Source organism: Escherichia sp. HH41S (assembly GCF_009820115.1).
In the GTDB taxonomy this organism is placed as follows: Bacteria; Pseudomonadota; Gammaproteobacteria; order Enterobacterales; family Enterobacteriaceae; genus Escherichia; species Escherichia coli_F.
The window spans coordinates 287,500-345,170 of record NZ_VNXE01000119.1 but is presented as its reverse complement, the minus strand read 5'-3'; the positions used below and the strand labels follow the sequence as shown (position 1 = coordinate 345,170).

51 protein-coding genes and 3 pseudogenes (1 of these 54 running past the window's edge) are annotated in these 57,671 nt (G+C 48.6%); 29 read left to right on the top strand and 25 right to left on the bottom strand.

Features of this window, described 5'->3' with window-relative positions; all coding sequences use genetic code 11:
* A protein-coding gene (locus FQZ95_RS23625; protein ID WP_160530768.1) for a hypothetical protein crosses the window boundary here: on the top strand, nt 1-661 show its 3' end. 917 nt of this gene lie to the left of the window's left edge; only the last 661 of its 1,578 coding nucleotides appear in the window; its start codon lies beyond the left edge, outside the window; its stop codon occupies nt 659-661.
* 933 nt (nt 662-1,594) lie between these two features.
* Here the strand turns inward: FQZ95_RS23625 and FQZ95_RS23620 are convergent.
* From FQZ95_RS23620 to lsrR, 6 genes and pseudogenes are all read right to left on the bottom strand, one after another.
* Nucleotides 1,595-1,777: pseudogene (locus tag FQZ95_RS23620) on the bottom strand (hypothetical protein); the annotation flags it as partial.
* 190 nt (nt 1,778-1,967) lie between these two features.
* Nucleotides 1,968-3,290, bottom strand: coding sequence for a type II toxin-antitoxin system serine/threonine protein kinase toxin HipA (gene hipA, locus FQZ95_RS23615; protein ID WP_001125414.1), 1,323 nt, complete (start codon nt 3,288-3,290; stop codon nt 1,968-1,970).
* Nucleotides 3,290-3,556 (bottom strand): type II toxin-antitoxin system antitoxin HipB, encoded by a 267-nt coding sequence (gene hipB / locus FQZ95_RS23610; protein ID WP_001296726.1) that lies wholly within the window; start codon nt 3,554-3,556, stop codon nt 3,290-3,292. Before hipB ends, hipA begins: the two co-directional genes overlap by 1 nt.
* 214 nt (nt 3,557-3,770) lie before the next feature.
* The gene (locus FQZ95_RS23605) at nt 3,771-9,191 is read right to left on the bottom strand and encodes an ECSE_1600 family autotransporter (protein WP_160530767.1); all 5,421 of its coding nucleotides are present in this window, start codon (nt 9,189-9,191) and stop codon (nt 3,771-3,773) included.
* Between the two features lie 529 nt (nt 9,192-9,720).
* Nucleotides 9,721-11,313: an autoinducer-2 kinase gene (lsrK, locus tag FQZ95_RS23600; RefSeq protein WP_088541890.1), complete on the bottom strand. Its 1,593-nt coding sequence runs from the start codon at nt 11,311-11,313 to the stop codon at nt 9,721-9,723.
* Nucleotides 11,314-11,391: 78 nt separating this feature from the next.
* Nucleotides 11,392-12,345, bottom strand: a complete 954-nt coding sequence (gene lsrR / locus FQZ95_RS23595) for a transcriptional regulator LsrR (protein WP_088541889.1) — start codon at nt 12,343-12,345, stop codon at nt 11,392-11,394.
* Between the two features lie 249 nt (nt 12,346-12,594).
* Here lsrR and lsrA point away from each other — a divergent pair, with 249 nt between their 5' ends.
* From lsrA to tam, 7 genes and pseudogenes are all read left to right on the top strand, one after another.
* Nucleotides 12,595-14,130 carry an autoinducer 2 ABC transporter ATP-binding protein LsrA gene (gene lsrA, locus FQZ95_RS23590; RefSeq protein WP_000958013.1) on the top strand — a complete coding sequence of 512 codons (1,536 nt, stop codon included), beginning with the start codon at nt 12,595-12,597 and terminating at the stop codon, nt 14,128-14,130.
* Nucleotides 14,124-15,152, top strand: a complete 1,029-nt coding sequence (gene lsrC / locus FQZ95_RS23585) for an autoinducer 2 ABC transporter permease LsrC (RefSeq protein ID WP_160530765.1) — start codon at nt 14,124-14,126, stop codon at nt 15,150-15,152. The genes lsrA and lsrC overlap by 7 nt, the downstream gene beginning before the upstream one ends.
* On the top strand, nt 15,152-16,144 hold the full coding sequence (gene lsrD / locus FQZ95_RS23580; RefSeq protein ID WP_001222710.1) for an autoinducer 2 ABC transporter permease LsrD: 993 nt from the start codon (nt 15,152-15,154) through the stop codon (nt 16,142-16,144). Before lsrC ends, lsrD begins: the two co-directional genes overlap by 1 nt.
* An 11-nt stretch (nt 16,145-16,155) precedes the next feature.
* Nucleotides 16,156-16,998 (top strand): annotated as a pseudogene (lsrB, locus tag FQZ95_RS23575) (autoinducer 2 ABC transporter substrate-binding protein LsrB); the annotation flags it as partial.
* Between the two features lie 40 nt (nt 16,999-17,038).
* Nucleotides 17,039-17,914 carry a 3-hydroxy-5-phosphonooxypentane-2,4-dione thiolase gene (gene lsrF, locus FQZ95_RS23570; protein WP_000774178.1) on the top strand — a complete coding sequence of 292 codons (876 nt, stop codon included), beginning with the start codon at nt 17,039-17,041 and terminating at the stop codon, nt 17,912-17,914.
* Between the two features lie 23 nt (nt 17,915-17,937).
* Entirely contained in the window at nt 17,938-18,228 is a 291-nt protein-coding gene (gene lsrG / locus FQZ95_RS23565) for a (4S)-4-hydroxy-5-phosphonooxypentane-2,3-dione isomerase (protein WP_032303049.1), read from the top strand.
* 56 nt (nt 18,229-18,284) lie between these two features.
* Entirely contained in the window at nt 18,285-19,043 is a 759-nt protein-coding gene (tam, locus tag FQZ95_RS23560; RefSeq protein ID WP_088541885.1) for a trans-aconitate 2-methyltransferase, read from the top strand.
* 3 nt (nt 19,044-19,046) lie between these two features.
* Here the strand turns inward: tam and FQZ95_RS23555 are convergent, their stop codons facing one another.
* The 6 genes from FQZ95_RS23555 to sad form a co-directional block, all read right to left on the bottom strand.
* Nucleotides 19,047-19,961 carry a bestrophin family protein gene (locus FQZ95_RS23555; RefSeq protein WP_039021838.1) on the bottom strand — a complete coding sequence of 305 codons (915 nt, stop codon included), beginning with the start codon at nt 19,959-19,961 and terminating at the stop codon, nt 19,047-19,049.
* 196 nt (nt 19,962-20,157) lie between these two features.
* Entirely contained in the window at nt 20,158-21,609 is a 1,452-nt protein-coding gene (gene uxaB, locus FQZ95_RS23550; protein WP_032184260.1) for a tagaturonate reductase, read from the bottom strand.
* Between the two features lie 227 nt (nt 21,610-21,836).
* Nucleotides 21,837-23,255, bottom strand: coding sequence for a sensor domain-containing diguanylate cyclase (locus FQZ95_RS23545; RefSeq protein WP_123057639.1), 1,419 nt, complete (start codon nt 23,253-23,255; stop codon nt 21,837-21,839).
* A 138-nt stretch (nt 23,256-23,393) separates the two neighbouring features.
* A complete protein-coding gene (locus FQZ95_RS23540; RefSeq protein WP_001191039.1) occupies nt 23,394-23,753 on the bottom strand; it encodes a DUF4186 domain-containing protein in 360 nt (119 codons plus the stop codon).
* A complete protein-coding gene (gene glsB, locus FQZ95_RS23535; RefSeq protein WP_000257402.1) occupies nt 23,753-24,679 on the bottom strand; it encodes a glutaminase B in 927 nt (308 codons plus the stop codon). The genes FQZ95_RS23540 and glsB overlap by 1 nt, the downstream gene beginning before the upstream one ends.
* Nucleotides 24,680-24,742: 63 nt before the next feature.
* On the bottom strand, nt 24,743-26,131 hold the full coding sequence (sad, locus tag FQZ95_RS23530; protein ID WP_160530762.1) for a succinate-semialdehyde dehydrogenase: 1,389 nt from the start codon (nt 26,129-26,131) through the stop codon (nt 24,743-24,745).
* A gap of 100 nt (nt 26,132-26,231) precedes the next feature.
* Here sad and ptrR point away from each other — a divergent pair, with 100 nt between their 5' ends.
* The 3 genes from ptrR to ydeA all read left to right on the top strand — a co-directional run bounded on the left by ptrR (nt 26,232) and on the right by ydeA (nt 29,644).
* The gene (ptrR, locus tag FQZ95_RS23525) at nt 26,232-27,113 is read left to right on the top strand and encodes a putrescine utilization regulator PtrR (RefSeq protein WP_105278480.1); all 882 of its coding nucleotides are present in this window, start codon (nt 26,232-26,234) and stop codon (nt 27,111-27,113) included.
* 77 nt (nt 27,114-27,190) lie between these two features.
* On the top strand, nt 27,191-28,306 hold the full coding sequence (gene yneK / locus FQZ95_RS23520) for a putative protein YneK (protein ID WP_000258549.1): 1,116 nt from the start codon (nt 27,191-27,193) through the stop codon (nt 28,304-28,306).
* A gap of 147 nt (nt 28,307-28,453) precedes the next feature.
* Nucleotides 28,454-29,644, top strand: coding sequence for an L-arabinose MFS transporter (gene ydeA, locus FQZ95_RS23515; protein WP_160530760.1), 1,191 nt, complete (start codon nt 28,454-28,456; stop codon nt 29,642-29,644).
* A 24-nt stretch (nt 29,645-29,668) separates the two neighbouring features.
* On the opposite strand, the gene marC is transcribed toward ydeA, so the two are convergent.
* Complete coding sequence (marC, locus tag FQZ95_RS23510; protein WP_160530758.1) at nt 29,669-30,334, bottom strand: NAAT family transporter MarC; 666 nt, start codon at nt 30,332-30,334, stop codon at nt 29,669-29,671.
* Between the two features lie 211 nt (nt 30,335-30,545).
* On the opposite strand from marC, the gene marR reads away from it, so the two are divergent.
* The 3 genes from marR to marB are packed head-to-tail and all read left to right on the top strand — an operon-like array spanning nt 30,546 to nt 31,634.
* On the top strand, nt 30,546-30,980 hold the full coding sequence (gene marR / locus FQZ95_RS23505) for a multiple antibiotic resistance transcriptional regulator MarR (protein WP_000843424.1): 435 nt from the start codon (nt 30,546-30,548) through the stop codon (nt 30,978-30,980).
* 20 nt (nt 30,981-31,000) lie between these two features.
* Nucleotides 31,001-31,384, top strand: a complete 384-nt coding sequence (gene marA / locus FQZ95_RS23500) for an MDR efflux pump AcrAB transcriptional activator MarA (protein ID WP_000091199.1) — start codon at nt 31,001-31,003, stop codon at nt 31,382-31,384.
* Between the two features lie 31 nt (nt 31,385-31,415).
* Entirely contained in the window at nt 31,416-31,634 is a 219-nt protein-coding gene (marB, locus tag FQZ95_RS23495; RefSeq protein ID WP_000803539.1) for a multiple antibiotic resistance protein MarB, read from the top strand.
* A 28-nt stretch (nt 31,635-31,662) separates the two neighbouring features.
* Here the strand turns inward: marB and eamA are convergent, their stop codons facing one another.
* Nucleotides 31,663-32,562 carry an O-acetylserine/cysteine exporter gene (eamA, locus tag FQZ95_RS23490; RefSeq protein ID WP_088541880.1) on the bottom strand — a complete coding sequence of 300 codons (900 nt, stop codon included), beginning with the start codon at nt 32,560-32,562 and terminating at the stop codon, nt 31,663-31,665.
* 194 nt (nt 32,563-32,756) lie between these two features.
* Between eamA and ydeE the strand changes: the two genes are divergently transcribed.
* The 3 genes and pseudogenes from ydeE to FQZ95_RS26615 all read left to right on the top strand — a co-directional run bounded on the left by ydeE (nt 32,757) and on the right by FQZ95_RS26615 (nt 34,271).
* Nucleotides 32,757-33,944, top strand: coding sequence for an efflux MFS transporter YdeE (gene ydeE / locus FQZ95_RS23485; protein WP_032184271.1), 1,188 nt, complete (start codon nt 32,757-32,759; stop codon nt 33,942-33,944).
* A 126-nt stretch (nt 33,945-34,070) separates the two neighbouring features.
* A complete protein-coding gene (gene mgtS / locus FQZ95_RS23480; RefSeq protein WP_000901367.1) occupies nt 34,071-34,166 on the top strand; it encodes a protein MgtS in 96 nt (31 codons plus the stop codon).
* A pseudogene (locus FQZ95_RS26615) lies at nt 34,166-34,271 on the top strand (hypothetical protein). Before mgtS ends, FQZ95_RS26615 begins: the two are co-directional and overlap by 1 nt.
* A gap of 114 nt (nt 34,272-34,385) precedes the next feature.
* Here FQZ95_RS26615 and dgcZ read toward each other — a convergent pair.
* Nucleotides 34,386-35,276, bottom strand: coding sequence for a diguanylate cyclase DgcZ (gene dgcZ / locus FQZ95_RS23475; RefSeq protein ID WP_160530756.1), 891 nt, complete (start codon nt 35,274-35,276; stop codon nt 34,386-34,388).
* A gap of 254 nt (nt 35,277-35,530) precedes the next feature.
* Nucleotides 35,531-35,923, bottom strand: a complete 393-nt coding sequence (gene ydeI / locus FQZ95_RS23470; RefSeq protein WP_160530754.1) for a YdeI family stress tolerance OB fold protein — start codon at nt 35,921-35,923, stop codon at nt 35,531-35,533.
* Nucleotides 35,924-36,198: 275 nt separating this feature from the next.
* On the opposite strand from ydeI, the gene FQZ95_RS23465 reads away from it, so the two are divergent.
* Nucleotides 36,199-36,717 carry a 2-oxo-tetronate isomerase gene (locus FQZ95_RS23465; protein WP_001024558.1) on the top strand — a complete coding sequence of 173 codons (519 nt, stop codon included), beginning with the start codon at nt 36,199-36,201 and terminating at the stop codon, nt 36,715-36,717.
* Nucleotides 36,718-36,761: 44 nt separating this feature from the next.
* On the opposite strand, the gene dcp is transcribed toward FQZ95_RS23465, so the two are convergent.
* Complete coding sequence (gene dcp, locus FQZ95_RS23460; RefSeq protein WP_160530752.1) at nt 36,762-38,807, bottom strand: peptidyl-dipeptidase Dcp; 2,046 nt, start codon at nt 38,805-38,807, stop codon at nt 36,762-36,764.
* A gap of 136 nt (nt 38,808-38,943) precedes the next feature.
* Here dcp and ydfG point away from each other — a divergent pair, with 136 nt between their 5' ends.
* The 3 genes from ydfG (at nt 38,944) to ydfZ (ending at nt 40,845) form a co-directional block, all read left to right on the top strand.
* Entirely contained in the window at nt 38,944-39,690 is a 747-nt protein-coding gene (gene ydfG, locus FQZ95_RS23455) for a bifunctional NADP-dependent 3-hydroxy acid dehydrogenase/3-hydroxypropionate dehydrogenase YdfG (RefSeq protein WP_000636571.1), read from the top strand.
* 88 nt (nt 39,691-39,778) lie between these two features.
* On the top strand, nt 39,779-40,465 hold the full coding sequence (gene rspR, locus FQZ95_RS23450) for a DNA-binding transcriptional regulator rspR (protein WP_000215540.1): 687 nt from the start codon (nt 39,779-39,781) through the stop codon (nt 40,463-40,465).
* Nucleotides 40,466-40,641: 176 nt separating this feature from the next.
* Complete coding sequence (gene ydfZ / locus FQZ95_RS23445; protein WP_000214712.1) at nt 40,642-40,845, top strand: putative selenium delivery protein YdfZ; 204 nt, start codon at nt 40,642-40,644, stop codon at nt 40,843-40,845.
* A 35-nt stretch (nt 40,846-40,880) separates the two neighbouring features.
* On the opposite strand, the gene FQZ95_RS23440 is transcribed toward ydfZ, so the two are convergent.
* The 7 genes from FQZ95_RS23440 to FQZ95_RS23410 all read right to left on the bottom strand — a co-directional run bounded on the left by FQZ95_RS23440 (nt 40,881) and on the right by FQZ95_RS23410 (nt 48,106).
* A complete protein-coding gene (locus FQZ95_RS23440) occupies nt 40,881-42,341 on the bottom strand; it encodes a mannitol dehydrogenase family protein (RefSeq protein WP_032184276.1) in 1,461 nt (486 codons plus the stop codon).
* 135 nt (nt 42,342-42,476) lie between these two features.
* Entirely contained in the window at nt 42,477-43,760 is a 1,284-nt protein-coding gene (locus tag FQZ95_RS23435; RefSeq protein ID WP_032184277.1) for a TRAP transporter large permease, read from the bottom strand.
* 14 nt (nt 43,761-43,774) lie between these two features.
* On the bottom strand, nt 43,775-44,260 hold the full coding sequence (locus tag FQZ95_RS23430) for a TRAP transporter small permease (RefSeq protein WP_032184278.1): 486 nt from the start codon (nt 44,258-44,260) through the stop codon (nt 43,775-43,777).
* Nucleotides 44,261-44,310: 50 nt separating this feature from the next.
* On the bottom strand, nt 44,311-45,285 hold the full coding sequence (locus FQZ95_RS23425; RefSeq protein WP_032184280.1) for a TRAP transporter substrate-binding protein: 975 nt from the start codon (nt 45,283-45,285) through the stop codon (nt 44,311-44,313).
* A gap of 44 nt (nt 45,286-45,329) precedes the next feature.
* Complete coding sequence (locus FQZ95_RS23420) at nt 45,330-46,349, bottom strand: Zn-dependent oxidoreductase (RefSeq protein ID WP_032184281.1); 1,020 nt, start codon at nt 46,347-46,349, stop codon at nt 45,330-45,332.
* 11 nt (nt 46,350-46,360) lie between these two features.
* On the bottom strand, nt 46,361-47,575 hold the full coding sequence (gene rspA / locus FQZ95_RS23415) for a starvation-sensing protein RspA (RefSeq protein ID WP_032184282.1): 1,215 nt from the start codon (nt 47,573-47,575) through the stop codon (nt 46,361-46,363).
* Nucleotides 47,576-47,779: 204 nt separating this feature from the next.
* On the bottom strand, nt 47,780-48,106 hold the full coding sequence (locus FQZ95_RS23410) for a YnfA family protein (RefSeq protein WP_001314753.1): 327 nt from the start codon (nt 48,104-48,106) through the stop codon (nt 47,780-47,782).
* A 134-nt stretch (nt 48,107-48,240) separates the two neighbouring features.
* Between FQZ95_RS23410 and FQZ95_RS23405 the strand changes: the two genes are divergently transcribed.
* Together FQZ95_RS23405 and speG are read left to right on the top strand one after the other, a co-directional pair.
* Nucleotides 48,241-48,582: a DUF1283 family protein gene (locus FQZ95_RS23405; protein WP_000705207.1), complete on the top strand. Its 342-nt coding sequence runs from the start codon at nt 48,241-48,243 to the stop codon at nt 48,580-48,582.
* Nucleotides 48,583-48,616: 34 nt separating this feature from the next.
* A complete protein-coding gene (gene speG, locus FQZ95_RS23400; protein WP_001138584.1) occupies nt 48,617-49,177 on the top strand; it encodes a spermidine N1-acetyltransferase in 561 nt (186 codons plus the stop codon).
* 2 nt (nt 49,178-49,179) lie between these two features.
* Here the strand turns inward: speG and FQZ95_RS23395 are convergent, their stop codons facing one another.
* Nucleotides 49,180-49,890: a YnfC family lipoprotein gene (locus FQZ95_RS23395; RefSeq protein WP_077760064.1), complete on the bottom strand. Its 711-nt coding sequence runs from the start codon at nt 49,888-49,890 to the stop codon at nt 49,180-49,182.
* Nucleotides 49,891-49,997: 107 nt separating this feature from the next.
* On the opposite strand from FQZ95_RS23395, the gene FQZ95_RS23390 reads away from it, so the two are divergent.
* The 6 genes from FQZ95_RS23390 (at nt 49,998) to dmsD (ending at nt 57,553) form a co-directional block, all read left to right on the top strand.
* Nucleotides 49,998-50,303 (top strand): DUF1161 domain-containing protein, encoded by a 306-nt coding sequence (locus FQZ95_RS23390; RefSeq protein WP_032184285.1) that lies wholly within the window; start codon nt 49,998-50,000, stop codon nt 50,301-50,303.
* Nucleotides 50,304-50,501: 198 nt separating this feature from the next.
* Nucleotides 50,502-52,928 (top strand): selenate/tellurate reductase subunit YnfE, encoded by a 2,427-nt coding sequence (gene ynfE, locus FQZ95_RS23385; RefSeq protein ID WP_032184286.1) that lies wholly within the window; start codon nt 50,502-50,504, stop codon nt 52,926-52,928.
* A gap of 60 nt (nt 52,929-52,988) precedes the next feature.
* Nucleotides 52,989-55,412 carry a selenate/tellurate reductase subunit YnfF gene (ynfF, locus tag FQZ95_RS23380; protein WP_077760065.1) on the top strand — a complete coding sequence of 808 codons (2,424 nt, stop codon included), beginning with the start codon at nt 52,989-52,991 and terminating at the stop codon, nt 55,410-55,412.
* A gap of 10 nt (nt 55,413-55,422) precedes the next feature.
* Complete coding sequence (gene ynfG / locus FQZ95_RS23375) at nt 55,423-56,040, top strand: DMSO reductase like molybdoenzyme iron-sulfur subunit YnfG (protein ID WP_032184287.1); 618 nt, start codon at nt 55,423-55,425, stop codon at nt 56,038-56,040.
* A 1-nt stretch (nt 56,041) separates the two neighbouring features.
* Nucleotides 56,042-56,896, top strand: coding sequence for a selenate reductase membrane anchor subunit YnfH (gene ynfH, locus FQZ95_RS23370; protein ID WP_032184288.1), 855 nt, complete (start codon nt 56,042-56,044; stop codon nt 56,894-56,896).
* Between the two features lie 42 nt (nt 56,897-56,938).
* The gene (gene dmsD, locus FQZ95_RS23365; RefSeq protein ID WP_032184289.1) at nt 56,939-57,553 is read left to right on the top strand and encodes a Tat proofreading chaperone DmsD; all 615 of its coding nucleotides are present in this window, start codon (nt 56,939-56,941) and stop codon (nt 57,551-57,553) included.
* Nucleotides 57,554-57,671: the final 118 nt, after the last annotated feature.

The window sequence follows — 57,671 nt, the reverse complement described above, 5'->3', positions numbered from 1 at the left end:
GCCCGCCGGGCTGAAGCACCTTAATGTGGGTGGAAACAATCTCTTCAGGTCCACCGGGCTGGAGCTGCCCACCGGGCTGGAGGAGCTTGATGTGAGAAGAAACTGGCTGGACAGCCTGCCGGTCCTGCCCGCCGGGCTGAAGCATCTTTATGTGTGTAAAAACCAGCTGTGCAGCCTGCCGGTGCTGCCCGCCAGTCTGGAGAAGCTTGATGTGAGTAGAAACCGGCTGTGCAGCCTGCCGGTCCTGCCCGCCGGGTTGGTGATGCTTGATGTGAGTAATAATCAGCTGTCCGGCCTGCCGGCGCTGCCCGCCGGGCTGGTGACGCTTGATGTGCGTTTTAACCTCATGAGCAGCCTGCCGGAGCTGCCCGGCTATATGAGGACGCTTAATGTGAGTAATAACCAGCTGATCCATCTGCCGGTGCTGCCCGTCAGGCTGAAGGTGCTTGATGTGAGTAATAACCAGCTGACCAGCCTGCCGGACCGCCTGCCCAGCGGACTGGAGATGCTTAATGTGTGTTGGAACAAACTGACCAGCAAGCCCAGCCGGCCGCCCAGCCGGCCGAACGCTTGGTACTTTGGCTGTACGATTAATTATGAACCCCAGAGGCCTCGCTCCGGGGAAAACCCGTCTGCTGAGGTATCGGGCTATACGCCCTGAAGCAGTACAGAGAACAACCAGAACCGTTTGATTTTCCGGGGGGCACCGACTACATCGGCGAATTGCGCAATGGTAAAGCGGCAGTCATGAGGAAAACCATGCGAAGTCGACGCATTGCGCAACTGAAGGCTATAAAACAGGCGCACCGTAAAAACAGTTTGACCAGTACACCCGGATTAACCGGTGCGCAACAATTTCACCTCATGGAGACAGATGTAGTGCGTATGGTGTTATATCAATAATTGAAGGAAATCCACCCGCTGTCAGATATGTCAGTAAAACAGGGTATATATCATTGATTGAGCAATTCAGGAGCGTTACTTTTATCCGTATCAGTGCACTGTCTACACGTTTGTGGCTATTCGTTGTTTAATTTGTTGCGTTGAAGTGTTAAAGGTTGCATCTGGGACTGACTGAGATTATATTTTTCAGGTCTAGCATATAGTGGTACGCGCTGCTAACTCTCCTATTAGTGAGGCTTATCAGTGCATGAAGGGAGAGGGCGGGGTCGGCTTTGCCCTTTCTTTTTCATGACTGTATTAAACTTCAAGTCCTTTTTAAAATTCATTGCCTTATTGTAATATTTTTATTACCAATCCTAATCAGTGTTTTTATTTTTTCATTTATCTTAATATGTCTTTTATCTTGCTCAAGAGAAAGTTTCCGGAATTCATTTTCTCTGCTCGGCACGGCAATTATCAATTCTTCATGTTGGCTTTGATCCCGCATCGGCTAGCAGTCGTATGAATCATTATGAGAAAGGGCGCCATGTCCCCGATATTGATACGATTCGACGGATGGCGGCAGAGTTAAACGTGCCGTTGAACTACTTTTTTTGTAATGATCAGACAACAGCAGAACTTGCATTGCTCATATCCCGGATGACAGAGGAAGAGCGAAGTAGTCTTATCGAAGCACTCAAAACGTCTTCAGCTGTTTTTCTTTTGGGCGTAGATTCAACGGGCCAAGTTGCTGATCAACATAGGCAGCAATTAGGCGTTTTCGCTCAAGGCTGCTCAGCGTACTTAAACCACCGTTAACGATACCTTTTGCCTTGAGCCGAATATGCAGGGCCTTGGCGGAAATAGGGGACTTGTCAAAGCCTTCAGCCAGCATCAGTTGTAATTCGTGCTCGATCAGTGTGTCCAGTTCCTTTCGTGAGAGGCAATGGAGAGATATGAAGTTGTTTACCATCGTAGGCTATTTAACATAATATACATTATGCGCACCAACATAAACCAAGGCAGAATCCAGTCGTTGGCGGTCATGATTGTCCTGCTCATTAACAACGTCCAAACCCCATATCTTACTTAATACCGTATTCTCGGCTTAACCGACGGTGCAACCTCAACACATTGGTTTCAACTGCCGTCACCACGTTCTCCGGAAAATCTGTCGGTAATGAAGTCTTCACGTTATCCAGTGCTGCCGGAATCATTCTGGCAAAGTCACTCAGGATTTCATGCATCTGCACTTCCGGAAATTTCAGCACCTTTGCTGTCGCCAGAAAATGTCGCGGATAAATTTTATCGATTGCCGTTTTTTTGCCTTTGGATGCGTTAAGCCCCATTGCCAGTTTGAGATCGCTGATGTGTATTCCTGCGCCACCCAATACCGGAAATGCTGAAATGATGTCGTAAAATGGCGTGAGTCGATAACTGCCGCCAGCCTGAATAAATACGGAGAAGTTTTTTGCATGGCCATCCGTTGCGCCAATCAACCACTGGAACACCTGAAACTTCATAAAATCATAGCGATCTTTCAGCGCCTCGCTGGACCCCATCAAAAAAGCCATGATCCGCGCGATGCCTGGGCCTCCATCTGATTCATATTTCACCGATGAAGGTAAACCGAATGTCTGACACATATCCTCCTGTGGCAAGCGAAGTAAAACCGTTCGCTCAGCATTCCAACGCCTGTCAAAACGTTCGACCGCTAACGCGCGCACATTTCCCGCTTTAATGATTTCTGCGTCCGGCACATTCAACCCAAGTTCTTTCGCCAGCAGCAGACAGTAATACTCATTATCAACGCTTTGGCTGAGATCGAGCGTCGCATTGGGCTGCCTGATTTCGCCAATCGGTAATTTAATGATGTGCGTCGTCGGCGTTATTCCTTTCGGAATGCACCAGTCATTGCCTATTCTGAGCAGCGCTGTCTTCTCCTGCGCGCCAGCAACCGAGATGCGAAAGTCATTTTCTTCTCTAATCATGCCTAGAGGGATATCTGCTTTATAAGCCGTTAATACTTCTTCAAGCCTGGCTTCAGTGAGCTGTTCCCATGCCATTATCGGGCGCGTTATGGTTTCATTTTCGGGTAATAACGTTACGGCACCAACGCTATCTCGCCCTATTTCTGACAATAAATCAAACGGTTGCTTGGATTTAGCATGATAACGTTTAACGATCCGGTCACGTACAATCGGGCTATCGGGTAACAGGTTATCGAAGAAGTTAAATACGGCATCAGAGGTGATATTACCCCTCTGCAATGGCAGCGAAAGTGACAACGGTCTGGCATAACGGTTAGCTAACCACTCCGGTGCATACTTAAAGGTGTGCGCGCCATTGGCTAACTTCGTTAACTCGCCTACCCGCTGGTTGTTCATCCAAGTGACAAGTTTAGGCATTACCACTCCAGATCTTGCTGTTCTGTTGATTCTGGCGAGGCATTTTTCGTGTCGCATAGCGTCATTGAGAGTTCAAGCGACTGTAAAATCTTAAAAAATGTCGTGAGCGTGGTATTGTCAGGATTGTTTTCGAAATTGGAAATTGTCGCCTGCTTAATACCGATTTTTTTCGCCAGCTCGCTCTGCGTCCAGCCATTTTGCTGACGAACCAGTTTCATTGCATTCGCTAATTGCGTTGGGCTATAGATCTTCTGAAAGCTCATCATGTCATACGTCCACAGCATATTTATCCGCTCAAGGGGATATTATCAGTTTTATCCTTTAGTGGGGATAAAGTCAATCAGGAAACACATCTTATCCGCTCTACGGGATAAACACTGTGATATCCGCGATCGCGGATAAAAAGGAGGATTTAAAAGTCGTTTGAAGTCGGCAATATTAAGCAGCCGCATGCCATCTTCGACATGCGGCTTATACGGTTTACCAGCTATATTTCACACCCAGCATGCCCTGAGTATCGCTATAGCCTTTATCACCTAGTTGCACACCGACATTCCCCCACAGGCTAAGGTTGTTATTTACTTTCGCCTCAACCCCGGTACGTACTTCACCGAGATTACGCGCACCATCACGGCTTACGGTTTGACCATTCATCTTCACGGCGTAGACTTTGCTGTTGTTGATCCAGTTCGCTTCAATGTAAGGCTGGAACTCACGCTGTTTACCATTGTCACGCTGGTGATGACTGTTCAAGTAGGTTTTCACCCCAAGTCGCGTTTGCACGTTTCCGTCACCTTCCGTTTCAATGCGTGTTCCGTCTTTCCGGGTATGGTCAGAATCTTTCACACCCATCCAGGTGATTTGCACCTGTGGCTGGACGTACCAGGTATTCAGCGTCCCTTCGCTGCCGCTAAATGTTCCCGCTTCAAAGGTATATCCACCCTCAACAGAGGCCGTCACACCGCGAGAATCATAGTCGTCAGCAGAACGGTTATCGGAACTGACGCTGTTATCAAACCAGTTATACAGCGCCCAGCTGTCAACATAAGCGCCGGTCTTATTCGCATCGTTCTGATACCAGGTCGCGTACATCCCAGCGCTGTAACCGCTGATGCGCCCATCCGATTTATAACCCACACGATTACTCTGAGTATTACTGTGCTGATTGGCATAGCCTGCCATGACGCCGAGATGCCAGCGATCCTGCGCGTTGCTACTCCACTGCGCCAAATCGCCGCCTAGCTGCAATACATAGCGGTTAGCCTGAGTATTTAGCTGACCGTCACCGGCCCTTGAACGTTCGTGCCCTCCGACATGACGCATCCACATACTGCTTGCCGAATCCTGAGAATGCAGTGAATCTGTATACTGCGGCTCACCCAGACGGTCGTGTAAACGATGGCTAAACAGCGAGTTGGCTGCGGCAATGTTGCTGATATAGCTTCCGGCCTCCGGGCGATAAACTGATGGGCCTTCCGGATCCACAGCAGGAGGATTATTGATGGGATCGGGTGTATCCGGTGGCGTTACGCCTTCCCATTTACTGGTTAGATACCAGTTTTTCTCGTCATTCCCCTTCCCTTTAGCCAGTGTGTAGACGTAAGCCCCAGCTTCGACAGTTCCGGTGGTCAGCGCGAAGTTACCTGCAGAATTACCGCCAACCTCAATGAGTTCAATACCGTTGACCGTTTGTGCACCGACGCCGCCAATGTTATCAACCCGAACGCGAGTGTTCCCTTGGGTATCGCCTTTCACGTTCATTTTATCCGTGGGTGAATTATCGCCGCCCAGCGTCGCGTTGAACGTCATCAGGCCATTGTTTCCGGTATAGTTGCCGTTAACGGTCAGTACATTCCCCGGTTTCCCCCCTTCGCTATTCATTTGAACCGTGCCACCATTCTCCAGATTGCCGCCGATAGTGGTTTTGGCGACACGCAGTGTCCCCCCAGGCATAATGTTCACATCACCTGCAGTGGTGACATTTCCCGACATCACACCGCTGTTATGGATATTAATGTGCTGACTTGCCATATTAATGGCAGAGTCGGAACCGAAAGCAATTTCACCACCCACGATATCCGTCGTACCCTGATACGCCGCGGAATCGTTGTTAAGAGTCAGGATCCCGGTCCCCAGTTTTGTCACATCGCCGCTACCGGTGATACTGTGCGTCATCGCCCAGCTACGCTCAGTGGCGATGGTGAGCAGGCCATTATTGATAACGGAAGCATCACCCAGGTTTTTCTGCTCGTTGACGCTGAGCGCGCTGCCTGCATCGATGTTGAATTGCCCCACAAAGCGGCTATTATCGCCATCCAGCTCTATGTCTGTGCTGGCGGTTGCGCTCACGATACCTTTACCGCTTATGCTATTGCGCAGTTCGCCGGTCACGTTTTTTAGCGTTAACAGACCGTCATTGGCAATATTCCCTCTGCCTAACCCCTGCGTATTGTCGAGGCTGACTTCCGCATTTGGGCTAATGCTGGTTAACGCATTGTAGCGTGCATTAAGCCCCTCGATAGCCAGTGTTCCCCCTGTAACATTCAGGTTTCCGCCACCTGTCAGTTCGCCCTGACTGATCCCACCTTTATTCACCGTCAGCGAACCTTCTTTGAACAAAATAGTCGAACCCATCAGCCCGGTGAATGTCTCTACCGTCTGCTCCGATCCATTAAGATCGACGATGGCCGCGTTGCTGATGTTCAGTTCCCGAGTATTGCCCAGCGCGCCATCCGCATCGGTACGTAATGTCCCCATCTGAACATAGGTTGCCCCCTGATAGTCGTTCTGACCGTTGGAAAGCGAAACCTGTCGCACCGTATTGATTGCCAGATCCCCTTCACCACCGATTTTTGCCGACATATCGGCCGTTGCGCCATAGGCTCCGCCATGTTCGGCTAACGTCAGCGTCTGCCCACCATGGATGTTCAGCGCTTTCAGCCCATAGTTAACATACAAACCATCACCAGGTGCGGTCGTGAGTCGGAATCCATAATCACCCTCGGCGACCACTGTTCCGTTTTGTGCAATGTGTAACGTTTTGTCCGCTTCCACCTCGTCACCCTGTAAATCACGTAACGTTAATGAGCCACCCGACCCAATAACCGTTTGCGCCTTCACCAGTTGAACGCCGACATGGCTATCATCGTGTTCCAGCAAATTGAGCGTAGTCAGAGGGTTATTCGCCATGGGATCATTCCACGGTTTAGGCACGTCGATAAGCACGTCGCCCGTCCCGTTTACCTGATAGTTACGGCCTTTCCAGGTGTAGTCACCCGCGCCGACAACCAGTGTATCGACGCTGATATATCCCTCCGCAAGCGTCGCAGCAGGTATATCCGTATCGAAAGTGAGCGTACCGCCATTCATGGCTAGTCCACCAATGGATTGCTCTCCCACTTTTACCGATGTGGTATTTTCACTGTCAGACTGAAGCATCGCGTGAGTAAGCACAGCGGTGTTGTCGCGTTCCAGTGTGAAGGTACTGTCTTTCAGTTGGGCAACACCGGCGAATTCAGTTCCTGTTGCATGGGTAAAGCCAAACATTTTGTCGGAGGATGACAGCTGCACTCGCATCAAGCCATCGCCTTTGAGCGCATTGGTCAGCGTGTAATCTCCTGCGCTGTTCGTTGATGCGAGAATGTCGAGCGTACCGGGGCTTGCAATGGTTACTTCACTCGAACCCATGCCTGTTACCCCATCTGCCGTATGTGACGCAATAGTCAGGAGGCCGTCATTGACCAGCGTTTTGCCGCTATAAGTATTCCCTGCAGTGAACACCGTATGGCCTGCATCATGCATCACTTTTCCGTCTTTATCGTCACCCGTAATCAGCATATCGACCTGGTAGCCGGCATCACTGTTATTGGTATGATTAAAGACAAAAACGCCTTCGCCAAGACCGAACTCCACCTTCGTCGCATTGGTGATAAACCCGGCATCTGCCGCAGCCTCACCGTGGGCAGCACCAATGTTTAGCGTTCCTACAGCAGGCTCAAAAACACCTAAGTAAACTTCTCCACCTTCGACATTCAGCGTGCCGTTATTCGTCAGGGTTAACGTACCTGTGCCAGTCGTCCCTACGTTCATATTGAATGTTTCAAGAAGAGAGTTCTGCCCATCCACCCGCACGTCGCCCTTACTTTTGTCATTGAGAGCTATCTGTGTATCACGCGCTTTAACTATACCTCCGGTGGTAATATTCAGTTCACCCGTGCCTAATACACCGACCTGTAGCAATTGGGCGTTAGTAGATGACGTTTTTAAATTCCAGAGACTATCCGTTGAAATATTAACTATCCCCTTACCGGAGGCATTTCCTCCGATAAATCCATAGCCCGTTGAATTAAGGGTGGCACCATTACTGACATTTACGATGCCGCTACCAAAATTACCGATATTGATACCTACAGTATCGAACGATGATGTCGCATCCATCAGGTTCAGTGTGCCGATACCGCTTGCTTTATCGCCCAAAAAAGTAATATTTTGCGATACGAACTTACCGCCATCGCTGATATTGAGGTTTCCGACGCCCGCAACACCAATAGTGGTATAGACATTCTTATTGACCTCCCACATCCCCCCCGTGGTGATGCTAACCTTCCCGACGCCGGTTTCTCCATAACCGAGTGAGCTTCCTCCGTTGCTGACAACAAGCCCCTCATTACTGATATTCATTTCGCCGTGGCCGTCATAACCAAGATTAGTTCCGAGATTAGTGATAACGGAGTTCTTATCCTTAACAGTAATGTTGCCTGTGCCTGTTTCTTTCATCCCCGCAGTGATAATTCCCGAATCTACTTTGCCTTCACTCGAGACATTAAGTTCACCGTCGCCAGCATCACCGATATAGATATAGCGGAAAGCTTCGCCCGTTCCGAGGAAATTCCAATGCCCTTTATCGGTCACGTTGACGACACCGTGGGACCCGTCCTGAACGCCCACCAATGAATATTCTTTATTATTAATCAGTCCATTATTGGAAATGTTGACTGTGCCATTACCGAAATATCCATTATAGAGTCTGCGTACCGTGATGACAGAGTCTTGATCCTGCACATTCAGGGTTCCGATACCGGTGAGGTTGCCACCGATAATCGTATTTTCAGCCGTAATCAGCCCCCCATCGCGAATAGTTGCTTCGCCCGTCCCTTGATTACCAATTTGAAATTCAATTGAGGAATCATTATTTTTTATTAGCCACTCGCCACCCTTTTCAACGACAACCTTACCATTACTGTTCGCCTGATATCCTACAATGGCGACTATTGAACTCGTGACGTAACCCTTATCCGTAATATTTAATGAGCCTGTACCGTAACTCCCTATTTCGAATAATTCGGTCGTCAGAACCGAGTCCTCTCCTTCAACATTGACCGTCCCGACGCCTCCTGTCGAAGAACCTATCCTTAAATATCCTCCGTCAACGTGACCCTTCTGTTTAATATTCAGCGTCCCCGTTCCGGATTGACCCACATTTAAAGGCCTTGCATTATTTCCGCTATCATACAATCGCCAGGTGCCACCCAAAACGTTAACGGTGCCCTCTGAGTCCTCATTACCACCAATGACGCTGGTAGTAATAGTGGTTAAGGAGGCATTACCGCCAGCCAAAATATTAAGCACTCCAGTGCCATACCACCCAACCAGGTAGGCATCGTAAGCAACATCAGTATTAATATTGGTAATCTGACCATTATCAACTTCCAGACTCGCACCAGACGCTGAACCGCTTAGTGCCAGCAAAACACCCAGCGTCAATCTACTGAATTTCGTTGTCAATCCAGAGGATTTACGCAAATTAACCGTTGATGTTTTACCTACCCTGCGAGTTAATTCCGAGCAGGCCTGAAATACCTGTAGGGTGCAATTCCATATCACGCGATAGATTCTATTCATATAAACGCTCCATATACAAACAATACAGCCACGAAAGAGATGAGTCATCAGACGTTAAAAATGAAACTTATTAAGTTGTCAGAGGTCTGTATTGAGTGTTGGTTGGAGGTGGGAAGGTGTCAATTTGGCTAATTTGCTAATACTTTCGAATCGATAGATTAAAAATTGCATAGTTCTTATTTTATTTAAAAATGAACCATGAGTTATTGTTGCTTAATAAGAAAACTGTTTCTTTCAATAAGAAGATTATCATCATCATATTTAACAAAGAATAGCACTAATTGCTAAAAATAGAAGTTTATTAAAACCCTTTTTCATCCATTAATGCCTTTAGGAATATTCGATATAAAATAAGGGTTATGCTTAATGCTTTAAGAAAAATAGCAATTTTCCCTTGAATTTAGTACTGGTGATGGAACGATGAATCTGCAAGCTGGCATTTAACAAGCCAGCTCTAAAGAAGGGAAATAAGAATACCAATACTCAAAAACTAACAGCCACAGTCATCATGATGTGGCTGTCAATGAAACTATAACCCAGGCGCTTTCCATAACGACGTCGTCAGTCCATGATCAACCAGCCCCAGCTGATCCTGATAAACAGCCTGCCACTTATCGCGTGAATCCTGATAAAGTTCATGCTTTTCCGGGTCTGGTGTGTGCGTCCGTTCCCAGCGCACCAGGCGTTCTCCGGTTTCTGCCAATGATGAAAAAATTCCGGCACCGACGCCAGCTGCAATGGCACATCCTAATGCGGTGGCTTCTTTGACCACCGGAATATTGACGGGTAATCCCGAGACATCAGCGAGAATTTGACTCCATAATTTCCCTTTTGAACCTCCGCCTGCAAAGACTAACGATGAAGGATGAATATTCGAGAAATCAGCGATTTGCTGCAAGTTACACGCTGATACAATCGCCGCATTTTCTTCCAGCGCACGGAACAATGTCGCTTTGTTACATTTATCCGGATCAATAGACAAATTAATAAAGGAAGGCGCAGCGTGATACCAGGTTTTAAAGCGCATTCTGTCGGAGAATATCGGCATTACGCCCCACGACCCAGGCGGCACACGACTTGCCATCTCTTCAAGCAACGTATAGGTGTCGATGCCTAAACGTTCGGCAATCAGTTTTTCTTCGGCACAGAAAGCATCGCGGAACCAACGCATGGTGAGTCCGGTAAAAAAGCTTATAGATTCAGCTTGTACCATGCCAGGAATAACATGAGGATTAACGCGCACGTTCATTTCTGGGTCTGTCACCGGCGCGGCTAAGTTTACAACTTGCTGCCAGAATGTACCGCCAAGAACAGCGGTTTGTGCCGGACGGACAACGCCTAACCCCAGGCAACCAAGTTGCACGTCGCCTCCTCCAACGACCACCGGAGTGCCCGCCTTCAGACCGCAGAGTTCCGCCGCTTGTGAACTTACCACGCCCAGCAATGTGCCGGTTTCTTTGACAGGAGAAAGAATATCGGCCCGCAGTCCGGCCATATCCAGCAATGCAGGTTTCCAGTCACGGGTGGTTAGATCAAGAAGTCCCGTGGTGCCAGCGTTAGAGGGATCAACCGCCAGTTCACCGCTGAGCATATAGGCCAGCCAGTCGCTGATCATGGTGATGGTCGACGCCTGTCGGTAGATATCAGAACGATGGTGCGCCAGCCAAAGTAATCTGGGAATAGCGCTTAAAGCCAGCGTTTGTCCGGTGGCGCGATAAACTTCGTTTTCAAAGGTATTGTTGTGCAGTTCTTTAAGTTCGCTAACTTCGCGCGCCGCTCTGGCATCCACATTGGCGCAGGCCCAGATCGGTGTTCCTTCATTGTTATATAAAACAATGCCTTCGCGCATCGAACATGCCGAAACGGCAGCAATGTATTCCGGCGCGATACCAGAATTATGCAGCGCCTGGCGCATACACTCACACGCCAGTTGCCAGTTTTTGTTGAGATCAAATTCCATAGAACCAGGAACGTCCGGTACTGCCAGATGCCGCCACTCCGCTTGTCCTACCGCGATTTGATTGCCTTCCAGGTCGAAAATCACAGCCCGGATACTTCCGGTGCCTGCATCCAGCGCCATCAGGTAATGCCTTGATTCTGAAGGGGTAAAGAGTCGAGCCATTAGATTGTCCTCGGCTTATGCGTTCTGTCTGTTCCTCTATACGTTCTCCATCATTCCCGGTAATAAGGTCATGCAAATTTAACCACGTAAAATCGCCGCTGCTGTGTCCTGATCGGTAACCAGTGCGTTGATATAGCCGCCTTTCATTGCAGCGGCAATTGCTTCGGCTTTATTTTCTCCCCCTGCCACGCCGACCCGGACGGGAATGGTCTTCAGCGCGCTTAAAGGTAAGCCAATCAGTTCGTTATGTATTTTAATATCCGTGACAACGTCACCTTTTGCATCAAAAAAGTAGCCTAAAATGTCGCCAACCGCCCCTTTTCGGCCAATCATTAACTGTTCGCCCTGACTGATATAACCGGAGCGAATGATCGTAGCATCATCTTGTTGACTCACGGCACCAATGCCGACAATCGCCACATCCGCAGCTTGTGCGGCTAACAGAACATCTTTGACGCAATTTTCATTTTTTAGCGTATGGGCAATGTCAGCGGAGGATGCCCGCAGCGGAGCCGGAATAATATTCACACTGCACGCCGCATTAAGCTGCCCGATACCCGTCATATAAGAACCGACGCCACCGGAGAGCGTGACCAGGCGAATTTGCTGCGACGAAATAAAACCACTTAAGCGTTGCAGCGTATTCATGGTTGCCTCGCCAAAACCAATCGCCAGCATCTGTTGTGGTTGAAGTAAACTCATCAACATATGCGCCGCGCCTATTCCTAGTCGCCCGCCGACATCAGCATCCGCAAGCCCAGGGATCACCCGGACATGTTGCAGCGAATACTGACAACGTAATTGAGTTTCATATTCCAGACAGCCTTCAAAGCGAGAATTAATCTGCACGCGAATAATGCCGGACTGATGCCCTTTTTCCAGTAATCGCGACACTTTCAAGCGAGTCAGCCCGAGACGCTCGCTGATCTCGCTCTGGGTCAGCCCGTCGTGATAGTAAAACCACGCGATTCGCGCGACCTGTTCTTCTTCACACATTCCCTGTTCTGAAATTGCCGAATCGTTGATTGTCATAATTCATTCTTCACTTTGAACATATTTAAATCTTTAATGCAATTGTTCAGTTCTTGCGCATTTATATCTGTGATAGCAACCACAGTTTGACTCTACGAACATGAACAAACGCAACCGTGAAAATCAAAATAGCATAAATTGTGATCTATTCGTCGGAAATATGTGCAATGTCCACCTAAGGTTTATGAACAAATTGAAAGCAGAAATACATTTGTTCAAAACTCACCTGCAAAACTGAACGGGGGAAACATGCTAACGAGTGATACCCGCGCGTTACCGCTACTTTGCGCCCGCTCGGTTTATAAACAGTATTCAGGGGTTAATGTCCTGAAAGGCATCGATTTTACGTTGCATCAGGGTGAGGTTCATGCCCTGCTCGGCGGTAACGGCGCGGGTAAATCGACGTTAATGAAGATCATTGCCGGTATTACCCCTGCTGATAGCGGTACGCTGGAGATTGGGGGCAACAACTACACCAGATTAACGCCAGTTCATGCTCATCAGTTGGGTATTTATCTCGTTCCCCAGGAACCGCTGCTTTTCCCAAGCCTGTCGATAAAAGAAAACATTCTGTTTGGGCTGGCAAAAAAACAGCTCTCCATGCAGAAACTGAAGAACTTGCTGGCGGCGCTGGGCTGCCAGTTTGATCTGCATAGTCTGGCAGGATCGCTGGATGTCGCCGATCGCCAAATGGTGGAAATCCTCCGCGGGCTGATGCGCGACTCGCGGATTCTGATCCTCGATGAACCTACCGCCTCGCTTACCCCCGCCGAAACCGAACGTTTGTTTAGTCGCTTGCAAGAGTTGCTTGCTACTGGCGTGGGTATTGTTTTTATCTCGCATAAGCTGCCGGAAATTCGCCAGATTGCCGATCGAATTAGCGTGATGCGCGACGGAACCATCGCCTTAAGCGGCAAAACCAGCGAACTGTCTACCGACGACATTATTCAGGCCATCACGCCAGCGCTACGGGAAAAATCGCTCTCTGCCAGCCAAAAATTATGGCTGGAGTTACCTGGCAACCGCCCACAACATGCCGCCGGAACGCCGGTGCTGACACTGGAAAACCTGACCGGCGAAGGTTTTATGAATGTCAGCTTGACGCTTAATGCCGGAGAAATTCTGGGTCTGGCTGGGCTGGTGGGGGCCGGACGCACAGAACTGGCCGAGACGCTCTATGGTCTGCGTACTTTGCGTGGCGGACGCATTATGCTGAATGGTAAAGAGATCAATAGATTATCCACTGGAGAACGTTTACTGCGCGGTCTGGTTTATCTGCCGGAAGATCGCCAGTCATCCGGACTGAATCTCGATGCTTCGCTGGCCTGGAATGTCTGCGCCCTTACTCATAACCTTCGTGGATTCTGGGCGAAAACCGCGAAAGATAACGCCACACTGGAACGTTATCGTCGGGCTCTGAATATTAAATTTAACCAACCGGAACAAGCTGCGCGGACCTTATCCGGCGGCAACCAGCAAAAAATCCTGATTGCCAAATGTCTGGAAGCTTCGCCGCAAGTTTTGATTGTCGATGAGCCGACGCGCGGCGTGGATGTCTCGGCCCGTAATGATATCTACCAGCTGTTGCGCAGCATCGCCGCACAAAATGTGGCTGTGCTGCTTATCTCCTCTGATCTGGAAGAGATCGAACTGATGGCAGATCGCGTATATGTGATGCATCAGGGCGAAATTGCCCACTCTGCACTGACCGGACGCGATATTAATGTCGAGACCATTATGCGCGTTGCCTTCGGCGATAGTCAGCGTCAGGAGGCATCATGCTGAAGTTTATCCAGAACAACCGTGAAATCACGGCACTGCTGGCGGTGGTGTTGCTGTTTGTATTACCCGGTTTTCTCGACCGCCAGTATTTAAGTCTGCAAACGCTGACCATGGTTTATAGCAGCGCACAAATCCTGATCCTGCTGGCAATGGGCGCGACGCTGGTGATGCTGACACGCAATATTGATGTTTCAGTGGGTTCGATTACCGGAATGTGCGCGGTGCTGTTGGGGATGTTATTAAACGCAGGATATTCACTGCCTGTTGCCTGTGTCGCGACTTTACTGCTCGGCTTGCTGGCGGGATTTTTCAACGGCGTCCTGGTCGCGTGGCTAAAGATCCCAGCCATTGTTGCCACCCTTGGCACGTTAGGGTTGTACAGAGGCATCATGTTGCTGTGGACTGGCGGTAAATGGATTGAGGGATTACCCGCTGAACTGAAACAGCTCTCCGCCCCGCTGCTGCTTGGCGTTTCAGCAATTGGTTGGTTGACGATAATTCTGGTGGCATTTATGGCCTGGCTGCTGGCGAAGACGGCGTTTGGACGCAGTTTTTATGCCACCGGCGATAATTTGCAGGGCGCTCGTCAATTGGGCGTTCGTACGGAAGCCATTCGAATTGTGGCATTTTCTTTGAATGGCTGCATGGCGGCACTGGCGGGGATTGTGTTTGCTTCACAGATTGGTTTTATCCCCAACCAGACCGGCACAGGGCTTGAGATGAAAGCGATTGCAGCCTGCGTGTTGGGCGGCATTAGTTTGCTCGGCGGTTCTGGTGCAATTATCGGCGCGGTACTCGGCGCATGGTTCCTGACGCAGATCGATAGTGTACTGGTGCTGTTGCGCATTCCGGCATGGTGGAATGATTTTATCGCGGGCCTGGTTCTGCTGGCGGTGCTGGTGTTTGATGGACGCCTGCGTTGTGCGCTGGAACGTAATCTACGGCGGCAAAAATATGCCCGCTTTATGACGCCACCGCCATCCGTTAAACCCGCTTCGTCAGGTAAAAAACGGGAGGCCGCGTAATGCGTATTCGCTACGGTTGGGAACTAGCTCTTGCCGCACTGCTCGTTATTGAGATTGTCGCATTTGGTGCAATTAACCCGCGGATGTTAGATCTCAATATGTTGCTGTTCAGCACCAGTGACTTTATCTGCATTGGCATTGTCGCCCTACCGCTGACGATGGTGATTGTCAGTGGCGGGATCGATATTTCGTTTGGCTCGACCATCGGCTTGTGCGCCATTGCATTAGGCGTACTGTTTCAAAGCGGCGTGCCGATGCCGCTGGCGATTCTTCTAACCTTTCTGCTCGGCGCATTGTGCGGGCTGATTAACGCCGGATTAATTATCTATACCAAAGTTAACCCGCTGGTGATTACGCTTGGCACGCTGTATCTGTTTGCCGGAAGCGCTCTGCTGCTTTCCGGGATGGCCGGAGCGACGGGGTACGAAGGTATTGGTGGATTCCCGATGGCGTTTACAGATTTCGCTAACCTGGATGTGCTGGGACTCCCCGTTCCGCTGATTATCTTTCTGATATGTCTCCTCGTTTTCTGGCTCTGGCTGCATAAAACCCATGCCGGACGTAATGTGTTTTTGATTGGGCAAAGCCCGCGCGTGGCGCTTTATAGCGCGATTAAAGTTAACCGCACCTTATGTGCGCTCTATGCCATGACGGGGCTGGCGTCTGCGGTCGCCGCTGTGCTGCTGGTATCGTATTTTGGTTCAGCACGTTCCGATCTCGGTGCGTCGTTTCTGATGCCCGCCATCACCGCCGTGGTGCTTGGCGGTGCCAATATTTATGGTGGTTCCGGTTCCATTATCGGCACCGCCATTGCGGTTTTACTAGTGGGATATTTGCAACAAGGTTTGCAAATGGCAGGAGTGCCAAATCAGGTGTCCAGCGCCCTTTCCGGTGCGCTGCTTATCGTCGTTGTCGTAGGTCGTTCCGTTAGCCTGCATCGCCAGCAAATTAAAGAGTGGCTGGCGCGTCGGGCCAATAACCCATTGCCATAAAGGATATCTTCATGACACTTCATCGCTTTAAGAAAATCGCCTTACTTAGCGCTCTTGGCATTGCCGCAATCTCTATGAATGTGCAGGCCGCAGAGCGTATTGCTTTTATTCCCAAACTGGTTGGCGTGGGATTTTTTACCAGCGGTGGCAACGGTGCACAACAAGCGGGTAAAGAGCTGGGCGTTGATGTGACCTACGACGGGCCGACAGAACCCAGTGTTTCTGGTCAGGTACAGTTGATTAATAACTTTGTCAATCAGGGGTATAACGCCATTATCGTCTCTGCGGTTTCGCCCGATGGCTTGTGTCCTGCGCTGAAACGTGCGATGCAGCGTGGAGTGAAAGTACTGACCTGGGATTCTGATACCAAACCGGAATGCCGCTCTTACTACATTAATCAGGGAACGCCCGCCCAGTTGGGAGGTATGTTGGTGGATATGGCGGCGCGTCAGGTGAATAAAGACAAAGCCAAAGTCGCGTTTTTCTACTCAAGCCCCACCGTTACGGACCAAAACCAGTGGGTGAAAGAGGCGAAAGCGAAAATCGCCAAAGACCATCCAGGCTGGGAAATTGTCACTACGCAGTTTGGCTATAACGATGCCACTAAATCGTTACAAACCGCAGAAGGAATATTAAAAGCCTATAGCGATCTCGACGCCATTATCGCCCCGGACGCCAACGCCCTGCCCGCTGCCGCACAAGCCGCAGAAAACCTGAAAAATGACAAAGTTACGATTGTCGGATTCAGTACGCCAAACGTGATGCGTCCGTATGTAGAGCGCGGCACGGTGAAAGAATTTGGCCTGTGGGATGTGGTTCAGCAAGGCAAAATTTCAGTTTATGTCGCGGATGCATTTACGATTTCTGATGTACATTACTTAACCGGAGTACGTTATGGCAGATTTAGACGATATTAAAGATGGTAAAGATTTTCGCACCGATCAACCGCAACAAAATATCCCTTTTACCCTGAAAGGTTGCGGTGCGCTGGATTGGGGAATGCAGTCACGCTTATCACGGATATTTAATCCGAAAACGGGTAAAACCGTGATGCTGGCCTTTGACCATGGTTATTTTCAGGGGCCGACTACCGGACTTGAACGCATTGATATAAATATCGCCCCGCTGTTTGAACATGCCGATGTATTAATGTGTACGCGCGGCATTTTGCGCAGCGTAGTCCCCCCGGCGACCAATAAGCCGGTAGTACTGCGGGCGTCAGGTGCGAACTCTATTCTGGCGGAATTAAGTAATGAAGCCGTGGCGTTATCGATGGATGACGCCGTGCGCCTGAACAGTTGCGCGGTGGCAGCGCAGGTTTATATCGGCAGTGAATATGAACATCAGTCGATTAAAAATATTATTCAGCTGGTTGATGCCGGAATGAAAGTAGGAATGCCGACCATGGCAGTCACTGGCGTGGGCAAAGATATGGTGCGCGACCAACGTTATTTCTCGCTGGCTACCCGAATCGCCGCTGAAATGGGGGCGCAGATTATCAAAACTTATTATGTCGATAAAGGTTTTGAACGGATTGTTGCCGGATGTCCGGTACCCATTGTTATTGCTGGCGGTAAAAAATTACCGGAGCGCGAGGCGCTGGAAATGTGCTGGCAGGCTATCGATCAGGGCGCTTCTGGTGTGGATATGGGGCGTAATATTTTCCAGTCTGACCATCCGGTGGCGATGATGAAAGCCGTACAGGCGGTGGTACACCATAACGAAACGGCTGATCGGGCATATGAACTCTATCTGAGTGAAAAACAGTAACTGCGGATTTAAGGAGAAGAATTATGCACGTCACACTGGTTGAAATTAACGTTCATGAAGACAAGGTTGACGAGTTTATCGAAGTTTTTCGCCAGAACCACCTGGGCTCGGTACAGGAAGAAGGCAATTTGCGCTTCGATGTCTTACAGGACCCGGAAGTGAATTCGCGCTTTTATATCTACGAAGCCTATAAAGATGAAGACGCAGTGGCATTCCATAAAACCACGCCCCACTACAAAACCTGTGTCAAGAAACTGGAATCTTTAATGACCGGGCCGCGTAAAAAACGTGTGTTCAATGGGGTGATGCCGTGAGGCGAATTTATCAGTTTTATCTACAATTGGGGTAACGCACTGACGGGAGTAAATAAATGTCTGACTGGAACCCCTCTTTATATCTGCACTTTGCCGCTGAACGATCGCGTCCGGCGGTGGAGCTGCTTGCCAGAGTGCCGCTGGAGAATATCGAATACGTTGCCGATCTTGGCTGTGGCCCAGGTAACAGCACCGCCCTGCTGCATCAACGTTGGCCTGCGGCCAGGATAACAGGCATCGACTCGTCTCCGGCGATGATTGCTGAAGCGCGCAGTGCTTTGCCAGACTGCCAGTTCGTGGAAGCAGACATCCGCAACTGGCAACTGGAACAGGCACTCGATCTGATTTTTGCTAATGCCTCACTGCAATGGCTGCCTGACCACTACGAATTGTTCCCTCATCTGGTTTCTTTACTTAATTCGCAGGGTGTGTTGGCAGTACAGATGCCAGATAACTGGCTAGAGCCAACCCATGTGCTCATGCGCGAAGTCGCCTGGGAACAAAATTATCCGGATCGCGGGCGTGAGCCGCTGGCTGGCGTTCATGCTTACTACGATATTTTGAGCGAAGCCGGATGTGAGGTCGATATCTGGCGAACCACCTACTATCACCAGATGCCGTCGCACCAGGCGATTATCGATTGGGTGACCGCCACTGGATTACGTCCGTGGTTACAGGATCTGACCGAGAGCGAACAGCAGCATTTTCTTACGCGCTACCATCAGATGCTGGAAGAGCAGTATCCACTGCAAGAGAACGGAGAGATACTGCTGGCATTTCCGCGTCTGTTTATTGTTGCCCGGCGTACGGAGTAAATATTACGTCAGCTGGTAATGACGATCGGGAAGAATTTTTGCTGGAATTTCTGCTTCATCGTTCATCTGTAACAGGTCAATTTCAATAGCGTTGCAGATGGCATCCAGCGGTAAATCATTGTTTTCAGTACCGAACGGATCTTCCAGCTCTTCCGCCAGACAATCCAGCGAAATAAAAGTGTAGGAAATCAGCACAGAGATAAAAGGCGTCATGTAATGCAGATCCACAACCAGCGCGAACGGCAGCATGATACAAAACAGATAAACGGTACGATGCAAAATCAGGGTGTAGGCAAAGGGAATTGGCGTGTAGGCAATGCGCTCGCAGCCTGCCAGAACCGCTGAAATATCGTTAAGCCGATCGTTGAGGCTAATAAACAGGATATCTGAAAGCTGTCCATTGCGTCGCTGAACCGCCAACCACTCCCCCATTATCAACAAAATACGGTTAGCTGGAGTGTTTGAAGCCAGTACACGCTGAAGATCTTCAGTCTTGAGATAATGTGCCAGCACTTCCGCCTGTGGTTGTTTGCGTAATGTCATGCGTAAACAGTGGGCGAAGGCGATTTGCAGCCGTGCAAACTCCCTTACACTTGCCGAATCCGGCAATGTCGTTTTTACCTCACGCAGTAACGACCGAGAGGCAATCATCAACTGCCCCCAAAGTTTTCGCGCTTCAACGTAACGGGCGTACCCGGCATTATTACGAAAACCAAGAAAAATGGCGATGGCGACACCGAGAATGCTGAACGGTGCGAGGGTGAATTTGATTCCCAAATGCGTGTACCAGGGCAGCATGAAAATAACAGCGATAGAAAAGAGAAAATTGAGTAGTAAGCGCGAGGATATCTTGGATAATACTGAACCGTGCCAGACAAAAATACGGCGCAGCCAGTGTTGTTGTGGACGAACGATCATGGTTATCTTCAGGCGTGGAAAAGTCGCCCTATTAAACGTGATTACGATCACATTCTCAAGACACTACTTACAAATTACCTACAAGCTTACAACATTAACAGGTGCTGCATGTGGCACCTGTTAATGATAAAGGCACATAGGATGTTGTAACTAATATAGTGAAATAAGAAACCCGGTCGAAACCGGGTTCAGAGTATTAGCACAACGGACGTACAGCTTCGCGCATTCCTTTTTCGAGAATCGCATCCAGGTCATTAGCAACCTGCTCGACCAGACCAGGCACTTGCGTCAGGTCCTGCTCCCAATGGTCTTTTTCTGCCAACACTATAGCAACCAGTTCCTGGGTACCGATAACACCGTCACGATGCTGGCTCCAGAGTTGCTGATAACGTTCCAGCCAGTGCGCATCGTCCTGTACCGGATATGTTTCTCCATTACGCTCACCGCGATAGAACGCAATCAATGCCGCTAATGCGAAAGTAAGGCGCGCCGGAAGTGTGCCGTTTGCCTTCTGCCCTGCCAGCAGCTGCGGCAGGATACGGGTGCGGAACTTGGTCATACCGTTAAGCGCGATAGACAGCAGCTGATGCTTGATGTACGGATTACGGAAACGTCCGGTGACTGCACTGGCGAAAGATTCCAGTTCATCACGAGGCAAATCCAGTACCGGAATAATCTCTTCGTAGATGGCTTTTTCAACGAATGCACAAATTTCAGCATCGTTCATCGCTTCACCTACAGTATCCAGCCCTGCCTGGAACGCCACCGGCACCAGCGCCGTGTGTGCACCGTTGAGGATTGCCACTTTGCGCTCTTTATACGGTTTAATATCGTCAACAATCAGCACGTTGAGCGGATATTTGTCCAGACGCAGCTCAGTCGCTAAGGATTTCGGCCCCTGAATCACAAACAGGTAAAAGTGTTCAGCGGTGTCGAGGAAACCATCGTGATAACCCAGTTCTTCTTCCAGTTTAGCCACTTCATCACGCGGATAACCGGTAACGATACGGTCCACCAGCGTAGAACAGAAGCTGTTAGCCTGATCCAGCCATTGAATAAATGCTTCTGGTAGTGCCCACTCTTGCGCGTAGCGCAGCACCAGTTCACGCAGTGCATCGCCGTTATAATCGATCAGTTCACATGGGATGATGATCCAACCTTTATCCTGCGCTCCGTTGAAATGGCTAAAACGTTCGAACAGCAGACGGGTCAGTTTTGCCGGATAACTTACCGCTGGCGCGTCATCGAATTTATCGCCCGCATGGTAGCTGATACCCGCTTCGGTGGTGTTAGAGAAAACAAAGCGCATTTCCGGGTTGTGCGCCAGTTTCAGGAATTCATCGTATTCACTGTAGACGCTGATTTCACGATTAACCGAGCGAATCAGACGCGCGTCGCTGACCGCTTCACCCTTCTCGTTCAGGCCACGGATAATAGTGGTGTAAAGACCATCCTGCGTGCTCAATGACGGCGGGAATGAAGTTTCAATCGGACGAACAACGACCACGCCAGAATTCAGATCGGTGTGCTCATTCAGGAGATCGATTTGCCAGTCAACAAAGGCGCGCAGGAAGTTACCTTCACCAAACTGAATGATACGTTCTGGATACTGTGCACCGGGAAAATCGCGACGATTTAGTGTTTTCACAATGGGTTCCCTTCTGATTAGTCATACAACCCGTTTGAATTGGTACGACAGGTTAGCAAACTTTAATACGCCGAACCCCTGTTTTGATCAACTCCTGATGATTAATGAGCAGTTTTATGAGAAAAGTGTGGCGCGGATCATGGTTTAATCGAGGAACTACGCCTTTTATTCGCTCAATAAAGTGGTAGAACACATTCCGTTAAAATCGCTCTGCATGAATAAAGATGTCAGACAACTTCCTCACCGTAACGCATAGTGCTGGTACGGTTGCGCCCATCTTTCTTCGAGCGATACAGACATGTATCGGCTTCGACCATCAATTTATTAAAGTCATCGGTCAGCGTTCGGTACGATGCGCAACCACTACCGACGCCGATACTTACCGTGAGATAAAGCGTTTTTTGTTGCCAGGTGAACGGTTGCAGTTCAACGCCTTTACGGATTTTTTCCGCCATTAGCAGACCATCGACAGGATTCACCGATGGCACTGCAACAGCAAATTCTTCGCCGCCCATTCGCGCCACCAGCCCCTTATCACCGACAATCTTTTGAATATGCTGGGCAAACACGCTTAACACTTTATCGCCACATTCATGTCCATAGTTATCGTTAATGCTTTTGAAATAGTCGATATCAAGCAGCATGACAGTCAGATGTTGTGTCTGTTTAAGCGATGGACTTTTCAGCGCCTCGTAAAGACCGGACCGTGAGTAAACCTGAGTCAGAAAATCAAAGTCGGCTCGCAGCGCAACTTGCTTCATTAGCGAATTGATCGCTGCCACGCTAAAAGAAACCATAATTGGGCATATCGCCATCGTGGCAATACCGAGACGTGCGGAGAACATTTGCGGAATGGAGAACGGCGAACCGACCGAGATATCAATCACCGAATTTGCCACCAGTACGATTTCCACCGCACCGGTGACAAAGGTCAACAGACATGTTACCTGCGGCGTATAGCGCACTGCACACCAGATTAATGCAGGCAGCGGGAACGCCAGACTCCCCGCTCCGCCAATGACTACCGAGGCAACAACCGACACAATAAGCGCGATAGCGGGCATCATCTGTTCTGCTTTAAAGCGCGGCAGCACTCCAGGAATTGCCAACGTCAGCATACAAGGCACGATCAACACGCCCGTTGAGAATTGCTCACTGAACCAGTCGGCAAGCAAAGGCCAGAAATCCAGACTATCAATACTGACCGAACCAATCGCCCCGACAATAGCGCATAATAATGCGGCAATCAGACAGTAATTAAATAGCCGTAAGGCACTTACTGGCTCGTACTTATTTTTCCCCAGACGCTTATCCCGCGCGACCAGTAAGGCGACGGTAACAATAAACATCATATTGGAGAAATTGATAGCCAGTGAAACCAGCCCCCATTCGGTGGTTATGGCATCATAAACCAGCATTGCCACATAACTGATCGCATAGTAATGCAGTCGATTAAGCCAGACATAGCGGGCAAACACCCCCGCCATTACGCCATTCAGCGGCCAGAAAAGAGAAAGTTCGTGAACCAGCCGTAATTCTGCACCAATAAAATAGAACAGCGTGGTTAGCACAAAAATAGCGATGCTATTACGTAGCAGATGACCTTCCTGGAACAAACGGAAAGTTGAAATGGGCTGTACATGCATTAATTATCTGTCCATACAATTGCGGGTGGCAATTATCTCAACGTAATAAGTAAATTCTCATAAAGGATAGCATGTTCGCTGACAGCGGCGGCAAATAAAGATATCCTGGGAATGCTATTTTATCGTTTTCCGCAATTATCATGGCTGATTCATCTGTATAACCAACCAGTGATAGATTACCGACACGATATAACGTTGTTGTTCCCCGCTTAACGAAACACCCTGCGGAATGTTATGCCACTTAGCCAGACAACCGCGACAACAGGTTGCAGTGGCGTGCTGAGCGATAAACACCGGATGCCCGCGCATGGGGGTTTGCTTACCGTCGTTAGCCGGTAATGCCGGAGCAAGACGTTTAGAGACAAAATCCGCCGCATGTTGTTCGATGACTGGCGCGCCTTTCTCCAGACAATACTGACGCTCTTTCACACCCAAACGAAAGCGAGAGCGAAATTTTGAACGGGATAAACGCGCGAAGAGTGGATCGAGAGACTGCATTAATAAACCGAACGCCCTAATTGTTTCGTCAATTGTTCAAGGACAGCAATGCCCGCAAGCGAGTTACCGGCATCATCCAGTTCCGGACTCCAGACAGCGATGGCCATTTCATGCGGAACAATCGCCACAATACCGCCGCCGACGCCAGATTTCGCTGGTAGTCCCACCCGCCAGGCAAACTCCCCCGCGTTCTGGTACATACCACTGGTCGCCATCAGTGCGTTAATTTGCCGCGCCTGCATTGGCGTCACCACAGGTTCATCAATATGAATAGCTTTCCCCTGATTAGCCAGAAAGACAAACGTCCGGGCCAGCTCTATACAGCTCATTTTCAGAGCGCAGTAATGAAAGTAGTTTTGCAGAACGGTTGTCACGTCATGATGGAAATTGCCAAACGACTTCATCAGCCAGGCGATAGCCGCATTTCGCGCGGAGTGTTCAAATTCGGAACGCGCTACCACCGTATCGTAGGAAATATCAGACACACCGCTTAAGCCGCGCACGACTTCCAGCATACGTTGCCGAGGAGCGCTTAATCGCCCTTGCAACATATCGCAGACCACCAGCGCACCGGCATTAATAAACGGATTACGCGGAATACCCTGCTCCATTTCCAGTTGCACTAAAGAATTGAACGGTGATCCAGACGGATCTTTGCCGACGCGTTGCCAGATTTCCTCTTCGGAGTAATGACGCATGGCGACAACGAGACTCAGCACTTTGGAAATAGACTGAATGGAAAAACGTTCTTGTGCGTCTCCGGCCTGAAAAAGCTGTCCGTCAACGGTACAGATAGCAATGCCCAGCCGGGAACCATCAACCGTCGCCAGCGCCGGAATATAATCCGCGACTTTACCCTGACCAATGAGCGGCCGCACTTGCCGCAAGATGTTTTCTAAAATTGCATTATCCATGGCGACTGCCACTTTCTACTCCTGGACCGCAGGTCTGAAAAGACCTGCGAGTATATCAGAGCTGAATATGTAGCGTCAGATCCGGTCTTTCCACACCGTCTGGATATTACAGAATTCGTGTAAGCCGAAATGGGAAAGCTCACGACCAAAGCCACTCTTCTTCACGCCACCAAAGGCGACTCGCGCGTCGCTGGCACAGTAACCATTGATAAACACCCCACCGCATTCCAGACGTGCCGCCATCTGTCTGGCCTGTGTTTCGTCGGTGGTGAAAATGGTCGCTGAAAGGCCGAACTCGCTATCATTAGCCAGTTCCAACGCATGTTCTGCATCCTTTGCAATAGTGATTGCCGCAACGGGGCCAAACATCTCTTCCCGAAACGCAGTCATTTCTGGTGTGACATTCGACAGAACCGTTGGCGGATAGTAGTTACCTGCCCCAGCCAGCTTTTCCCCGCCCAGTAACAAACGTGCACCTTGAGCCAGAGTTTTTTCTACCTGATGATGTAGCTCATCACGCAAATCAAAGCGAGCCATGGGTCCGAGATCGTTCTCTTCATCACGTGGATCGCCCATTTTCAAGGCTGCCGCAGCTGCCACAAAACGTTCGGTAAATGCCGAAGCAATTCCCTCTTCGATGATAAAGCGTTTTGCCGCCGCACAAACCTGTCCGGTATTCTGATAACGTCCGGCTACCGCCGCTTTCACCGCAAGTTCCAGATCGGCATCGTTAAGCACAATAAACGGATCCGAACCGCCCAGTTCCAGTACACATTTTTTCAGTGCCGCTCCAGCCTGTGCGCCAATAGCTGCTCCCGCACGAACACTTCCGGTCACTGTGACAGCAGCAATGCGCGAGTCTTTAATCATCTGACTGACACCGTCATTGTCGGCATTCAGCCATCCATATACGCCTTGTGGGATACCGGCATCTTTAAACACCTGGGCAATGAGCTGTGCACAGCCCATCACATTCGGCGCATGCTTAAGTAAGTAACCGTTACCTGCAAGAATGATAGGCACCGCGCCACGCATCACCTGCCATAACGGAAAATTCCACGGCATAATCGCCAGAATCGTCCCCAACGGTCGATACTCAATAACCGCCTGCTGATTTTCCACCAGCGTAGATTCTGCTTTCAGCATTGCTGGACCATGTTCTGCATACCAGTCACACAAATTCGCCGATTTCGCCACTTCAGCACGCGCCTGGTTGATCGGTTTGCCCATTTCACGGGTGATCATTTGCGCCATTTCTTCGCTACGGGCGCGCAGAGCCTTACCGATATCACGCAGTTTTTCAGCACGATAATCTATATTTGTCTCGCGCCAGTCGCGAAAGCCTGCTGCCGCCAGCTGAAGTGCGTTTTCTATATCGTCAGCGCCAGCCCACGGCAGCACAGAAAGTTGTTCACCAGTGGCAGGATTTATCGAAATTGCATGGGTTGCCGGAGTAATGGTCATCGGGGTATCTCCTTTATGGGTTATGGTAAAAAGATACGCAGATTTACTCTTGCTTGAAAATGAATAATATTAAGCCACTTATTCACGAATTGAGAATGCCATGGATCTGACCCAACTGGAGATGTTCAACGCGGTTGCCGAAGCTGGCAGCATTACCCAGGCTGCAGCAAAAGTGCATCGCGTGCCGTCGAATCTCACTACCCGTCTACGCCAGCTGGAAACAGAACTGGGGGTTGATCTGTTTATTCGCGAGAATCAGCGTTTACGTCTCTCGCCTGCCGGGCATAACTTTTTACGCTATAGCCAACACATTCTCGCGTTAGTGGATGAAGCGCGGAATGTTGTCGCTGGCGATGAGCCGCAAGGTTTATTTTCTCTTGGTTCGCTGGAAAGCACCGCAGCAGTGCGCATTCCGCCCACGCTGGCGGAGTTTAACCGTCGTTATCCCAAAATTCAGTTTTCGCTTTCCACCGGTCCTTCCGGCACCATGCTGGAAGGGGTGCTGGAGGGAAAACTGAATGCGGCATTTATTGATGGGCCCATTAACCATACTGCCATTGACGGAATACCGGTCTACCGCGAGGAGTTGATGATTGTCACGCCGCAAGGACATGCACCAGTAACCCGCGCCAGTCAGGTTAATGGCTGTAACATTTATGCATTCCGTGCCAATTGTTCATATCGTCGCCACTTTGAAAGCTGGTTTCATGCCGACGGTGCAGCGCCGGGGACCATCCATGAAATGGAGTCGTATCACGGTATGTTAGCCTGTGTGGTTGCGGGTGCGGGCATTGCACTTATCCCACGCTCAATGCTGGAAAGTATGCCGGGGCATCACCAGGTTGAAGCGTGGCCGTTGGCTGAGCAATGGCGTTGGTTAACAACCTGGCTGGTCTGGCGTCGCGGTGCGAAAACGCGTCCTCTTGAAGCGTTTATTCAACTGCTCGATGTGCCTGACTCAGCAAAACAGTCTTCCCAATGAGCTATTTTTGATAGTTCTTGCAGCTCATATGCTCTATATAGTGATGTTCCGATGACTTATGACTATATGGGGCAAATATGGTTACGCCAGTAAGCATCAGCAATTTCATCTCACTTCCTGATGATTTTCCCGTTCGCAATATTGCACCTCAGGTAAAAGAAGTTTTGAAGGATTTTATTGATGCGCTCAGCATTATAATATGTGATGAGGAGTGGCGTACGTCTTTAAACATCAATTCAAACACCAAAAAGATATTCAATAATCTTGATAACCTATCTTATATACAGAGGACAACTTTCCGAGATAACGACACGCTATACAATGAAAAGGTTCAATTTAAACTCACTTACCCTGTTAAGAATGGAAGACATAAAGAAAACATTGAATTTCAGGTAGTAATAAATTTAAGCCCTATTTATTTAGATAATTTTCGCCACGATGGGGAAATTAATATTTATTGTGCTCCCGACCCAAAGCCTGTCACTATGGGTCGGGCCTTTCAGACCGGCGTCGAGCGTGTGCTCTTTCTGTTTCTTAATGACTTTATTGAACAATTTCCAATGATCAGCCCCGGCGTCCCCATCAAAAGGTCTCATACTCCACATATTGAACCTCTTCCTCCTGAGCATCATACCGCTGCAGATTACTTACGTCAGTTTGATTTATTCGTACTGAACTTTATCTCTCGTGGTAATTTTGTCATACTCCCCCGACTATGGAATAAGCCGCAGGTCCACAGGTGGTTCGCGAATAAAAACCCAAACTTAATCACCGCCATCTACGACATAAAGGATAGCCCATTAAAAGAGGAGTTATTACAAAACCTCATGGATTCATTAGGTTCTAACAAACAAGTACTACCTGAAGTTTGTATCTGCTTTTTATCGCTTTTATCAAACAAAGAAATACCTCACTTTCAGAGTCTATTCTTATTTTTTACAAATATGTTATTGCACTTTCAAATTTTTATGAAACCTAATGAAAATGACCTGAATGATGTGTTGATACCGGCATTATTAAGTGAAGATAAAAGTATCCATCGTATGGCACGCAAGATTTTAAAACTTTTTGTAAAAAATGAAATTCCGCCCAAAATTAGTAACGAAGAACTACTGGACAACAGGCCTCGTTCCCCTGTGAGGCCACCTTTACCATCAGCCACCAAAACGCCAGACCTTCCTGATCGTCATTAAAATGTGATGTTAACAACTCTCTGACGCGTGACAGAACAACCGTCAGAGAGATGGAAATGCGATCCAGATCACAAATGCATTGTATTCACATCATTAACCGTTTTAAGATCATTTCATTACTTTTCGCAACTCACCCGATAATCTGTTATGACAACAAACACTGTTTCCCGCAAAGTGGCGTGGCTACGGGTCGTTACGCTGGCAGTCGCCGCTTTCATCTTCAATACTACCGAATTTGTCCCTGTTGGCCTGCTTTCTGACATCGCACAAAGTTTTCACATGCAAACCGCTCAAGTCGGTATCATGTTAACCATTTATGCATGGGTAGTGGCGCTAATGTCATTGCCTTTTATGCTAATGACAAGCCAGGTTGAACGCCGTAACTTACTGATCTGCCTGTTTGTGGTGTTTATTGCCAGCCATGTACTGTCTTTTTTGTCGTGGAGCTTTACCGTTCTGGTGATCAGTCGCATTGGTGTAGCTTTTGCACATGCGATTTTCTGGTCGATTACGGCGTCTCTGGCGATCCGTATGGCTCCGGCCGGAAAGCGAGCACAGGCATTGAGTTTAATTGCCACCGGTACAGCTCTGGCGATGGTATTAGGTTTACCTCTCGGGCGTATTGTGGGGCAGTATTTCGGTTGGCGTATGACCTTCTTCGCGATCGGTATCGGGGCATTTATCACCCTTCTGTGCCTGATTAAGTTACTTCCCTTACTCCCCAGCGAGCATTCAGGGTCGTTGAAAAGCCTTCCGCTATTGTTCCGCCGCCCGGCATTAATGAGCATTTATTTGTTAACTGTGGTGGTTGTCACCGCCCATTACACGGCATACAGCTATATCGAGCCTTTTGTGCAAAACATTGCGGGATTCAGCGCTAACTTTGCCACGGCATTACTGTTATTACTCGGTGGTGCGGGCATTATTGGCAGCGTGATTTTCGGTAAACTGGGTAATCAGTATGCGTCTGCGTTGGTGAGTACGGCGATTGCGTTGTTGCTGGTGTGCCTCGCACTGCTGCTACCTGCGGCGAACAGTGAAATACACCTCGGGGTGCTGAGTATTTTCTGGGGGATCGCGATGATGATCATCGGGCTTGGTATGCAGGTTAAAGTGCTAGCGCTGGCACCAGATGCCACCGACGTCGCGATGGCGCTATTCTCGGGAATATTTAATATTGGAATCGGCGCTGGCGCGTTGGTAGGTAATCAGGTCAGTCTGCACTGGTCAATGTCGATGATTGGTTATGTGGGCGCGGTGCCTGCTTTTGCCGCGTTAATATGGTCAATCATCATTTTTCGCCGCTGGCCAGTGACACTCGAAGAACAGACGCAATAGTTGAAAGGCCCATTCGGGCCTTTTTTAATGATACGTTTTAATGATTTCCAGGATGCCGTTAATAATAAACTGCACACCCATACATACCAGCAGGAATCCCATCAGACGGGAGATCGCTTCAATTCCCCCCTTGCCCACCAGCCGCATAATTGCGCCAGAGCTGCGTAGACTTCCCCACAAAATAACCGCCACCAGGAAAAAGATCAGCGGCGGCGCAGCCATCAGTACCCAATCAGCGAAGGTTGAACTCTGACGCACAGTGGACGCCGAGCTAATAATCATCGCAATGGTTCCCGGACCGGCGGTACTAGGCATTGCCAGAGGTACAAAGGCAATATTGGCGCTGGGTTCATCTTCCAGCTCTTCCGACTTGCTTTTCGCTTCCGGTGAATCAATCGCTTTCTGTTGCGGAAAGAGCATCCGAAAACCGATAAACGCGACGATTAAGCCGCCTGCAATTCGCAGACCGGGAATCGAAATGCCAAATGTATCCATCACCAGTTGCCCGGCGTAATACGCCACCATCATGATGGCAAAGACGTACACCGAGGCCATCAACGACTGACGATTACGTTCGGCACTGTTCATGTTGCCTGCCAGACCAAGAAATAACGCGACAGTTGTTAATGGGTTAGCTAACGGCAGTAACAGCACCAGCCCCAGGCCTATTGCTTTAAACAAATCTAACATTAGTGGTTGTTATCCTGTGTATCTGGGTTATCAGCGAAAAGTATAAGGGGTAAACAACGATAAAGTGTCACTCTTTAGCTAGCCTTGAATCGCATTGACCAAAACTTGAACCGATTTAGCAAAACGTGGCATCGGTCAATTCATTCATTTGACTTATACTTGCCTGGGCAATATTATCCCCTGCAACTAATTACTTGCCAGGGCAACTAATGTGAAAAGTACCAGCGATCTGTTCAATGAAATTATTCCATTGGGTCGCTTAATCCATATGGTTAATCAGAAGAAAGATCGCCTGCTTAACGAGTATCTGTCTCCGCTGGATATTACCGCGGCACAGTTTAAGGTGCTCTGCTCTATCCGCTGCGCGTCGTGTATTACTCCGGTTGAACTGAAAAAAGTGTTGTCGGTCGACCTGGGAGCGCTGACCCGTATGCTGGATCGCCTGGTTTGTAAAGGCTGGGTGGAAAGGTTGCCGAACCCGAATGATAAGCGCGGCGTACTGGTAAAACTTACCACCAGCGGCGCGGCAATATGTGAACAATGCCATCAATTAGTTGGCCAGGACCTGCATCAAGAATTAACAAAAAACCTGACGGCGGACGAAGTGGCAACACTTGAGCATTTGCTTAAGAAAGTCCTGCCGTAAACAAAAAAAGAGGTATGACGATGTCCAGACGCAATACTGACGCTATTACCATTCATAGCATTTTGGACTGGATCGAGGATAACCTGGAATCGCCACTGTCACTGGAGAAAGTGTCAGAGCGTTCGGGTTACTCCAAATGGCACCTGCAACGGATGTTTAAAAAAGAAACCGGTCATTCACTAGGCCAATACATCCGCAGCCGTAAGATGACGGAAATCGCGCAAAAGCTGAAGGAAAGTAACGAGCCGATACTCTATCTGGCAGAACGATATGGCTTCGAGTCGCAACAAACTCTGACCCGAACCTTCAAAAATTACTTTGATGTTCCGCCACATAAATACCGGATGACCAATATGCAGGGCGAATCGCGCTTTTTACATCCATTAAATCATTACAACAGCTAGTTGATAACGTGACAACGTCACTGAGGCAATCATGAAACCACTTTTATCCGCAATGGTAACCGCGCTTATTCTCTTCTCTGCGCAGAGCTTTGCGGAACAAACCACGCAGCCGGTTGTTACTTCCTGTGGCAATGTGGTGGTTGTTCCCCCATCACCGGAACAATCACCATTTGATTTTAACCACATGAGCACAGGCAGTGATAAATCGGATGCGCTTGGCGTGCCCTATTATAATCAACACGCTATATAGTTTATTCTGGCCCCGACTTCGGGGCTTTTTAGCCTCTCACTTTCACCGCTTTACGCCACCGCATACCAAACACATTGATATACAGCCCGGTCATAATGAGCACCGCACCGAAAAATTGCAGACCCGTTAAGCGTTCATCCAGCAATAGTGCCGCACTTGCCAGTCCAACTACAGGCACCAGTAACGATAGCGGTGCAACCCGCCAGGTTTCATAGCGTCCCAGTAACGTCCCCCAGATCCCATAACCAACGATTGTCGCCACAAATGCCAGATACATCAGAGACAAGATGGTGGTCATATCGATAGTAACCAGACTGTGAATCATGGTTGCGGAACCATCGAGAATCAGCGAGGCAACAAAGAAAGGAATGATCGGGATTAATGCGCTCCAGATGACCAGCGACATCACTGCCGGACGCGTTGCGTGCGACATGATCTTTTTATTGAAGATATTGCCGCACGCCCAACTAAATGCTGCCGCCAGGGTCAACATAAAGCCGAGCATCGCTACATGCTGACCGTTAAAACTATCTTCGATTAACACCAGTACGCCAAAAATCGCTAACGCGATCCCCGCCAGTTGCTTACCGTGCAGCCGTTCGCCAAAAGTAAACGCACCGAGCACAATAGTAAAAAACGCCTGTGCCTGTAACACAAGCGAGGCCAGCCCAGCTGGCATACCAAAGTTAATGGCACAGAACAGAAAGGCAAACTGCGCAAAACTGATGGTTAATCCATACCCCAGCAGCAAATTCAGTGGTACTTTCGGTCGTGCGACAAAAAAGATGGCCGGAAAAGCGACCAGCATAAAGCGCAAACCGGCCAGCATCAGCGGTGGCATGTTATGAAGCCCCACTTTGATGACCACAAAATTTAGCCCCCATACGACCACTACCAGTAGCGCCAACACCCCATCTTTTCGCGACATTCTACCGCCTCTGAATTTCATCTTTTGTAAGCAATCAACTTAGCTGAATTTACTTTTCTTTAACAGTTGATTCGTTAGTCGCCGGTTACGACGGCATTAATGCGCAAATAAGTCGCTATACTTCGGATTTTTGCCATGCTATTTCTTTACATCTCTAAAACAAAACATAACGAAACGCACTGCCGGACAGACAAATGAACTTATCCCTACGACGCTCTACCAGCGCCCTTCTTGCCTCGTCGTTGTTATTAACCATCGGACGCGGCGCTACGCTGCCATTTATGACCATTTACTTGAGTCGCCAGTACAGCCTGAGTGTCGATCTAATCGGTTATGCGATGACAATTGCGCTCACTATTGGCGTCGTTTTTAGCCTCGGTTTTGGTATCCTGGCGGATAAGTTCGACAAGAAACGCTATATGTTACTGTCAATTACCGCCTTCGCTAGCGGTTTTATTGCCATTCCTTTAGTGAATAACGTGACGCTAGTGGTGCTCTTTTTTGCCCTTATTAACTGCGCCTACTCCGTTTTTGCTACCGTGCTGAAAGCCTGGTTTGCCGACAATCTTTCGTCCACCAGCAAAACGAAGATTTTCTCAATCAACTACACCATGTTAAACATTGGCTGGACCATCGGTCCGCCGCTCGGCACGCTGTTGGTCATGCAGAGCATCAATCTACCTTTTTGGCTGGCTGCTATCTGTTCCGCGTTTCCCATGCTTTTCATTCAAATTTGGGTAAAGCGCAGCGAGAAAATCATCGCCACGGAAACAGGCAGTGTCTGGTCGCCGAAAGTTTTATTACAAGATAAAGCACTGTTGTGGTTTACCTGCTCTGGTTTTCTGGCTTCTTTTGTTAGCGGCGCATTTGCTTCATGCATTTCACAATATGTGATGGTGATTGCTGATGGGGATTTTGCCGAAAAGGTAGTCGCGGTTGTTCTTCCGGTTAATGCTGCCATGGTAGTTACGTTGCAATATTCCGTGGGCCGCCGCCTTAACCCGGCTAACATCCGCGCGCTGATGACAGCAGGCACCCTCTGTTTCGTCATCGGTCTGGTTGGTTTTATTTTTTCCGGCAACAGCCTACTATTGTGGGGTATGTCAGCTGCGGTATTTACTGTCGGTGAAATCATTTATGCGCCGGGCGAGTATATGTTGATTGACCATATTGCGCCGGCAGGAATGAAAGCCAGCTATTTTTCCGCTCAGTCTTTAGGCTGGCTTGGTGCGGCGATTAACCCATTAGTGAGTGGCGTAGTGCTAACCAGCCTGCCGCCTTCCTCGCTGTTTATCATCTTAGCGTTGGTGATCATTGCTGCGTGGGTGCTGATGTTAAAAGGGATTCGTGCAAGACCGTGGGGGCAGCCCGCGCTTTGTTGATTTAAGTCGAACACAATAAAAATTTAATTCAGCCTTCGTTTAGGTTACCTCTGCTAATATCTTTCTCATTGAGATGAAAATTAAGGTAAGCGAGGAAACACACCACACCATAAACGGAGGCAAATAATGCTGGGTAATATGAATGTTTTTATGGCCGTACTGGGAATAATTTTATTTTCTGGTTTTCTGGCCGCGTATTTCAGCCACAAATGGGATGACTAATGAACGGAGATAATCCCTCACCTAACCGGCCCCTTGTTACAACTATGTACAAGGGGCCTGATTTTTATGACAGCGAAAAAAAAACCGCCAGTAAACCGGCGGTGAATGCTTGCATGGATAGATTTGTGTTTTGCTTTTACGCTAACAGGCATTTTCCTGCACTGATAACGGATCGTTGACACAGTAGCATCAGTTTTCTCAATGAATGTTAAACGGAGCTTAAACTCGGTTAATCACATTTTGTTCGTCAATAAACATGCAGCGATTTCTTCCGGTTTGCTTACCCTCATACATTGCCCGGTCCGCTCTTCCAATGACCACATCCAGAGGCTCTTCAGGAAATGCGCGACTCACACCTGCAGTCACGGTAATGTTGATATGCCCTTCAGAATGTGTGATGGCATGGTTATCGACTAACTGGCAAATTCTGATACCTGCACGACATGCTTCTTCATCATTAGCCGCTTTGACAATAATGATAAATTCTTCGCCACCGTAGCGATAAACCGTTTCGTAATCGCGCGTCCAACTGGCTAAGTAAGTTGCCAGGGTGCGTAATACTACATCGCCGATTAAATGCCCGTAGGTATCATTAACCAATTTAAATCGGTCAATATCCAACAACATTAAATAAAGATTCAGAGGTTCAGCGTTGCGTAACTGATGATCAAAGGATTCATCAAGAACCCGACGACCCGGCAAACCCGTCAAAACATCCATATTGCTACGGATCGTCAGCAAATAAATTTTGTAATCGGTTAATGCCGCAGTAAAAGAAAGCAACCCTTCCTGAAAAGCGTCGAAATGCGCGTCCTGCCAGTGATTTTCAACAATAGCCAGCATTAATTCCCGACCACAGTTATGCATATGTTGATGGGCAGAATCCATTAGCCGAACGTAAGGTAATTCATCGTTATCGAGTGGCCCCAGATGATCAACCCACCGACCAAACTGGCACAGTCCATACGAATGGTTATCCGTTATTTCTGGCTTACTGGCATCTCTCGCGACCACGCTGTGAAACATACTTACCAGCCACTGGTAGTGGGCATCGATAGCCTTATTGAGATTTAACAAGATGGCATCAATTTCCGTTGTCTTCTTGATCATTGCCACTCCTTTTTCACAGTTCCTTGTGCGCGCTATTCTAACGAGAGAAAAGCAAAATTACGTCAATATTTTCATAGAAATCCGAAGTTATGAGCCATCTCTGAGATAACATTGTGATTTAAAACAAAATCAGCAGATAAAAAAGTGTTTAATTCTATAAAGTAACTCTGCATTATCGCAATTAAAAGGATGACAAATAGCATAACCCAATACCCTAATGGCCCAGTAGTTCAGGCCATCAGGCTAATTTATTTTTATTTCTGCAAATGAGTGACCCGAACGACGGCCGGCGCGCTTTTCTTATCCAGACTGCCGCTAATGTTGATCATCTGGTCCGGCTGAACTTCTCGTCCATCAAAGACTGCCGCAGGAATAACAACATTAATTTCACCGCTCTTATCGCGAAAAACGTAACGGTCCTCTCCTTTGTGAGAAATCAAATTACCGCGTAGTGAAACCGAAGCGCCATCGTGCATGGTTTTTGCGAAATCAACGGTCATTTTTTTTGCATCATCGGTTCCGCGATAGCCATCTTCTATTGCATGAGGCGGTGGTGGCGCTGCATCCTGTTTTAAACCGCCCTGGTCATCTGCCAACGCATAAGGCATGACAAGAAAACTTGCTAATACAAAGGCCTGAAATTTCATACTAACTCCTTAATTGCGTATGGTTTGACTTATTAAGTCTGGTTGCTATTTTTATAATTGCCAAATAAGAATACTGCCAATTGTTATAAGGCATTTAAAATCAGCCAACTAGCTGTCAAATATTCAGAGAATTTAACTCACTAAAGTTAAGAAGATTGAAGAGTCTTAAACATATTTTCAGAATAATCGGATTTATATGTTTGAAAATTATTATATTGGACGAGCATACAGAAAAAGCAAATCACCTTTACATATAATAGCGTGGACAAAAAACAGTGAACATTAATAAAGATAAAATTGTACAACTCGCAGATACCGACACTATTGAAAACCTGACATCCGCGTTGAGTCAAAGACTTATCGCGGATCAATTACGCTTAACTACCGCCGAATCATGCACCGGCGGTAAGTTGGCTAGCGCCCTGTGTGCAGCTGAAGATACACCCAAATTTTACGGTGCAGGATTTGTTACTTTCACCGATCAGGCAAAGATGAAAATCCTCAGCGTAAGCCAGCAATCTCTTGAACGATATTCTGCGGTGAGTGAGAAAGTGGCAGCAGAAATGGCAACCGGTGCCATAGAGCGTGCGGATGCTGATGTCAGTATTGCCATTACCGGCTACGGCGGACCGGAGGGCGGTGAAGATGGTACGCCAGCGGGTACCGTCTGGTTCGCGTGGCATATTAAAGGCCAGAACTACACTGCGGTTATGCATTTTGCTGGCGACTGCGAAACGGTATTAGCTTTAGCGGTGAGGTTTGCCCTCGCCCAGCTGCTGCAATTACTGCTATAACCAGGCTGGCCTGGCGATATCTCCAGGACAGCCATTGGTGGTGTTTATACGTTCAAGCCACGATGTTGCAGCATCGGCATAATCTGAGGAGCCTTACCGCGCCATTGTCGATACAGGCGTTCCAGATCTTCGCTGTTACCTCTGGAAAGGATCGCCTCGCGAAAACGCAGCCCATTTTCACGCGTTAATCCGCCCTGCTCAACAAACCACTGGTAACCATCATCGGCCAACATTTGTGTCCACAGATAAGCGTAATAACCTGCGGCATATCCGCCACCAAAAATATGGGCGAAATAACTGCTGCGATAGCGTGGCGGTATAGCAGGAAGATCCATATTTTCCGCCACCAGCGCCCGCAATTCGAAATCATCTACCTCCTGCATTGCTTCGTTTTCTTCCAGGCAATGCCAGCGCATATCGAGAAACGCGGCGCTAAGCAGTTCGCTCATCTCATACCCTTTATTGAACAGGCTGGCATTACGCATTTTCTGTTGCAGTTCGTCAGGCATTGCTGCCCCGCTCTGATAATGCCGGGCGTAGCGAGCGAATACCTGCGGATACGTTGCCCAGTGTTCGTTGATTTGCGATGGAAATTCGACAAAATCACGCGGCGTGTTGGTACCGGAAAGCGTGGCATAACGCTGGCGGGCAAAAAGGCCGTGCAGCGTATGACCAAATTCATGGAATAAGGTTATCACATCATCCCAGAGTAACAACGCAGGTTCACCGGCAGCGGGTTTCTGATAATTGCAGACGTTATAAATTACCGGATGCGTTTCATTCAGCGTTGATTGCTCAACAAAATTGCCCATCCATGCACCGCCGCTTTTTGAATCACGGGCGAAGAAATCACCGTAAAATAACGCCAGCCCCACGCCATTATGATCAAAAATTTCCCACACACGAACGTCAGGATGGTAGACAGGAATATCAAAACGTTCGACAAACTTAATACCGAAGAGCTGATTCGCGGTCCAGAATACACCTTCATTCAACACCGTGTTTAATTCAAAATATGGCTTGAGCAGCGCCTCATCAAGATCAAATTTCTCCCGCCGTACCTGTTCGGCATAAAATGCCCAGTCCCACGGCTGCGCGCTAAACCCGCCCTGCTGCTTATCGATAACCGCCTGTATGGAGGCTAATTCATCGCTCGCACGTTGACGCGCCGCTGGAACAATTTCCCGCATAAAGTTGAGTGCTGCTTCTGGCGTTTTTGCCATCTGATCGGCGATTTTCCATGCAGCATAATGAGAGAAACCAAGCAGTTTTGCCTGCTGCGCGCGGATCTCCACAAGCCGTTGAATAATGGCACGGGTATCGTTAGCGTCATTTTTTTCTGCCCGCGTCCAGCCCGCAGTGAATAGTTTTTCACGCGTCGCGCGATCGCGCAGTTCAGCAAGCGCCGGTTGCTGGGTGGTATTCAGCAGCGGAATAAGCCATTTGTTATCCAGACCTTTCTCGCGAGCCGCCTCTGCCGCCAGCGCAATCTCCTGTTCGCTCATCCCAGCCAGTTGCGCAATATCGTCCAGAACCAGACCGCCGGATTTATTTGCCGCAAGTAACCGCTGGTTAAACTGGCTGGTCAGGGTCGCAGCTTCTGTATTAAGAACTTTTAATTTTGCTTTATCAGCTTGTGCAAGTTTGGCTCCGGCAAGGACAAAACGTTGATGAATAACCTCCACCAGGCGAATGGATTCACTATCAAGCCCCTCGGATTCACGGCGCTGCCAGACAGCATCTACTCGCGCGAATAATTCACCGTTCAGATAGATATCATTAGCCAGTTCTGCCAGTTCAGCGGAAAACTGCTCATCAAGACGCTGTAATTCATCATTGGTATGCGCCGCAGTCATCGCAAAAAAAACGCTGGTGACGCGGGTCAGCAGTTCCCCACTCTGCTCCAGTGCCAGAATAGTATTGTTGAAATCAGGTGTTTGCGGGTTGAGCGCAATGGCGGCAATTTCGGCCCGCTTTTGCTGCATTCCCTCATCAAATGCCGGTCGATAGTGATGATTGGCAATTTGATCAAAATGGGGAGCCAGATACGGCAGTGTGCTTTGCACAAGGAAAGGATTCATTGTTGTCATTTTCTTCTCCTGAACGCGAGGTGTTCCATAGCGTAGGCTTACTGATAACGGAGTGCAATCTTGCAAACCAGTATTACCCGCTCTTAAGCATCACGTGCTATGTTATTGACACACAAAAGCGTTGAGGAACAGTGAGATGATCGTTTTAGTAACTGGAGCAACGGCAGGTTTTGGTGAATGCATTACTCGTCGTTTTATTCAACAAGGGCATAAAGTTATCGCCACTGGCCGTCGCCAGGAGCGGTTGCAGGAGTTAAAAGACGAACTGGGTGATAATCTGTATATCGCCCAACTGGACGTTCGTAATCGCGCCGCTATTGAAGAGATGCTGGCATCGCTTCCTGCCGAGTGGTGCAATATTGATATCCTGGTAAACAATGCCGGTCTGGCGCTGGGCATGGAGCCTGCGCATAAAGCCAGCGTTGAAGACTGGGAAACGATGATTGATACCAACAACAAAGGCCTGGTATATATGACGCGGGCCGTCTTACCGGGTATGGTTGAACGTAATCATGGTCATATCATTAACATTGGCTCCACGGCAGGCAGCTGGCCGTATGCTGGTGGTAACGTTTATGGTGCGACGAAAGCGTTTGTTCGTCAGTTCAGCCTTAATCTACGCACAGATCTGCACGGTACGGCAGTACGTGTCACAGACATCGAACCGGGACTGGTGGGTGGCACCGAGTTTTCCAATGTCCGCTTTAAAGGTGATGACGGTAAAGCGGAAAAAACCTATCAAAATACCGTTGCATTGACGCCAGAAGATGTCAGCGAAGCCGTCTGGTGGGTGTCAACGCTACCTGCTCACGTCAATATCAATACCCTGGAAATGATGCCGGTTACCCAAAGCTATGCCGGACTGAATGTCCACCGTCAGTAATTTTTATACCCGGCGTAACTGCCGGGTTATTGCTTGTCACAAAAAAGTGGTAGACTCATGCAGTTAACTCACTCACAAGCAAGAACGAATGACCGTCGAAACGCAACTTAATCCCACACAGCCTGTCAATCAGCAGATTTATCGTATTCTTCGCCGCGACATTGTCCATTGCCTGATTGCACCAGGCACACCGTTGTCGGAAAAAGAAGTTTCTGTTCGTTTCAATGTGTCACGCCAGCCGGTTCGTGAAGCCTTTATTAAACTGGCGGAAAACGGCCTGATTCAAATTCGTCCGCAGCGTGGCAGCTACGTCAACAAAATTTCCATGGCCCAGGTGCACAACGGCAGTTTTATCCGTCAGGCCATTGAGTGCGCGGTGGCGCGTCGGGCGGCGAGCATGATTACCGAAAGCCAGTGCTACCAACTGGAACAAAATCTTCACCAGCAACGCATTGCCATTGAGCGCAAGCAACTGGATGATTTTTTTGAACTTGATGACAACTTCCATCAACTCCTGACGCAGATTGCCGACTGTCAACTGGCGTGGGATACCATTGAGAACCTGAAAGCGACCGTTGATCGCGTGCGCTATATGAGTTTCGACCACGTTTCTCCACCAGAAATGCTGTTACGCCAGCATCTTGAGATTTTCTCTGCCCTGCAAAAACGTGATGGCGATGCGGTAGAACGTGCAATGACGCAACATTTGCAGGAAATCAGCGAATCCGTGCGCCAGATCCGCCAGGAAAACAGCGACTGGTTTAGCGAAGAGTAATTCATTTCCTCTCATCCCATCCGGGGTGAGAGTTTTTCCCTCCGTCATATGGCTCATGCATGCATCAAAAAAGATGTGAGCTTGATCAAAAACAAAAAATATTTCACTCGACAGGAGTATTTATATTGCGCCCGTTACGTGGGCTTCGACTGTAAATCAGAAAGGAGAAAACACCTATGACGACCTACGATCGTAACCGTAACGCAATCACCACTGGCAGCCGTGTTATGGTTAGCGGCACCGGTCACACTGGCAAGATCCTGTCGATTGATACTGAAGGTCTGACCGCTGAGCAAATCCGCCGCGGAAAAACCGTAGTTGTTGAAGGTTGTGAAGAGAAACTGGCACCACTGGACCTGATTCGTCTCGGCATGAACTAAGCGTGTGAATGCCGCCGATGGCGGCATTGCTTTTTTTACTTCACGGAATATTTCGCCACGGTCGCTTTCGCGCCATGCGCTAATAAAGACAAGTACGCTTCCGTTACTTTTGTCGTAAACAAACTATTGCCTGGTAAATCATCACCAAAGATCGCCTTAATTGCCAGCAATGACTGGACGCGCGCTGTCCCTTCAGCACTACTTTGTACTGCCTTCTGAATAACAGGTAACAGTGGGTCACTGATTTCTATCTGATTTCCCTGTTCATCAACACCACCGACATAACGCATCCAACCCGCGACGCCCAGCGCCAGCAGATCGAACTTGCTGTCATGCGCCAGATGCCAGCGAACAGAATCCAACATCCGCTGTGGCAATTTCTGGCTGCCATCCATCGCAATCTGCCAGGTTCGATGACGTAGCGCCGGGTTGCTATAGCGTTCAATTAATCGGTTAGCGTAATCTTGCAAATCAACGCCCTGCACTTTCAGCGTCGGCGCCTGTTCCTGCAACATCAAGGCATGTGCCGCACGGCGATAATTTTCATCTTCCATGCAGTCATTAATGTGCTGATATCCCGCAAGATATCCCAGATACGCCAGGAATGAATGACTGCCGTTGAGCATGCGCAACTTCATCTCTTCATAAGGCAGCACATCACTCACCAGTTCGGCTCCCGCTTTTTCCCATTCCGGACGTCCGGCAACAAAATTATCTTCTATTACCCACTGGCGGAAAGGTTCACAGGCAACGCCAGCAGGATCGCGCACACCGGTAAGTTGTTCGATTTTCGCCAGCGTATCCTCTGTCACTGCGGGCACAATACGGTCCACCATTGTTGATGGGAAAGTCACGTTTTCTTCGATCCATTGTGCCAGTTTTACATCAACAGCTTGCGCGTAGGAAGTGACAACGTCACGCATAACATGACCGTTTTCTGGCATGTTGTCACATGACATGACGGTAAATGCGGGAAGTCCTGCCGCTTTACGGCGAGCCAGCGCCTCAACAATCACCCCTGTTGCAGTTTTCGGCTGGTGGGGATTTTGCACGTCGGCAACGACCATCGGGTGATCGAGCATTAACTGTCCGGTCGCCGGAGAGTGGAAATACCCTTTTTCGGTGATTGTCAGAGAGACAATCGCGATTTGCGGTTCACACATCGCAGCCAGCACGGTTTCTAAGCCATCTATTTGTATGTGCAAGGCTTTTTTAACGACGCCAACGACGCGAGCCGTCCACGCATCGGCCGACATTTCCGCAACGGTATAAAGATTATCTTGCTGTTGTAAATCGGCAATTTGCTGTTCGCCGCCGATTAAATTGACCTCATAATATCCCCAGTCACTGAAATGTTCCGTAGCAAGAATATCGGCATACACGCCCTGATGCGCACGGTGAAATGCACCAAAGCCTAAATGAACAATTCTTGGGGCCAGGTTATTACGATCATAAACAGGGAGTATAGCCCTGGCATTAAAAAGTTTGTTTTCCATAATAAGGCCTGTTTCTGTCAATTAAACTACAACGTATCCGTTACAAATATCGCAGTGGTTTATTTTTTCTCTTACTCTTATAGAAAGCCCGGCCACACTATCGGAAAATATAACCGGGTAATGAATAAAAATGGATTATTTCATACCTAGCAATGCCGGAAGCCACAACGAGAGTCCTGGTATGTAAGAAACCATAAACAGCAAAATGATATTTCCTGTAATAAACGGAATTACCGCTTTACTGATCTCTCCTAAAGAAACACGGGCAATTCCCTGCGAAACGAAGAGGCACACGCCAACAGGTGGTGTCGTCAGGCCTATAACAAGATTCATTACCATCATTACGGCAAAATGGATTGGGTCCATGCCGATGGCTGTTGCAACTGAGAGTAATGGCGTAAAGAGAATCAATAGTGCTGCGATGGTTTCCATAAACATCCCTACCAACAACAACAGCAGGTTAATCATCAGAATCAGCAGATACTTGTTGTTCGTAATAGATAACATGCCATCGGCAATTTGCTGCGGGATCCCCTCAGATGTCAGGATCCAGGCAAAAACATTGGCGAAACCAACCAGCATCAAAATGCCAGCCGTACCGCTGATGCTTTCCATCATACATCCCATGAATTTGTTCACGGTCAAGTCACCATAGACAAAAAAGCCCACGATCAACGAAAACACAACAGCAAATACAGATGCTTCAGTCGGAGTAAATAGACCCGTAACCAAACCGCCGATAATCATGACCGGCATTAGAATTGCCCAGATCGCCCCACGCGTAGCATGTAGCCGTTGACGAAATGTGGCCCTCTCACCTTTTGGATAACCCCGTTTATGCGCCAGGTACCATGCGATACTGGCCATGGTTAAGCCCATCATTAAACCAGGAACTGCCCCAGCGATAAATAGTTTGCCCACGGACAAACCGGTTAATGTACCAACAATGATCATTGGTACGCTGGGAGGAATAATTGGACCGACTGTCGATGCTACTGCAGTGATTGCACCAGAAAATGGTGCATCATAACCACTGCGTTTCATTGCGGGTATCATTACTGAACCAATGCTGGCTGCTTCGGAAACTGCCGTGCCGGAAATACCTGCAAAGATCATTGAACCGCTAACGTTGGCCATTGCTAAACCGCCACGAATGTGACCCAGCCATGCGTTACTGAAAGATACAATTCGGTCAGTAATGCCGCCGCCGTTCATTAATCCTCCCGCCAGCAAAAAACCCGGGATACAAAGCAATACAAAAGAGTCCATACCACTAAAGAACTGATTCGCCATAATGGCGAGTCCCATATCAGTGACCAGTAGATAGAATATTGACGATAATGCAAGGGAGAAAATAACCGGAACTCCCAGCATAAGTGAAACAAAGAATATCACAAACAGACCAATAGTCGGATTCATGCGCTGTTCTCACATTAGATAATTCTATTTCCGCCTTGCGGCGTAAAATCCCGAATCAAATTAAACAAAGTAAAAAGCGATATATTTCCAGTGATGATAATCACCGCGGATGTCACCCATGCCTGTGAAATAGGCAGTGTAGTAGCCATACGCCACATTGTGCTTTCTACATATTCTACGGAATTGATCATTAGAGTAATTGAGCAGGTAAGAATAACTAAATCAATAAGTAGCACCAGATATTTTTTCAAACCAGATGGCAGCATACTTACTACCAAATCAACGTTCACTAATTCACGTTTACCTGTTGCCAGTGCACAACCAAATGCGACGACGTAAACCAGCAGAAAGCGAGCGACTTCCTCTGTCCATGCTGGAGAACTTATTGGTAATGGACGAGATATAACCTGTAGCAATACTACACCAATGAGCGCAACCAATAAAACCGTGCCAATAGTTAAATAAATTTTTTCTATATATCCATATAACTTATTAAACATATTTCCCCCTCAGTAGCTCAAAAAAGGGGGAACTTCCCCCCCGTTTAAAATTATTTTGTTGCGCGAGCTTTTTCGTAAAGAGGTTTGATTTGTGGATTAATTGATTTTTCAACTGATTCATTTGCTATCCGAGCAAACTCGTTCTGATGTACATCAACCAACGTCATCCCTTTCGCTTGCAGAGCTTCAACTAATTTAGCTTCATCCTGTAAATATAATTCGTGTTCATAGGCCTGAGCCTCTTTACCTGCATCAATAATAGCCTGCTGGAATTCTGGCTTCAGCTTATTAAACTTCTTCGTCCCCATAACCAGATAGATCCAGCTACGAACATGTTCTGTCCGGTTAAGATACTTCTGTACTTCAAAGAAACTACCACTCATAATCATAGAAAGTGGATTTTCCTGCCCTTCAATCACTCCCTGCTGCAAGCCAGTAAAGACTTCAGAAAATGCCATTGGTGTCGGTTGCGCGCCCAAATCTTTCCAAACGTTGATGAACATTGGTACGTTCGGTAAACGTAGAGTTAGCCCTTTAAGTTCTTCCGGATTGGTAATCGGACGGTTAGACGTCAGGTTACGGGGGCCGCGTTCAAACCAGGCTATAGTTTTCAGTTTCACACGCTCTTCAATATCTTTGGATATTTGTGCGCCAACTTCACCATTAACAATTTTTGCCATTTGTTCTGAAGAGGTAATCATATAAGGCACTGCCAGCAATGCGGCAGAAGGTGCCCAGTTTTGCAATGACTCACCTGTAATGGTCATATCAACGCTTCCTAGCTGAATTGCGTTAATAATATCCATTTCTTTACCTAATGATTCATTAGGATAGATTTTAACTTCTACCGCATTGTTTGTTTTTTGCTTCACCAACTCAGCAAACTTCAGTGAGGCTTTATGCCAACTATGTTCTTCATTTACAGGATGCCCTAATTTTAGGGTAACATCTGCGGCTATAGCTGAAAAACTTAATAATCCACCAAACAGAGTACAAAGTGCCAGAGATAGCTTTTTCTTTTCCATGATTTATGTTCCTTTTTAGGTACAGTAACTTTTATATAAGACATTCAGGACTCGGGGAATTTCAATAATACTTTGCACAATCCTTCTTGTTGAGACTCGATGAGTTTAAATGCTTCATGTACATGTTGAATATCAAAAATATGGCTTATAATATTCTCCGGATGAATTAATCCCATCACCATCCACTCAATAACTGTAGGGAACATACGACAATTTAAACGCGATGAATAGAGGGTTAACTCACGACGAGTTAATTCTTGTTGCGCTATTGCGGACGGTGTCGCAGAAAAACCTAAAAGTCCAATTCGCCCGGCAGGAGAGATTAACGTCACGGCTTCTTCCAGGATAGATGGATGGCAAACCGCATCATAAATTAACGTAGGTGTTAGTTTATTATTGTGCAGAAATTCCCGTAATGAACCATTCCGGTTATTAAAAGTATGAGTCGCACCACAACGTCCTGCCATAAGCAGGCGATCTTCGCGTTGATCCACCACAATTACTGGAATCTGCCAGACGTTACACAAAACATCAATAATTGTTAAACCTGCCGGACCTGCTCCATATACCAGTGCAACATCCGTTGGGAAAACCCCCGTACGATTGGTTACATTGGCGGCTACCGCATACGGTTCAATTGCCGCTGCAAGGTTTGCTGGTATAGATTCTGGCACTCGCCAGGTGTTAGTTGCCGGAACACAGGTATAATCGGTAAAGCCACCATCGCGATGAACGCCTAATACGTTTAAGCTTTCGCACACATTCGGGCGCCCAATTGAACATGGATAACAATGACCGCAGCTAATGACTGGATCAACTACGACGCGTTCACCAATGCGTTGCGAAGAGATACTGTCCCCTACACTGGTTATCGTACCGACAAATTCATGTCCTACGATACGAGGGTAAACCGCAAAAGGATTTGCGCCATGATAAATATGCAGATCTGAACCACATATCCCTGCATACTCAACTTTGACACAAACTTCATCAGCTTTCGGCGCAGAAGAAACGCTATCAATCAGATGCATTTTCCCAGGTTTTTCAACCACAACACTAACCATATATTCCGTCCTTACCAGTTCCAGAGTGTGCCATCTTCCAGGCGTGCGACTGGCAGATATGCAGGTTCATAGGGATATTTCGCCGCCAGCTTTTCATCGAATTCAATGCCAAGACCAGGTTTGTCTCCCGGATGCATATAGCCGTTATCGAAAGTCCAGTTGTGCGGGAAGACTTCAAGCATTTGTTCGGAATAGCCCATGTATTCCTGGACACCGAAATTGGGGACCCACAGATCAAAGTGCAGCGCCGCAGCCATGCAGACTGGTGACAAATCGGAAGGACCGTGTGAGCCAGTACGTACCTGATACAACGAAGCAAAATCGGCAATCCGGCGCATACCGGTAATCCCCCCCGCGTGAGTCAGCGTGGTGCGGATATAGTCGATAAGTTGTTCTTCAATCAGCTGTTTGCAGTCCCAAATGCTGTTGAAGACTTCACCCACTGCAATTGGCGTGACGGTGTGTTGGCGAATCAGGCGGAAGCATTCCTGGTTTTCCGCAGGCGTCGGGTCTTCCATCCAGAACATGCGATAATCTTCAATGCTTTTACCAAAGCGTGCTGCTTCAATAGGCGTTAAGCGATGGTGCATGTCATGCAGCAAATGTTCATTAAAACCAAACTTGTTACGTACCGCGTCAAACAATTTCGGCATGAAATCGAGGTATTTTTCCGTCGACCACAGCTGCTCTTCCGGCCACTGTCCTTTGGTTGCGGGTTCATAAGCCAGACCTTTGCCTTTCGACATGCCGTAGGTGGTTTTCATACCAGGGATTCCGCACTGCACGCGGATGGCTTTGAATCCCAGCTCCTGATGACGGGCATAATCATCCAGAGCTTCATCAATACTGTGACCGGTGGTATGGCAATAAACCATCACCCCTTCACGAGACGCGCCGCCGAGTAACTGGTAAAGCGGCATGTTGGCAGCTTTGGCTTTAATATCCCACAGCGCCATATCAACCGCTGAAATGGCCGACATCGTCACCGGACCGCGACGCCAGTACGCACCTTTATAGAAAAACTGCCAGATATCTTCGATACGCTGCGCATCGCGACCAATAAGCTGCGGACAAAGGTGATCCTGCAAATAAGAGGCCACGGAAAGCTCACGTCCATTGAGGGTGGCATCACCAAGGCCCGTAATACCGTCCTCCGTGGTGATTTTTAAGGTGACAAAATTACGTCCTGGACAGGTGACAAAAACTTCAGCCCCTACGATCTTCATGTTTTATTCCTTGCATAGATCTTCGTGATGCATGAAATCTACGCAACTGAGCTACTACCATACAAGTATGAAGAACGAAAAAAGCAGGAGTGATCACAAAAAAAGCGCATATTTGCGCCCTGAATGGTTGACAAAAGAAAAAATAAAAATGCTTTTGTCAGCTGACACTTCCTCGTATCTTATTGATAAATTGGGTTTATGTCCTTATGCGCGCCCCCAGCCTGCAACAATAATCAACATGCCGCAAAGCGCAATCAACGCCCCCGTCCAGTCATAAAGACTTAACTTCACGCCATCCACAACGCGCAGCCAAATCAACGCCGTGCAGACATAAACGCCACCATAAGCCGCGTAAACACGCCCACTCGCCGCAGGATGCAACGTTAACAACCAGACAAACAGTGCCAGAGAAATCCCCGCCGGAAGCAACAGCCAGATACTGGCGTTTCGTTTTAACCACAACCAGGGCAGAAAGCATCCAATAATTTCACACAGCGCAGTAGCAAAAAATAGTAACGTTGTTTTAATCATCTTTGTCACTTATTGACATCATGTATAGTTATAGGACGACATAATATCATCAATATAAACATCCTCCTGGTACGTTTTGCGTTCGCAGTGGATGGTGTAGAATCACCTTTAATCATTCATACAGGGAATGAATTATGAAAATTACTCTCAGCAAACGAATTGGCCTGCTCGCTTTTCTGCTGCCTTGCACACTGGCATTGAGCACAACTGTTCATGCCGAAACTAACAAACTGGTGATTGAGTCTGGCGACAGTGCACAAAGCCGCCAGCACGCCGCTATGGAAAAAGAGCAATGGAATGACACGCGCAATCTGCGCCAGAAAGTGAATAAACGCACTGAAAAAGAGTGGGATAAAGCCGACGCCGCTTTTGATAACCGCGATAAATGCGAGCAAAGTGCCAACATCAATGCCTACTGGGAGCCAAATACATTGCGCTGCCTGGACCGTCGAACTGGCCGCGTTATTACCCCCTAACCTGTTATTGATTTAAGGAATGTAAGGACACGTTATGCCAAGCGCCCACAGTGTTAAGCTACGCCCGCTGGAGCGTGAAGATTTACGCTATGTACATCAACTCGACAATAACGCCAGTGTGATGCGTTACTGGTTTGAGGAACCCTACGAAGCCTTCGTTGAACTCTCTGATCTGTATGATAAGCATATTCACGATCAGAGCGAGCGGCGCTTTGTGGTGGAATGTGACGGCGAAAAAGCCGGTCTGGTGGAGCTGGTGGAAATTAACCATGTCCATCGCCGCGCAGAATTTCAGATAATTATCTCCCCGGAGTATCAGGGGAAAGGTCTGGCAACGCGTGCCGCAAAATTAGCAATGGACTATGGCTTCACCGTTCTCAATCTCTATAAGCTGTATCTGATCGTCGATAAAGAGAACGAAAAAGCAATTCACATTTACCGCAAGCTTGGCTTTACGGTTGAAGGTGAATTGATGCATGAGTTCTTTATTAATGGTCAATATCGGAATGCCATTCGCATGTGCATATTCCAGCATCAGTATCTGGCAGAGCACAAAACACCGGGTCAGACTCTCCTGAAGCCGACCGCACAATAGCATTAATAATAATCGATAGTATTTTTGATGGTATAAACCCGTTCGACGGCGGGTTTTACTCCTTCATCAACAATGATTAGCTGACAGTCCACCGGATTGGCGTGACTGTCATATTCACAGCTCTGTTTTACATTACCTACCCGTTGATTATTCAGTAAAGTAACCGCGGTGTAATCTAATTTTTTGATCGGATCCGTTGATGGCGTGGCGCTGACAGATAATGTTTTGTCGTTACTTTTCGTGGTTTTACCCAGCGGATACCCCTGCTCATCATAGCGATATTCCATCTGCATCTGTTTGCTGCTGGCTTTAATCACAAAGCCATTATCATCGGTTTCCCAACTCACCCCGGCAGAAGGTAATTCTGCTAGCTGGCATTTTCCCTGCAAACGAACTCTTTTCTCCAGCGTCTGGGCATCACGGTAATAATTGGCGTCCAATACCAGGGCAACCACGGTATTATTTTCCAGATCCAATAATTCGAGTGAATCAAAACAGCCTTCTTCCGACAAAGTCCCCGAAACACGCTTCGTTACTTCCCCTTGCTCATCCATTAATGTCTGAGTGAAATCTTTTACCGGACCACGCAGCGGATCAAAATCGAATTCATTAGAGAAACTGGCCATCTCAGGGGTAAATGAAAGTGTTACCTCTGTGCGGTCACATCCTGTGAGTAATATCGCGAGTAAGCATGGTAGTAATTTGTATTTCACAACAGTCACCAGACAGTAGAGATGATTCTCAATCATAGTAGCAAATACAGTACTTTACACGTTAAATGCTATGCTTAAAGAAGTTATATTCGCGTAAGGAGCTTATGATGAAACTCTCAACCTGCTGTGCCGCGCTTCTGCTCGCCCTCGCCTCACCCACGGTACTCGCCGCGCCGGGATCCTGTGAGCGCATAAAGAGCGATATATCACAGCGTATTATCAATAATGGCGTACCCGAAAGCAGCTTCACGTTAAGTATTGTACCCAATGACCAGGTTGATCAGCCTGATTCCCAGGTCGTCGGGCATTGCGCCAATGATACGCATAAAATTCTTTACACCCGCACCACCAGCGGTAACGTCTCTGCCCCCGCGCAGTCTACTCAGGATGGCGCGCCTGCCGAACCGCAGTAACACATTATTGACTAAACGCCGGATTCAACAGGTCCGGCGATATGAACATACAACATAATCCCGCCTTATTACTCATACCCTTCTATTGATATGGATTAATAATTCTTAACCCAAAATGGGTAGACTCCCTCTATTGTTAGCGCGCTAAATATTCAATATATAAACTTTTATATAACGATAAAGAACAGGGAGTGAGTTATGTCCAAAAATGAACAAATGGTGGGCATCAGCCGCAGAACACTCGTTAAATCTACCGCGATAGGTTCTCTGGCGCTGGCTGCAGGCGGTTTTTCTTTACCGTTCACCCTGCGCAGTGCAGCGGCAGCGGTACAACAGGCCAGCGAAAAAGTGGTCTGGGGTGCCTGTTCCGTCAACTGTGGTAGCCGCTGTGCACTTCGTCTACATGTTAAAGATAATGAAGTCACCTGGGTGGAAACTGACAACACCGGCAACGACGAGTATGGCAATCATCAAGTACGCGCCTGTTTGCGCGGTCGGTCCATCCGTCGACGTATTAATCATCCCGATCGCTTGAATTACCCAATGAAACGCGTGGGCAAACGTGGCGAAGGCAAATTCGAACGGATTAGCTGGGATGAAGCCCTGGATACTATCGCCAGTAGCCTGAAAAAAACCGTCGAACAATATGGCAATGAGGCTGTATATATTCAGTACTCTTCGGGGATTGTTGGCGGCAATATGACCCGCTCTTCACCATCAGCCTCGGCGGTCAAACGCCTGATGAACTGCTACGGCGGTTCACTCAATCAGTATGGCTCCTACAGCACCGCGCAAATTTCCTGTGCCATGCCCTACACCTACGGCAGTAATGATGGCAACAGCACCACGGATATTGAAAACAGCAAGCTGGTCGTGATGTTTGGTAACAACCCGGCAGAAACCCGCATGAGCGGCGGTGGCATCACTTATCTTCTTGAAAAAGCGCGCGAGAAATCGAACGCAAAAATGATTGTTATCGATCCGCGATATACCGATACGGCTGCCGGTCGTGAAGACGAATGGCTTCCTATTCGCCCGGGCACCGATGCCGCGCTGGTTGCGGGTATTGCCTGGGTATTGATTAACGAAAATCTCGTTGATCAACCTTTTCTCGATAAATACTGCGTCGGCTATGACGAAAAAACCTTACCCGCAGATGCACCAAAAAATGGTCACTATAAAGCCTATATTCTTGGTGAAGGTGATGATAACACAGCGAAAACGCCGCAGTGGGCTTCGCAAATTACCGGTATCCCGGTGGACCGTATCATCAAACTGGCGCGTGAAATCGGCACAGCAAAACCCGCTTATATCTGCCAGGGCTGGGGACCGCAACGCCAGGCAAACGGTGAGCTGACCGCACGCGCTATTGCGATGTTGCCTATTCTGACGGGCAATGTCGGCATCAGCGGCGGAAATAGTGGCGCGCGTGAATCCACCTATACCATTACCATAGAACGCCTGCCGGTGCTGGATAATCCGGTCAAAACATCAATCTCCTGCTTCAGCTGGACGGATGCTATCGATCATGGCCCGCAAATGACGGCAATCCGCGACGGCGTCCGCGGCAAAGATAAACTGGATGTGCCCATTAAGTTCATCTGGAACTACGCGGGAAATACCCTGGTTAATCAGCATTCTGACATTAACAAAACGCATGAAATTCTGCAGGACGAATCGAAATGTGAAATGATTGTGGTCATCGAAAACTTTATGACCTCATCGGCAAAATATGCCGACATTCTGCTGCCAGACCTGATGACCGTTGAGCAGGAAGATATTATTCCTAACGATTACGCCGGTAACATGGGATATCTCATTTTCCTCCAGCCAGTCACCAGCGAAAAATTCGAACGCAAACCGATTTACTGGATCCTAAGTGAAGTCGCGAAACGTCTTGGCCCTGACGTCTATCAAAAATTCACTGAAGGCCGCACTCAGGAACAATGGTTACAACATCTGTACGCCAAAATGCTTGCCAAAGATCCGGCATTACCGTCTTACGACGAACTGAAAAAAATGGGTATCTATAAGCGTAAGGATCCCAATGGTCATTTTATCGCCTACAAAGCATTTCGTGACGACCCCGAGGCAAATCCACTTAAAACGCCTTCCGGTAAGATTGAAATTTATTCCAGCAAGCTGGCGGAAATTGCCCGTACCTGGGAACTGGAAAAAGATGAAGTGATAAGCCCACTGCCGGTTTATGCCTCAACCTTTGAAGGCTGGGACTCCCCTGAACGTAGTACCTTCCCACTGCAACTGTTTGGTTTCCATTACAAATCCCGTACTCACTCGACCTACGGCAACATTGATGTCCTGAAGGCAGCCTGCCGTCAGGAAGTGTGGATCAACCCTATAGATGCACAGAAACGTGGGATTGCCAACGGCGATATGGTGCGGGTGTTTAACCATCGTGGCGAAGTTCGGCTACCAGCCAAAGTGACACCACGCATTCTCCCTGGAGTTAGCGCTATGGGCCAGGGAGCCTGGCACGAGGCCAATATGTCTGGCGATAAAATCGACCACGGCGGCTGTGTGAATACGCTAACCACTCTGCGCCCTTCACCACTGGCGAAGGGAAACCCGCAGCACACTAATCTGGTCGAGATCGAAAAAATATAACCCACTACAACCATAAATTCTGGCATGACATTTTGTTTGAAAAGCAATAAGTGAGTAATGATGAAAATCCATACCACAGAGGCGCTCATGTCGGCTGAAATCAGCCGTAGAAGTCTGGTGAAAACCTCCGCTCTTGGCAGTCTCGCGCTAGCAAGCAGTGCTTTCACACTGCCATTTTCCCAAATGGTCCGAGCGGCAGAGGCACCGGTAGAAGAGAAAGCGGTCTGGAGTTCCTGCACCGTTAACTGCGGGAGCCGCTGTCTGTTACGTTTGCATGTGAAAGATGACACCGTGTACTGGGTGGAGTCTGATACGACAGGTGACGACGTCTACGGTAATCATCAGGTTCGCGCGTGTTTACGCGGGCGCTCTATCCGCCGACGGATGAATCATCCTGATAGGTTGAAATATCCCATGAAGCGCGTCGGCAAGCGCGGTGAAGGTAAATTTGAACGGATAAGTTGGGACGAAGCCCTGGAGACCATCAGTGATAATCTTCGGCGGATCCTAAAAGATTACGGCAATGAGGCTGTACATGTTCTCTATGGAACAGGCGTAGATGGCGGAAACATCACCAACTCAAACGTCCCGTACCGTCTGATGAACTCTTGTGGTGGTTTTCTCAGTCGCTATGGCAGCTACAGTACCGCACAGATCAGTGCCGCAATGAGTTATATGTTCGGTGCCAATGATGGCAACAGCCCGGATGATATCGCCAATACGAAGCTGGTCGTTATGTTCGGAAATAACCCGGCAGAAACCCGGATGAGCGGCGGTGGTGTCACTTACTACGTCGAGCAAGCCCGCGAACGTTCAAACGCACGCATGATCGTCATTGATCCACGTTATAACGACACAGCTGCCGGGCGTGAAGATGAATGGCTGCCCATTCGCCCTGGCACCGATGGCGCACTGGCCTGTGCGATTGCCTGGGTACTGATTACGGAAAACATGGTCGATCAGCCATTTCTCGACAAATATTGTGTTGGTTACGATGAAAAAACGCTGCCCCCCAGCGCACCACGTAACGCACATTATAAAGCCTATATTCTGGGCGAAGGGCCTGACGGCATTGCTAAAACGCCGGAATGGGCAGCAAAAATCACTAGCATCCCGGCAGAAAAAATTATCCAGTTGGCACGAGAGATCGGTTCAGCAAAACCTGCTTATATTTGTCAGGGTTGGGGGCCACAACGACACTCCAACGGCGAGCAAACGTCCCGCGCTATTGCCATGCTTTCCGTTCTCACCGGTAACGTCGGCATAAACGGCGGCAACTCAGGTGTACGCGAAGGTAGCTGGGATCTGGGGGTCGAATGGTTCCCGATGCTTGATAATCCTGTTAAAACGCAGATTTCCGTCTTTACATGGACAGATGCCATCGACCACGGTACGGAAATGACCGCGACCCGTGATGGTATTCGTGGAAAAGAAAAACTGGATGTCCCCATCAAGTTTTTATGGTGCTACGCCAGTAACACATTGATCAATCAACATGGCGACATCAATCACACCCATGAGGTGCTTCAGGATGACAGCAAGTGCGAGATGATTGTTGGCATTGACCACTTCATGACGGCCTCGGCTAAGTATTGCGATATCCTGTTGCCCGACCTGATGCCAACAGAGCAAGAAGACCTTATCTCTCATGAATCTGCAGGGAATATGGGCTATGTGATCCTCGCCCAACCCGCCACCTCGGCAAAATTTGAACGCAAACCCATCTACTGGATTCTGAGTGAAGTCGCGAAACGCTTAGGACCAGACGTTTATCAAACTTTTACTGAAGGTCGCAGCCAGCATGAATGGATCAAATATCTCCATGCGAAAACGAAGGAACGTAACCCTGAGATGCCGGACTACGAGGAGATGAAAACGACCGGGATCTTTAAGAAAAAATGCCCGGAAGAACATTACGTCGCTTTCCGCGCATTCCGTGAAGATCCACAGGCAAACCCGTTGAAAACACCTTCGGGGAAAATCGAAATTTATTCTGAACGGCTGGCGACGATTGCTGACACATGGGAATTGAAAAAAGATGAAATAATTCATCCCCTTCCTGCGTATACCCCAGGTTTTGATGGCTGGGACGATCCCCTGCGCAAAACCTATCCACTGCAGCTAACGGGCTTCCACTACAAAGCGCGTACCCACTCCAGCTACGGCAATATTGATGTGTTACAGCAGGCCTGCCCACAAGAGGTGTGGATCAACCCCATTGATGCTCAGGCACGCGGTATCCGTCATGGCGATACCGTGCGGGTATTTAACAATAATGGAGAAATGCTGATTGCCGCAAAAGTGACTCCGCGTATTCTGCCTGGCGTTACCGCCATCGGGCAAGGTGCGTGGCTTAATGCGGATATGTTTGGTGACCGGGTCGATCACGGCGGCAGTATCAATATTCTGACCTCTCACCGCCCTTCACCGCTGGCAAAGGGAAACCCGTCGCACAGCAATCTCGTCCAGATCGAAAAGGTTTAAGGAGTAGCCCATGACCACACAATATGGATTTTTTATCGATTCCAGCCGCTGTACTGGCTGTAAAACCTGCGAACTGGCGTGCAAAGATTTTAAAGATCTTGGCCCGGAAGTCAGTTTCCGCCGTGTTTATGAATATGCTGGCGGCGACTGGCAGGAAGATAATGGCGTCTGGCACCAGAACGTGTTCGCTTATTATCTCTCCATCTCCTGTAACCATTGCGATGACCCCGCATGTACAAAAGTCTGCCCCAGCGGCGCAATGCATAAGCGTGAAGATGGCTTTGTGGTGGTTGATGAAGATGTTTGTATCGGCTGCCGCTACTGCCACATGGCTTGTCCGTACGGCGCGCCACAGTACAATGCTGAAAAAGGGCACATGACGAAGTGCGATGGTTGTTATTCGCGCGTCGCCGAGGGGAAACAACCCATATGTGTCGAATCCTGCCCGCTGCGTGCACTTGAATTCGGTCCAATTGAAGAACTGCGCCAGAAACACGGTACTCTGGCTGCCGTCGCGCCACTGCCGCGCGCGCATTTCACAAAACCTAATATCGTAATCAAACCTAACGCCAACAGCCGCCCGACCGGCGATACCACTGGTTACCTGGCTAATCCGGAGGAAGTGTAAAATGGGAAATGGATGGCACGAATGGCCACTGGTTATCTTTACCGTATTGGGCCAATGCGTCGTAGGCGCGCTGATTATTAGCGGAATCGGCTGGTTCGCCAGCAAAAATGACGCAGACCGTCAGCGTATTGTCCGTGGCATGTTTTTCCTCTGGCTGTTGATGGGCATCGGGTTTATTGCCTCTGTCATGCACCTGGGATCGCCACTGCGAGCGTTTAACTCGCTGAATCGAATCGGAGCTTCTGGTCTGAGTAACGAGATTGCTGCCGGTTCCATATTTTTTGCCGTTGGCGGACTATGGTGGCTGGTGGCGGTCATCGGTAAAATGCCGCAAGCGTTGGGGAAACTCTGGTTACTTGTCAGCATGGCGCTCGGCGTCATTTTCGTCTGGATGATGACCTGCGTGTATCAAATCGACACCGTGCCAACCTGGCATAACGGTTACACTACGCTGGCTTTCTTCCTGACGGTATTGTTGAGCGGTCCAATACTTGCTGCCGCAATTCTGCGGGCAGCTCGCGTTACATTTAATACCACACCATTTGCCATCATTAGCGTTCTGGCGCTGATCGCTTGTGCCGGGGTGATTGTGCTGCAAGGTTTGTCTCTGGCGTCTATTCACTCATCCGTGCAACAAGCCAGCGCACTGGTACCAGATTACGCCTCCTTACAGGTCTGGCGTGTGGTATTGTTATGCGCAGGTCTTGGATGCTGGCTTTGCCCGCTCATTCGTCGCCGTGAACCTCACGTTGCCGGACTTATTCTGGGGCTAATCCTCATACTTGGCGGTGAGATGATCGGGCGTGTGCTCTTTTATGGCCTGCACATGACGGTAGGAATGGCTATTGCAGGTTAACAAATTGGTGCGGGGCAACCCGCACATTTCAGGATGTTAGGAATGACCCATTTTTCACAGCAAGATAATTTTTCTGTCGCGGCGCGCGTGTTGGGCGCGCTGTTTTATTACGCTCCAGAGAGTGCAGAAGCCGCACCTCTGGTTGCGGTACTCACCAGTGACGGCTGGGAAACTCAGTGGCCTCTACCAGAAGCGTCATTAGCGCCGCTGGTGACGGCTTTTCAGGCACAGAGTGAAGAGACTCGCGCCCAGGCCTGGCAGCGTTTGTTTGTCGGCCCGTGGGCACTGCCGTCTCCGCCGTGGGGGTCGGTCTGGCTGGATCGCGAATCTGTGCTGTTTGGCGATTCAACATTGGCACTTCGTCAATGGATGCGCGAGAAAGGTATTCAGTTCGAAATGAAGCAAAACGAACCGGAAGATCATTTTGGTTCACTGCTGTTGATGGCTGCGTGGTTGGCGGAGAATGGTCGCAAGACAGAATGCGAAGAATTGCTGGCATGGCACCTTTTTCCGTGGTCAACACGATTTCTTGACGTTTTTATCGAAAAAGCAGAACACCCTTTCTACCGTGCGCTGGGTGAACTGGCTCGCTTAACGCTGGCGCAATGGCAATCACAACTGTTGATTCCTGTCGCGGTTAAACCACTGTTTCGATAAAGTTGCCGCAATATTGCCGGATGGCGACAATCACGCGTTATTCGGCAATAATACGTTACAACGTCACGTATTTTATCGCTTTAAGCACGCACTGCTTTTGCCGATAACCTGTTTTGCC

What these genes read in the sequence shown, in the direction of transcription:
- FQZ95_RS23605 (WP_160530767.1), bottom strand. Translation starts at nt 9,191, where the DNA reads ATGAATAGAATCTATCGCGTGATATGGAATTGCACCCTACAGGTATTT.
- rspR (WP_000215540.1), top strand. Translation starts at nt 39,779, where the DNA reads ATGACCGTCGAAACGCAACTTAATCCCACACAGCCTGTCAATCAGCAG.
- FQZ95_RS23405 (WP_000705207.1), top strand. Translation starts at nt 48,241, where the DNA reads ATGAAAATTACTCTCAGCAAACGAATTGGCCTGCTCGCTTTTCTGCTG.
- dgcZ (WP_160530756.1), bottom strand. Translation starts at nt 35,276, where the DNA reads ATGATCAAGAAGACAACGGAAATTGATGCCATCTTGTTAAATCTCAAT.
- hipA (WP_001125414.1), bottom strand. Translation starts at nt 3,290, where the DNA reads ATGCCTAAACTTGTCACTTGGATGAACAACCAGCGGGTAGGCGAGTTA.
- FQZ95_RS23420 (WP_032184281.1), bottom strand. Translation starts at nt 46,349, where the DNA reads ATGGTTAGTGTTGTGGTTGAAAAACCTGGGAAAATGCATCTGATTGAT.
- FQZ95_RS23545 (WP_123057639.1), bottom strand. Translation starts at nt 23,255, where the DNA reads ATGCATGTACAGCCCATTTCAACTTTCCGTTTGTTCCAGGAAGGTCAT.
- lsrF (WP_000774178.1), top strand. Translation starts at nt 17,039, where the DNA reads ATGGCAGATTTAGACGATATTAAAGATGGTAAAGATTTTCGCACCGAT.
- FQZ95_RS23440 (WP_032184276.1), bottom strand. Translation starts at nt 42,341, where the DNA reads ATGGAAAACAAACTTTTTAATGCCAGGGCTATACTCCCTGTTTATGAT.
- marB (WP_000803539.1), top strand. Translation starts at nt 31,416, where the DNA reads ATGAAACCACTTTTATCCGCAATGGTAACCGCGCTTATTCTCTTCTCT.
- ydeA (WP_160530760.1), top strand. Translation starts at nt 28,454, where the DNA reads ATGACAACAAACACTGTTTCCCGCAAAGTGGCGTGGCTACGGGTCGTT.
- FQZ95_RS23425 (WP_032184280.1), bottom strand. Translation starts at nt 45,285, where the DNA reads ATGGAAAAGAAAAAGCTATCTCTGGCACTTTGTACTCTGTTTGGTGGA.
- ynfE (WP_032184286.1), top strand. Translation starts at nt 50,502, where the DNA reads ATGTCCAAAAATGAACAAATGGTGGGCATCAGCCGCAGAACACTCGTT.
- marA (WP_000091199.1), top strand. Translation starts at nt 31,001, where the DNA reads ATGTCCAGACGCAATACTGACGCTATTACCATTCATAGCATTTTGGAC.
- lsrC (WP_160530765.1), top strand. Translation starts at nt 14,124, where the DNA reads ATGCTGAAGTTTATCCAGAACAACCGTGAAATCACGGCACTGCTGGCG.
- eamA (WP_088541880.1), bottom strand. Translation starts at nt 32,562, where the DNA reads ATGTCGCGAAAAGATGGGGTGTTGGCGCTACTGGTAGTGGTCGTATGG.
- FQZ95_RS23430 (WP_032184278.1), bottom strand. Translation starts at nt 44,260, where the DNA reads ATGTTTAATAAGTTATATGGATATATAGAAAAAATTTATTTAACTATT.
- yneK (WP_000258549.1), top strand. Translation starts at nt 27,191, where the DNA reads ATGGTTACGCCAGTAAGCATCAGCAATTTCATCTCACTTCCTGATGAT.
- dcp (WP_160530752.1), bottom strand. Translation starts at nt 38,807, where the DNA reads ATGACAACAATGAATCCTTTCCTTGTGCAAAGCACACTGCCGTATCTG.
- ydeE (WP_032184271.1), top strand. Translation starts at nt 32,757, where the DNA reads ATGAACTTATCCCTACGACGCTCTACCAGCGCCCTTCTTGCCTCGTCG.
- rspA (WP_032184282.1), bottom strand. Translation starts at nt 47,575, where the DNA reads ATGAAGATCGTAGGGGCTGAAGTTTTTGTCACCTGTCCAGGACGTAAT.
- lsrA (WP_000958013.1), top strand. Translation starts at nt 12,595, where the DNA reads ATGCTAACGAGTGATACCCGCGCGTTACCGCTACTTTGCGCCCGCTCG.
- mgtS (WP_000901367.1), top strand. Translation starts at nt 34,071, where the DNA reads ATGCTGGGTAATATGAATGTTTTTATGGCCGTACTGGGAATAATTTTA.
- FQZ95_RS23435 (WP_032184277.1), bottom strand. Translation starts at nt 43,760, where the DNA reads ATGAATCCGACTATTGGTCTGTTTGTGATATTCTTTGTTTCACTTATG.
- hipB (WP_001296726.1), bottom strand. Translation starts at nt 3,556, where the DNA reads ATGATGAGCTTTCAGAAGATCTATAGCCCAACGCAATTAGCGAATGCA.
- ydfG (WP_000636571.1), top strand. Translation starts at nt 38,944, where the DNA reads ATGATCGTTTTAGTAACTGGAGCAACGGCAGGTTTTGGTGAATGCATT.
- FQZ95_RS23555 (WP_039021838.1), bottom strand. Translation starts at nt 19,961, where the DNA reads ATGATCGTTCGTCCACAACAACACTGGCTGCGCCGTATTTTTGTCTGG.
- ynfF (WP_077760065.1), top strand. Translation starts at nt 52,989, where the DNA reads ATGAAAATCCATACCACAGAGGCGCTCATGTCGGCTGAAATCAGCCGT.
- ynfH (WP_032184288.1), top strand. Translation starts at nt 56,042, where the DNA reads ATGGGAAATGGATGGCACGAATGGCCACTGGTTATCTTTACCGTATTG.
- ydfZ (WP_000214712.1), top strand. Translation starts at nt 40,642, where the DNA reads ATGACGACCTACGATCGTAACCGTAACGCAATCACCACTGGCAGCCGT.
- ptrR (WP_105278480.1), top strand. Translation starts at nt 26,232, where the DNA reads ATGGATCTGACCCAACTGGAGATGTTCAACGCGGTTGCCGAAGCTGGC.
- FQZ95_RS23540 (WP_001191039.1), bottom strand. Translation starts at nt 23,753, where the DNA reads ATGCAGTCTCTCGATCCACTCTTCGCGCGTTTATCCCGTTCAAAATTT.
- FQZ95_RS23390 (WP_032184285.1), top strand. Translation starts at nt 49,998, where the DNA reads ATGAAACTCTCAACCTGCTGTGCCGCGCTTCTGCTCGCCCTCGCCTCA.
- speG (WP_001138584.1), top strand. Translation starts at nt 48,617, where the DNA reads ATGCCAAGCGCCCACAGTGTTAAGCTACGCCCGCTGGAGCGTGAAGAT.
- FQZ95_RS23410 (WP_001314753.1), bottom strand. Translation starts at nt 48,106, where the DNA reads ATGATTAAAACAACGTTACTATTTTTTGCTACTGCGCTGTGTGAAATT.
- sad (WP_160530762.1), bottom strand. Translation starts at nt 26,131, where the DNA reads ATGACCATTACTCCGGCAACCCATGCAATTTCGATAAATCCTGCCACT.
- ydeI (WP_160530754.1), bottom strand. Translation starts at nt 35,923, where the DNA reads ATGAAATTTCAGGCCTTTGTATTAGCAAGTTTTCTTGTCATGCCTTAT.
- tam (WP_088541885.1), top strand. Translation starts at nt 18,285, where the DNA reads ATGTCTGACTGGAACCCCTCTTTATATCTGCACTTTGCCGCTGAACGA.
- lsrK (WP_088541890.1), bottom strand. Translation starts at nt 11,313, where the DNA reads ATGGCTCGACTCTTTACCCCTTCAGAATCAAGGCATTACCTGATGGCG.
- lsrR (WP_088541889.1), bottom strand. Translation starts at nt 12,345, where the DNA reads ATGACAATCAACGATTCGGCAATTTCAGAACAGGGAATGTGTGAAGAA.
- lsrG (WP_032303049.1), top strand. Translation starts at nt 17,938, where the DNA reads ATGCACGTCACACTGGTTGAAATTAACGTTCATGAAGACAAGGTTGAC.
- lsrD (WP_001222710.1), top strand. Translation starts at nt 15,152, where the DNA reads ATGCGTATTCGCTACGGTTGGGAACTAGCTCTTGCCGCACTGCTCGTT.
- marC (WP_160530758.1), bottom strand. Translation starts at nt 30,334, where the DNA reads ATGTTAGATTTGTTTAAAGCAATAGGCCTGGGGCTGGTGCTGTTACTG.
- dmsD (WP_032184289.1), top strand. Translation starts at nt 56,939, where the DNA reads ATGACCCATTTTTCACAGCAAGATAATTTTTCTGTCGCGGCGCGCGTG.
- ynfG (WP_032184287.1), top strand. Translation starts at nt 55,423, where the DNA reads ATGACCACACAATATGGATTTTTTATCGATTCCAGCCGCTGTACTGGC.